Below are 56,797 nucleotides of genomic sequence, written 5' to 3'. Positions count from 1 at the left end.
GATCCGTGAACGAAGCATGATGCAACCGAGCCAGCCGCACCGGCACAGCCCCCCGCCGCACCTCAACCCTCGCGCCCGCCGGCAACTCGACAGTCCGCCGCCCGTCACACCACAGCACCCCCGGCGGGATATGCGGCAACACCTCAACGGCCAGCACAGAATCCGGCGAAGTAACCAACGGCTTCGCAAACAACGCATGCGCCGAGATCGGCACCATCAACAGCGCCTCGACCTCAGGCCACACCACAGGCCCACCCGCAGAAAACGCATAAGCGGTAGACCCGGTCGGCGTCGACAAGACAATCCCGTCACACCCGAACCCGGTAACCGGCCGCCCATCGATCTCCAGCACGACCTCAAGCAGCTTCTCGGCGCCGGCCTTCTGCACCGCCGCCTCGTTCAGCGCCCAGTCCGTATGCACGATGTCCCCGTTGCTGTGCACGACGACATCGACGGTCATCCGCTCCTCGACCTCGTACGCCTTCGTCACCACCCGGTCGACAACCTTGTCGAGATCGTCCCGCTCGGCCTCGGCGAGGAACCCGACCCGCCCGAGATTGACGCCGAGCATCGGCACCCCGGACGCCCGCGCGAACTCGGCGCCGCGCAGCAACGTCCCGTCGCCGCCCAGCACGATCAGCAGCTCACACCCGTCGAGGCACTGCGGAGTCGCCTCCTTGACCAGCTCCACCTCTTCGGGCAAGGGCAGGTCACGCGCCTCGTACTCCAGCACGCGCACCCCGATACCCTCGCGCAGCAACCCCTTGACCACGAGCTCGGCGCTGCGGATCGCCGCAGGCCGGCCGGTGTGGGCGAGCAGAAAAACAGTACGAGCTCGGTTCTGTGTCAACGCGGCCCCTCCGCCACTGCACGGTCAACGTCGGCCGGGTCCAGTTCGGCTGCTCCGGCCCGCAGCCACAGAAAGTACTCGACATTCCCAGAGGGCCCGGGCAGCGGACTGGCGGTGACGCCTTGCACGCCGAGCCCGAGATCCCAGGCCCGCCGGGCGACACCCCGTACGGCCTCGGCCCTCAGCTCCGGACTGCGCACCACGCCCCCGCTCCCCAGCCGCTCCTTCCCCACCTCGAACTGCGGCTTGACCATCATCACCAGATCGGCGTCCGGCCGCACGCACCGCACCAGGGCGGGCAGCACCAGCCCGAGCGGGATGAAGGACAGATCCCCCACAACAAGATCCACGGGCTCCCCATCGATCGCCTCAAGCGTCAACTCGCGTACGTTCGTACGGTCCTTGACGGTGACGCGTTCATCGCTCCGGAGAGTCCACGCGAGTTGCCCGTATCCGACGTCCACGGCGACGACGTGCGCGGCCTCGGCCCGCAGCAGTACGTCCGTGAAGCCTCCCGTGGACGCCCCCGCGTCCAGCGCCCGCCGCCCCTTGACGACGAGCCCCTGCGGTACGAAGACCTGCAGCGCGCCGGCGAGCTTGTGCCCGCCCCGGGAGACATAGCCCGGGTCGCTGTCGTCGGCCAGGACCACGATCGCCGCCGCCGTCTCCACCTGCGTGGCCGGCTTGGTCGCCACGATCTTGCCGACGGTGACCCGCCGGGCAGCGATCAGCTGGCTGGCATGCTCACGCGAGCGCGCGAGCTTCCGGTGGACCAGCTCCGCATCGAGACGGCGGCGTGCGACTCCTGCCACGTTCGGTTCAGCTCCTATGTCCGTACGACGTCGGGGGCGCCGGAGGCCCGGGGCGGGCGTCGAGCGCGGTGAGCGCGTCACGCAGCCCCCTGTGTACATCCTCGTACACCTCCACGTGTCCGTCCGTGGCGAGGTGGTCGGCGTCGCCGAGCCGCTCCAGCTGGGCGTCGACGTCGGCGTCGCCGGTGGGGGTGCGCGGCACGTTCAGCGGGGCGGGGGCGGCGGGGTCGTACTCGGGCTCGACCGCCGCCGTCTCCTCCTCCGGGACCTCGGTCCCCGGCAGTGAGTCGCTCATGCCCAGACGCTACCCCGAACCGCTGGGGTACCGTCGATCTCGATGGCCACGATCGAGGAGTGCCGCGCCGCACTCGAAAAGCTCTCGGACAACATGCAGGCCGCCGAGGGGGACGCCCGCACGGCCGCTGCCCTGGAACGCTCGGTGAGCTGCCACATCACCGACCTGGACGTCACGTTCGCGGGACGCATGACGGGCGGCCGGATCGATGTCGAAGAGACGTTCGAGGGCCCGCCCCGGGAGAAGGCCCAGGTCAGATTCAGCCTGGCCGGCGACGACCTGGTGGCACTGGTCGACGGCGAGCTGAACTTCGCGAAGGCCTGGGGCTCGGGCCGGGTGAAGCTGCACGCGAGCCTGCGCGACCTGCTCGTCCTCAGGAAGCTTTTGTAGCGGCGACCTTCGTGTCGCCGGTCCGCGCCTTCCGCGCGGCCGGCACCACCAGCGGCGTCCCCGTCTCCGGGTCGTCGATGACCTGGCAGCGCAGCCCGAAGACCTCCTCGACCAGGTCGGCGGTGACGATGTCGTTGGGCGCGCCCTCGGCGATGACCGCCCCTTCCTTCAGGGCGATGAGGTGGGTGGCGTACCGGGCGGCATGGTTGAGGTCGTGGAGCACGGCGACCAGCGTGCGCCCCTGCTCCTCATGCAGCTCCGCACAGAGATCGAGTACGTCGATCTGGTGCTGGATGTCGAGATACGTCGTCGGCTCGTCCAGCAGCAGCAACGGCGTCTGCTGCGCCAGCGCCATCGCGATCCACACGCGCTGCCGCTGACCGCCGGACAATTCATCGACATAGCGATCGGCCAGCTCGGCGACCCCGGTCTGCCGCATCGACTCCTGTACGACCCGCTCGTCGTCGGTCGACCACTGGCGCAGGATCCCCTGATGCGGGTACCGGCCGCGGCCCACCAGGTCGGCGACCGTGATCCCGTCGGGCGCGATCGACGACTGCGGCAGCAGGCCCAGCGTCCGCGCGACCTTCTTCGCGGGCATCGACTGGATGACCGAGCCGTCGAGCAGCACCCGGCCCCGGCTGGGCTTCAGCATCCGTGACAGCGCCCGCAGCAGCGTGGACTTGCCGCACGCGTTCGGGCCGACGATCACCGTGAAGGAGTTGTCGGGTATCTCCACCGACAGCTGCTCGGCGATGACGCGCTGGTCGTAGGCGAGGGTGACGTCCTCGGCGGACAGGCGGTTCACGGTGCTCCTCTTGGTGTTCTCGTGCGCGGTGCCACGCGTCGTCTTCGCGGCGCTCGTGTCCGCCGTTCTCCTCGCGGCGCTCATATCCGCCCCGCCTTGCGCTCGGTGACCAGCAGCCACAGCAGATAGACGCCGCCGACCACTCCGGTGACCACGCCCACGGGCAGCTGGTCGGCGCCGAACGCCCGCTGTGAGGCCCAGTCGGCGATGACCAGCAGGGCGGCGCCCATGCACAGGGACGGCAGCAGGTTCGGCCCGGGTGAGCGGGTCAGGCGCCGGGCGAGCTGGGGGGCGGTGAGCGCGACGAAGCTGACGGGCCCGGCGGCGGCGGTCGCGGCCGCGGTGAGCAGTACGGCGGCCACCATCAGCAGCATCCGGACGCGCTCGACCCGCACCCCGAGGGCGTTCGACACGTCGTCGCCCATCTCCATCATCCGCAGCGCGCGCCCATTGGCGAGGACCAGCGGTACGAGCACGGCGCACAGCCAGAGCAGCGGCCAGACCTGTTCCCAGTCACGGCCGTTGAGGGACCCTGTCATCCAGACGACCGCACGGGCCGCGTCGACCAGGTCGGCCTTGGTGAGCAGATAGCCGTTGACCGCCGTCACGATCGCGGACACACCGATACCGACCAGCACCAGTCGATACCCGTGCACACCCCGCTTCCAGGCGAGCAGATAGATGGCCATACCGGTCACCAGTCCGCCCACCAGCGCCCCGAGGGTGACCTGGGCCGCGCTGCCCGACATCAGCACGATCACGACCAGCGCTCCGGCCGTCGCACCCTGCCCGAGGCCGAGGATGTCCGGACTGCCCAGCGGATTGCGGGAGATGGCCTGGAACAGCGCACCGCCCAGCCCCAGCGAGCCACCCACCAGGAGCCCGACCAGCACCCGCGGCAGCCGCAGATCGTTGACGATGAACTCCTGCCCCGCATCGCCGTTGCCCACCAACGTCTTGAGCACATCGCCGACCGAGATGGGGAAGTCGCCGGTGCCGATCAGCAGGACGCTCGCGGCGAGTGCGGCGAGCAGCAGCAGGGCTGCGACAGTGAAGGCACGGACGTCCAGCCGGACGGAGAGTCCGCCCGGCGTCCTGATGGCACGGTTGGTCGTCTTCACAGTCGGCTTTACGGTCGTCTTCACAGCTGGGCCGTCCTCCGCCGTCGTACCAGAAAGATGAAGACCGGCCCGCCGAGGATCGCGGTCACGATGCCGACCTGCAGCTCCGCGGGCCGGGCCACGATCCTGCCGATCACATCGGCGCCCAGCAGCAGCACCGGCGACAGGACGGCCGCGTACGGCAGGATCCAGCGCAGATCGGGACCGGTGAAGGACCGTACGACGTGCGGCACCATCAGCCCGACGAAGACGATCGGCCCGCAGGCGGCGGTCGCGGCTCCGCACAGCACGGTGGCGGCGAGCATGGACAGCGCCCGGGTGCGGTTGAGGTTGGCGCCCAGGGACTTGGCGGTGTCGTCGCCCATGGCCATGGCGTTGAGCGGCCGGGCGAGCGCGAAAGCGAGCAGCATGCCGACGGCGAGGAAGGGCAGCACCCTCAGGATGATGTCGTCGGTCGCCGAACTCAGTGAACCGACCGTCCAGAAGCGCATCTTGCCCAGCGCCGCCTCGTCCATGATCATCACGGCCTGGAGATAGCCGTAGAGCGCGGCGCTGATCGCGGTGCCGGCGAGCGCGAGCCGCACCGGCGTCGCACCGCGGCTGCCGCCGAGGAACCAGACCAGCGCCCCGACCGCGGCCGCGCCGAAGAACGCGAACCACACATAGCCGGTCAGGCTGGTGACGCCGAAGTAGGTGATGGCGGTGACGACCGCGGCCGAGGCGCCCGCGTTGATTCCGAGCAGCCCCGGGTCGGCCAGCGGATTGCGGGTGAGCGCCTGGAGCACGGCGCCCGCCAGGCCCAGCGCGGCACCGGCGAGCAGTCCCAGCACGGTCCGCGAGAGCCGTTCCGCGACGACGACATCGCCGTACGTCCCCGAGTCCTCGAACAATCCGTGCCACACCTGGTCCACGGACAGCTCTTTCGCGCCGATCGCGATGCTCGCCAGCGCGACGAGCAACAGGATCGCCACGGAGACAAGCAGACCGAAGGCACGTATCGCCCGGCGTTTCGGGGGCGCGGGGGCGGTCTCCGCGCGCTGTTCGGGAGGACTCTCTACCAACACGCAGTTAGGTTAGCCTACCCTCCCATTCGGCCACGATTCCGCTCCGTCGCCGAACGCGGATCCCCTGCCGGTGAGTGACCGCGAGCGCTCACAACCCCAACCGCGCCAGCGCCTTCCCCCCGTCCAGCTCGCACACTGCCTCCCCGGCCGACGTCCAGGCCGCCGCGCACAGCGCCCGCAGACCGTCCAACGCCTCGCCGTCACCGTCGAGTTCCAGCCTCTCGGCGCCGGCCTTCGCCCTCCAGCCACCGCACCGGAACCCGTCACTCTCCGCCGTGACCTCCGGCTGCCCGGTGAGCATGCCGCGCAGATCGGCGTCGACATACGTCGGCCGGTGCTGCGGCGGCGCGGCGAGCAGCTGAGGTCCGTCGGTCACGCCGGTCAGCACCAGCAGCGAGTCCACGCCTCCGTTGAACGCGCCCTCGATGTCCGTGTCCAGGCGGTCCCCCACCACCAGCGGCCGCTCGGCCCCGGTCCGCAGGACCGTCTCCCGGTGCATCGGAGGCAGCGGCTTGCCGGCCACCTGCGGCTCGGCACCCGTTGCGATCCGGACGACCTGCACCGCCGCGCCGTTTCCGGGCGCGATCCCACGAGCACTGGGAATCGTCAGGTCGGTGTTGGACGCGAACCAGGGCACCCCGCGCGCGATGGCGTAGCACGCCTCCGCGAAGCGGCCCCACGGCAGTTCGGGCCCGCCGTACCCCTGCACGACCGCCGCCGGATCGTCGTCCGCCGACTCCACGGGCTCGAGCCCCCGCTCGCGCAAAGCGACCCGCAGCCCCTCCCCACCGATCACCAGCACACGGGATCCCTGCGGCACCTGATCGGCGATCAGCCGGGCGACCGCCTGCGCCGAGGTGATGACGTCGGACGCCGCCGTCGGTATGCCCAGCGCGGTCAGATGCGCGGAGACGACGTCAGGGGTGCGCAGGGCGTTGTTCGTGACATACGCCAGGTGCATGCCTCCCGAGCGAGCGGCGGCAAGCGATTCGACGGCGTACGCGATCGCGTTCCCACCCGCGTACACCACTCCGTCCAGGTCGAGCAGCGCAGTGTCGTACGCCTCGCTCAGGGCCCGGCCACTGCCCTCCGGCCTCGTCCTGACGCTCTGGCTCATTCCGCATCGCTCCTCGTTCGACGGCTTTCCCCCGATCATCGCGCATGCCACCGACACACGTACGATGCCGGGATGAACTCAGCAGGCCACTCGGAAGCAACGGCGCACCGGGGCCTCGAACTCACCCCGTTCCGAGGGCTCCGCTACGACCCCGACCGGGTCGGCAGCCTGGCCGCCGTGACCTCACCGCCGTACGACGTCGTGGTCCGCCCCGACGGCGTGCTCCATCTCGAGTCGGCCGACCCGTACAACATCGTCCGCCTGATCCTCCCCCAGGCACCCACCGCCGCCGCCCGCAACGACCAGGCGGCGAAGACCCTGCGGCGCTGGCTCTCCGAAGGGATCCTGGCGGCCGACCCGCGGCCCGGCCTGTACGTCTACGAACAACGCGACGGCGACGGCATGCTGCAACGCGGCGTGATCGGCGCCCTGCGCGTGACGGATCCCGCGGAAGGCTTGGTCCTGCCGCACGAGGACGTCATGCCGCACATCGTGGCCGACCGCGCCGACCTCATGCGCGCCACGTCCGCGAACCTCGAGCCCCTGCTCCTGACGTACCGCGGCAACGGCTCGACCACCGACACCACCGCCATCATCGAACGTACGGCGGAGCAGCCCCCGCTCCTCTCCACCACCACCGAGGACGGCTTCAGCCACCGCCTGTGGTCGATCACCGACCCCGCCGAGCAGTCCCGTATCCAGGCCGACCTCGCCGGGCACCAGGCCCTGATCGCCGACGGCCACCACCGCTGGGCGACGTACCGGCGTCTACGCGCGGAGCACCCGTCCCCCAGCGCCTGGGACCACGGCCTGGTCCTCCTGGTCGACACGGCCCGTTACCCGCTCCGAGTCCGCGCCATCCACCGCCTCCTGCACGGCCTGCCGGTCGCGGAAGCGCTCAAGCCCCTCGACGACCTGTTCCGCGTACGCCACCTGGAAGTCCCCCTCCCCGAGGCCCTGGACGCCCTCGCCGACGCGGCCGGCGCCGGCAACGCCTTCCTCCTGGCCGGCGACGGCACGTTCCACCTCGTGGACGAACCGGACCCGGACCTCCTGGCCCGCACCGTCCCGACGGACCGCCCCGCGGCCTGGCGCACCCTGGACGCGACCGTCCTGCACGCCACACTCCTCGACCACGTCTGGCACATTCCCGAGGACTCCCCCGCCCACATCGCCTACATCCACGACACGGCAGCCACGGTCAGCAAAGCGGAACACGACGGCGGTACGGCCGTCCTGATGCACCCGGTCCGCGAGGAGGTCGTACGAGACCTGGCCCGCCAGGGCGTCACGATGCCCCGCAAGTCCACGTCGTTCGGCCCGAAACCGGCGTCGGGCCTGGTGCTACGCGCGTTGGACCTCTGAACGACGAAGGGGCGGGACCCTGGGTTCAGGATCCCGCCCCTGCCTACGACTAGTCCTCCTCGCCATCCTCAGTGGATGGCGACGGCGTCGTCTCGTCGCTCTCGTTCTCGTCCAGTGCGTCGACGAACTCGACACCGTCCAGCTCGGCAAGCCGGTCGGAGGCGTCCGTGCTGCCGTCCTTGTCGGCCTCGGCCGCCTTCGCGAACCACTCCCGCGCCTCGGCCTCCCGGCCGGCGGCCAGCAGCGCGTCGGCATACGCGTACCGCAGCCGCGCGGTCCACGGCTGCACGGAACCGGCGGCCAACTCCGGGCTCTGCAGCGTCACGATCGCCGCGTCGAGCTGGTCCATGTCACGCCGGGCACCCGCCGCGACAAGCCGCATCTCGACCTGACCTGCCTTGTCGAGCTTGCTCACCTCGGGCGCCCCGGCCATGTCCAGCGCCTTCTCCGGCCGCCCGAGACCCCGCTCGCAGTCCGCCATGACGGGCCACAGATCCACGTTCCCGGTCATCCGCCGTGCGGCCCTGAACTCGGCGAGCGCCTCGCTGTACTTCTGGTTCGCGTACGCCGCGAACCCAGCAGCCTCGCGTACGGCGGCAACGCGCGACGCCAGCCGCAGGGCCACCTTGGAGTAGCCGTACGCGCCCTCCGGGTCCTCGTCGATGAGCCGGGCGACCATCACCAGGTTCTTGGCGACGTCCTCGGCAAGCCCCTTCGGCAGACTCTGCAGCTCCTGCCGTACGTCCTTGTCGATCTCCTCGCCGGTGACGTCCTCCGGAATCGGCAGCCGCCTGATGGGCTCCCGGTCCCGGTCACGCTCATCGCGGAAACGACCACCGCCACGCCGGTCATCGCCCCTGCGGTCGTCCCGCCGATCATCCCGGCCACGGAATCCCCCGGGCCGCCCACCGCGGTCATCACGCCGGGGCCCACGGCTACGGTCGTCCCGCCCGTCGCGCCCCTCACGCCCACGGAACCCACCGCGCTCACCTCGGCTGTCTCCACGACTGTCATCCCGCCGACTGTCATCCCGGCGGAAGCCAGTACGGGGCCCACGGTCGTCGCCACCTCGGCGATCGTCCCTGCGGTCGTCGCGCCGGCCATAGCCGCGATCGTCGTCACGGCGCGCGGGGCCGCGGTCGTCGTCCCGACGGGCATAACCACGGGCGTCATCCCGACGACCCTGGCCGCGGTCGTCATCCCGACGCCCATGACCACGGTCGTCGTCCCTGCGGCCGTAGCCACGGTTGTCATCACGCCGGAACCCGGGACGGTCCCCCTCGCGACGGTCGTCCCTGCGCTCATCACGCCGGTCGTCCCGACCACGGAAGCCTCCGGGCCGCCCGCCGCTGTCGTCCCGGCGGAATCCACCACGCTCCGGACGGTCACCACGATCGTCCCGCCGGAACCCGCCCCTGTCGCCGCGGTCATCGCGACGGAAGGGGGGACGGTCTCCGCCCCGGTCACCGCGGTCGGCGCGATCCCCACGGTCATCGCGGCGGAACGGAGGGCGGTCCCCACCACGGTCACCCCGGTCGTCACGGCGGAACGGAGGGCGGTCCCCACCACGGTCACCCCGGTCGTCACGGCGGAAGGGGGGACGGTCTCCGCCCCGATCACCGCGGTCGCCGCGATCCCCACGGTCATCGCGGCGGAACGGAGGGCGGTCCCCACCACGGTCACCCCGGTCGTCACGGCGGAAGGGGGGACGGTCTCCGCCCCGATCACCGCGGTCGGCCCGATCCCCACGGTCGTCGCGACGGAATGGAGGACGGTCCCCGTCCCGGCGGAAGCCCCCAGGCCGCCCACCGCGGTCGTCGCGACGCGGACCACCGGAACGGTCGTCACGACCGGCGTAGCCACTCCGATCGCCACGGTCGTCGCCCCGACGGTCATCACGGCGGTCGTCACGGCGGTCATTGCCGCGACCGTACCCAGCACGGTCGTTGCCACCTCGGGCACTACCTGCGCGGTCGTTGCCGCGCCGCGGACCCCCGCGGTACCCGCCGCGATCACCACGGTCACCAATGTCCCGTCGCCGCTGGTCGCGCTCCGGTCGATCTTCGGGAGAGTTGGTGGACATGGGTGACTCCTGTCTTCGGTACCGCAGTCATTCTCGCGCAACTCGGGACACCCGGCGCGCTCCAGTAAAAACAAAAGGACCCCTGGCCCCAGCTGAACGCTGGGACCAGGGGTCCTCCAAAGATTGTTCGGCGGTGTCCTACTCTCCCACAGGGTCCCCCCTGCAGTACCATCGGCGCTGTAAGGCTTAGCTTCCGGGTTCGGAATGTAACCGGGCGTTTCCCTCACGCTATGACCACCGAAACCCTATTGGTTTCGAGCGAACAAGCACACTCTTCAGTTAGATGTTCAAGCTCAAAGCCGACAACTGTTCGTTGTCTCAGAACTGACACAGTGGACGCGAGCAACTGAGGACAAGCCCTCGGCCTATTAGTACCGGTCACCTCCAGCGGTTACCCGCCTTCCAGATCCGGCCTATCAACCCAGTCGTCTCCTGGGAGCCTTAACCCCTCATGGGGGTGGGAACACTCATCTCGAAGCAGGCTTCCCGCTTAGATGCTTTCAGCGGTTATCCCTCCCGAACGTAGCCAACCAGCCATGCCCTTGGCAGAACAACTGGCACACCAGAGGTTCGTCCGTCCCGGTCCTCTCGTACTAGGGACAGCCCTTCTCAATGTTCCTGCGCGCGCAGCGGATAGGGACCGAACTGTCTCACGACGTTCTAAACCCAGCTCGCGTACCGCTTTAATGGGCGAACAGCCCAACCCTTGGGACCGACTCCAGCCCCAGGATGCGACGAGCCGACATCGAGGTGCCAAACCATCCCGTCGATATGGACTCTTGGGGAAGATCAGCCTGTTATCCCCGGGGTACCTTTTATCCGTTGAGCGACGGCGCTTCCACAAGCCACCGCCGGATCACTAGTCCCGACTTTCGTCCCTGCTCGACCCGTCGGTCTCACAGTCAAGCTCCCTTGTGCACTTACACTCAACACCTGATTGCCAACCAGGCTGAGGGAACCTTTGGGCGCCTCCGTTACTCTTTAGGAGGCAACCGCCCCAGTTAAACTACCCATCAGACACTGTCCCTGATCCGGATCACGGACCCAGGTTAGACATCCAGCACGACCAGACTGGTATTTCAACGACGACTCCCCCTGAACTGGCGTCCAGAGCTCACAGTCTCCCAGCTATCCTACACAAGCCGAACCGAACACCAATATCAAACTGTAGTAAAGGTCCCGGGGTCTTTCCGTCCTGCTGCGCGAAACGAGCATCTTTACTCGTAGTGCAATTTCACCGGGCCTATGGTTGAGACAGTCGAGAAGTCGTTACGCCATTCGTGCAGGTCGGAACTTACCCGACAAGGAATTTCGCTACCTTAGGATGGTTATAGTTACCACCGCCGTTTACTGGCGCTTAAGTTCTCAGCTTCGCCCGACCGAAATCGGACTAACCGGTCCCCTTAACGTTCCAGCACCGGGCAGGCGTCAGTCCGTATACATCGCCTTACGGCTTCGCACGGACCTGTGTTTTTAGTAAACAGTCGCTTCTCGCTGGTCTCTGCGGCCACCCCCAGCTCACCGAGTAAATCGGATCACCGGTGATGGCCCCCCTTCTCCCGAAGTTACGGGGGCATTTTGCCGAGTTCCTTAACCATAGTTCACCCGAACGCCTCGGTATTCTCTACCTGACCACCTGAGTCGGTTTAGGGTACGGGCCGCCATAAAACTCGCTAGAGGCTTTTCTCGACAGCATAGGATCATCCACTTCACCACAATCGGCTCGGCATCAGGTCTCAGACTCCTGCCAGGCGGATTTACCTACCTGACGTCCTACACCCTTACCCCGGGACAACCACCGCCCGGGATGGACTACCTTCCTGCGTCACCCCATCACTCACCTACTACAGGTCTGGTTCGCCGGCTCCACCACTCCCCCTTGCCCGAAGGCTCCGGGGCGGCTTCACGGACTTAGCATCGCCCGGTTCAGTGTTAGACGCTTTACAGCGGGTACCGGAATATCAACCGGTTATCCATCGACTACGCCTGTCGGCCTCGCCTTAGGTCCCGACTTACCCTGGGCAGATCAGCTTGACCCAGGAACCCTTAGTCAATCGGCGCACACGTTTCCCACGTGTGAATCGCTACTCATGCCTGCATTCTCACTCGTCAACCGTCCACAACTCGCTTCCGCGGCTGCTTCACCCGGCAGACGACGCTCCCCTACCCATCCCAGCCCCCGTTGGGGGTACATGCTGGAATGACACGACTTCGGCGGTACGCTTGAGCCCCGCTACATTGTCGGCGCGGAATCACTAGACCAGTGAGCTATTACGCACTCTTTCAAGGGTGGCTGCTTCTAAGCCAACCTCCTGGTTGTCTGTGCGACTCCACATCCTTTCCCACTTAGCGTACGCTTAGGGGCCTTAGTCGATGCTCTGGGCTGTTTCCCTCTCGACCATGGAGCTTATCCCCCACAGTCTCACTGCCGCGCTCTCACTTACCGGCATTCGGAGTTTGGCTAAGGTCAGTAACCCGGTAGGGCCCATCGCCTATCCAGTGCTCTACCTCCGGCAAGAAACACACGACGCTGCACCTAAATGCATTTCGGGGAGAACCAGCTATCACGGAGTTTGATTGGCCTTTCACCCCTAACCACAGGTCATCCCCCAGGTTTTCAACCCTGGTGGGTTCGGTCCTCCACGACCTCTTACAGCCGCTTCAACCTGCCCATGGCTAGATCACTCCGCTTCGGGTCTTGAGCGCGCTACTCCACCGCCCTGTTCGGACTCGCTTTCGCTACGGCTTCCCCACACGGGTTAACCTCGCAACACACCGCAAACTCGCAGGCTCATTCTTCAAAAGGCACGCAGTCACGACTGTATGTGCAAGCACACACAGCGACGCTCCCACGGCTTGTAGGCACACGGTTTCAGGTACTATTTCACTCCGCTCCCGCGGTACTTTTCACCATTCCCTCACGGTACTATCCGCTATCGGTCACCAGGGAATATTTAGGCTTAGCGGGTGGTCCCGCCAGATTCACACGGGATTTCTCGGGCCCCGTGCTACTTGGGCGTCTCTCCAACGAGCCGCTGACGTTTCGACTACGGGGGTCTTACCCTCTACGCCGGACCTTTCGCATGTCCTTCGCCTACATCAACGGTTTCTCACTCGTCTCACGGCCGGCAGACCGTGAAAGAGAGATCCCACAACCCCGTATACGCAACCCCTGCCGGGTCTCACACGCATACGGTTTGGCCTCATCCGGTTTCGCTCGCCACTACTCCCGGAATCACGGTTGTTTTCTCTTCCTGCGGGTACTGAGATGTTTCACTTCCCCGCGTTCCCTCCACATACCCTATGTGTTCAGGTATGGGTGACAGCCCATGACGACTGCCGGGTTTCCCCATTCGGACACCCCCGGATCAAAGCCTGGTTGACGACTCCCCGGGGCCTATCGTGGCCTCCCACGTCCTTCATCGGTTCCTGGTGCCAAGGCATCCACCGTGCGCCCTTAAAAACTTGGCCACAGATGCTCGCGTCCACTGTGCAGTTCTCAAACAACGACCAGCCACCCATCACCCCACCGTCACACGGCGAGTTCACTGGGGCCGGCACCCGAGGAAAAATTCATTCCCTCAGACACCCAACAGCGTGCCCGACACCCTCGCCACTCGTGATCAGCTTTCCACGCTCCGAAGAGCAGTACTGGCAGCCCGAGATGACTGAGTGTGCCGAATAATCAACGTTCCACCCATGAGCTGACCACCGCAGGACGTGTGCCTGCGTAGTGGCTCTGGCTGCCTTGCGGCAGCTAGATGCTCCTTAGAAAGGAGGTGATCCAGCCGCACCTTCCGGTACGGCTACCTTGTTACGACTTCGTCCCAATCGCCAGTCCCACCTTCGACAGCTCCCTCCCACAAGGGGTTGGGCCACCGGCTTCGGGTGTTACCGACTTTCGTGACGTGACGGGCGGTGTGTACAAGGCCCGGGAACGTATTCACCGCAGCACTGCTGATCTGCGATTACTAGCAACTCCGACTTCATGGGGTCGAGTTGCAGACCCCAATCCGAACTGAGACCGGCTTTTTGAGATTCGCTCCACCTCACGGCATCGCAGCTCATTGTACCGGCCATTGTAGCACGTGTGCAGCCCAAGACATAAGGGGCATGATGACTTGACGTCGTCCCCACCTTCCTCCGAGTTGACCCCGGCGGTCTCCTGTGAGTCCCCATCACCCCGAAGGGCATGCTGGCAACACAGGACAAGGGTTGCGCTCGTTGCGGGACTTAACCCAACATCTCACGACACGAGCTGACGACAGCCATGCACCACCTGTCACCCGGCCACAAGGGGGGCACCATCTCTGATGCTTTCCGGGCGATGTCAAGCCTTGGTAAGGTTCTTCGCGTTGCGTCGAATTAAGCCACATGCTCCGCTGCTTGTGCGGGCCCCCGTCAATTCCTTTGAGTTTTAGCCTTGCGGCCGTACTCCCCAGGCGGGGAACTTAATGCGTTAGCTGCGGCACCGACGACGTGGAATGTCGCCAACACCTAGTTCCCACCGTTTACGGCGTGGACTACCAGGGTATCTAATCCTGTTCGCTCCCCACGCTTTCGCTCCTCAGCGTCAGTAATGGCCCAGAGATCCGCCTTCGCCACCGGTGTTCCTCCTGATATCTGCGCATTTCACCGCTACACCAGGAATTCCGATCTCCCCTACCACACTCTAGCTAGCCCGTATCGAATGCAGACCCGGGGTTAAGCCCCGGGCTTTCACACCCGACGTGACAAGCCGCCTACGAGCTCTTTACGCCCAATAATTCCGGACAACGCTTGCGCCCTACGTATTACCGCGGCTGCTGGCACGTAGTTAGCCGGCGCTTCTTCTGCAGGTACCGTCACTTGCGCTTCTTCCCTGCTGAAAGAGGTTTACAACCCGAAGGCCGTCATCCCTCACGCGGCGTCGCTGCATCAGGCTTGCGCCCATTGTGCAATATTCCCCACTGCTGCCTCCCGTAGGAGTCTGGGCCGTGTCTCAGTCCCAGTGTGGCCGGTCGCCCTCTCAGGCCGGCTACCCGTCGTCGCCTTGGTGAGCCATTACCTCACCAACAAGCTGATAGGCCGCGGGCCCATCCTTCACCGCCGGAGCTTTCAACCCCCACAGATGCCCGTGGAAGTGCTATCCGGTATTAGACCCCGTTTCCAGGGCTTGTCCCAGAGTGAAGGGCAGATTGCCCACGTGTTACTCACCCGTTCGCCACTAATCCCCACCGAAGTGGTTCATCGTTCGACTTGCATGTGTTAAGCACGCCGCCAGCGTTCGTCCTGAGCCAGGATCAAACTCTCCGTGAATGTATTCCCGGTCATCCGGGTCGACACCACGAGAGCGGAACCGCCGAGCGGAATAAGCCCGACCGTTCACAACGTCCTCGCTGTGTATTTCTTCAAAGGAACCACGCCCTCTCGAATTGAGAGAGACGGGGTATCAACATATCTGGCGTTGATTTTTGGCACGCTGTTGAGTTCTCAAGGAACGGACGCTTCCTTCGTACTCACCCGAGAAACTCTCTCTCGCGGCTTTCCTCCGGGCGCTTCCCTTCGGTCTTGCGTTTCCGACTCTATCAGATCCTTTTGGGACTGATTCCCGGTCGGCGGGGCCTTTCGACATTCACTACGTTAGCCGATTCCCTGGGAAGCTCATAATCGAGTCCGTGAGTTCTGAATTCAGGCATGCGGACACACCGAATTCGCCCTCACTGGAGGGAGTCGCAAGTAGTGGGTTGGCCGCTCCGGCTGCTGGCTTTCGCCGTACCCGGTTCAGCGGCTCGGAATACGTTACGCACCTTCCACGGGCACGTCAACTTCGGCGACGCCTGGGGACGTGAGCCCGGTACGGGCTCACGGTCGGGTCGTCGGCGATCCAGTAGCGCCAGGGATGGACGTCTCCGTTGCCGCCGTCGCCGGCCACGCCGGTCCGTGGACCATTCCGTACCTGGTCAGAGGGGACGGCGGTGCCGGCGAGGATTCTCAGGGGTGTCTCGCCGGAGGCGCACGCGTCCGTGCCGTCGAGGGCTCGGTCCACGTCGAGCGCGGTGGCGAGGCGGGCCGGGCCTTTGGCCAGTTCCTTGTCGCTTCGGGCCGATAGTCGACGTTTGCGGGCCAGTTCGGCGCCCTCGACGATCTCGCCGGCGCGGAGCAGGACGGCGCTTGCCTCGCCGTCGGGACCGCACACCAGGTTCATGCAGTGCCACATGCCGTAGGTGAAGTAGACGTACACATGGCCGGGCGGACCGAACATCACGTCGTTGCGGGGCGTGCGGCCGCGATAGGCGTGGGAGCCGGGGTCGTTCGGGCCGTCGTACGCCTCGACCTCTGTGAGGCGGAGGGAGATCGGACCGTCCGGGGTCGTACGCACCAGGATGCGGCCGAGGAGGTCGGGGGCGACCTCCAGTACGGGCCGGTCGAAGAAGGCTCTGGGGAGGGGCGTACGGTCGGGGGTCGCGATCATGCCGTCCGAGGGTAGTGCAGGCCGGTGGGTGCGGCGGGGTGGTCAGAATGCCTTCCCCTTGCCAGGGTGAAGGCGCCAGGGTGAAGGCGCGGAACCGGCCACGGCCGTAGTGCGTTTGTAGGGATCAAGGGATCCACGCGAGAGGGAAGAGACATGGCGTTCAAGAAGCTGCTCGCGAGTCTGGGGGCCGGCGGGGCTTCGGTCGAGACGGTTCTGACCGAGGTCAACGTCGTTCCGGGCGGTGTCGTCCAGGGTGAGGTGCGGATCCAGGGTGGGTCCGTCGATCAGGAGATCCAGGGGGTGTCGGTCGGGCTGCAGGCCAAGGTCGAGGTCGAGGGCCACGACGACCAGGAGTACAAGCAGAACATCGAGTTCACCAAGCAGCCGCTCGGCGGGGCCTTCCAGCTGCAGGCCAACGCCGTGCACGCGGTGCCGTTCGGGCTGGAGATCCCGTGGGAGACCCCGATCACCATGATCGACGGTCAGGCGCTGCGCGGGATGAACATCGGCGTGACCACGGAGCTGGCGATCGCGCGCGCGGTCGACTCCGGTGACCTGGACCCGATCAACGTGCACCCGCTGCCGGCGCAGAAGGCGCTGCTCGACGCGTTCATCCAGCTGGGCTTCCGCTTCAAGAGCGCCGACATGGAGCGCGGTCACATCCGGGGTACGCGTCAGAAGCTGCCGTTCTACCAGGAGATCGAATTCGTGCCGCCGCAGCAGTACCGGGGGCTGAACCAGGTCGAGTTGAGCTTCGTCGCGGATGCGAACGCGATGGACGTCATCCTGGAAATGGACAAGAAGCCGGGGCTGTTCAGCGAGGGCAGTGACACCTTCCGGTCCTTCCAGGTGGGCCTGCACGACTTCCAGGGCACCGACTGGGTGGCGTACCTCAACCAGTGGCTGTCCGAGGTCGGCAGCAAGCGCAACTGGTTCTAGGCTCGGGACCACTGAGTAGGAACCGATCAGGAGGTACCGAGGTGACCGAGCTCAAGCGGCGGCCGCTCCCCCATGACTTCCATCCGCCCGTGCCGTCGTTCACGGTCACGAGCGAGCACGTCCAGGAAGGTGCGACGCTCAAGGACGCTCAGGTCTACGCGGCCGGCAACACGTCGCCGCAGCTGCGGTGGGAGGGCTTCCCGCCCGAGACCAAGAGCTTCGCCGTCACGTGCTACGACCCGGACGCCCCTACGGGCAGCGGGTTCTGGCACTGGGTCCTCTTCGACATCCCGGTCTCGGTGACCGAGCTGCCGGAGGGCGCGGGCAGCGGCAAGTTCGAGGGGCTGCCCGAGGGTGCCGTACATGCGCGCAACGACTACGGCACCAAGGACTTCGGCGGGGCCGCGCCGCCTCCCGGGGACGGGCCGCACCGTTATGTGTTCACGGTGTACGCCGTGGACCAGGAGAAGCTGGGGCCGGATTCTGACGCCAGCCCGGCCTTCGTGGGCTTCAATCTGCGGTTCCACGTGCTGGCGCGCGCCCAGCTCATCGGTGAGTACGAGGTGCCCGCCGAAGCCTGACGTTCATTGAACGTTTGCCCGTCCCTGGTCTTGGAAGTGATCAGGGGCGGGCATTTTTGTTGCCGGGGGCGCGGGGGTCACCCCCCGTGGGAGCAGCAGATATTGCGTTGTCCATCTCGGCGTGCCCGGCCAGAGTTGATCCCAGCCCGCCACGCGGTGGGCGGGTGCGACACGGGAGGTGGGCTGGTATGCGGGACACGTTGGTACTCAACGCGAGCTTTGAGCCGCTGTCGACGGTGACGTTGAACCGAGCCGTCGTGCTGGTGCTGCAGGACAAGGCCGTCGTCGAGCAGGCCCACCCCGAACTGCGTATGCGCGGAGCCGCTGTCGATATACCGGCGCCCCGGGTGATCAGGTTGTGCCGGTATGTGCGGGTGCCGTTCCGAAGACAAGCTCCGTGGTCGCGGCGGGGTGTTCTGGTGCGGGACCGGCACAGGTGCGCGTACTGCGGTCGTCGGGCGACGACCGTGGATCATGTGGTGCCGCGGTCGCAGGGTGGGCAGGACACGTGGCTGAACACGGTCGCCTCGTGTGCGGAGGACAATCACCGGAAGGCGAATCGGACGCCGGCGGAGGCGGGGATGCCGTTGCTTCGGGAGCCGTTTGAGCCGACGCCGGCGGATGCGATGTTGTTGGCTCTGGGGCAGGACGACTTTGCTGCTCTGCCGGATTGGCTCGCCCAGCCGGCTGCCTGATTGCGGTAGTTCGGCGACTGCTGGTCGTGGGTGGTTGCTCGCGCAGTTCCCCGCGCCCCTAAAAACAGGGCGCGGGGGTTCCGCCCGTTCTCAGTCCAGCGTCGGCTTCTCTCGGCGTTCCGTGCCCTGGCCCCCTGTGGCGCCTCCGTTGCCTGAACCTCCGCCCATTGGGCCGAAGTTGCCCATGGCGCCGCTCAGGCCCTTGAGGGCGTCGCCGATTTCGCTGGGGACGATCCAGAGCTTGTTGGCGTCGCCCTCGGCGATCTTGGGGAGCATCTGGAGGTACTGGTAGGCGAGGAGCTTCTGGTCCGCGTCGCCGGCGTGGATGGACTCGAAGACCGTGCGGATCGCCTGGGCCTCGCCCTCGGCGCGCAGGGCGGCGGCCTTGGCCTCACCTTCGGCGCGCAGGATCTGCGACTGCTTCTCACCTTCGGCGCGGAGGATCTCGGACTGCCGGACACCTTCGGCCTGGAGGATCGCGGCGCGCTTGTCACGGTCGGCGCGCATCTGCTTCTCCATCGAGTCCTGGATGGAGGTCGGGGGCTCGATGGCCTTGAGTTCCACGCGGTTGACGCGGATGCCCCACTTGCCCGTGGCCTCGTCGAGGACGCCGCGCAGGGCCGCGTTGATCTCCTCGCGGGAGGTCAGGGTCCGCTCGAGGTCCATGCCGCCGATGATGTTGCGGAGTGTGGTGACGGTGAGCTGCTCGATCGCCTGGATGTAGCTGGCGACTTCGTAGGTGGCGGCCCGGGCGTCGGTCACCTGGTAATAGATGACGGTGTCGATGTTGACGACCAGGTTGTCCTGGGTGATCACCGGCTGCGGCGGGAACGGGACGACCTGTTCGCGCAGGTCGATGCGGTTGCGGATGGTGTCGATGAACGGGACGACGATGTTGAGGCCCGCGTTCAGCGTCCGCGTGTAGCGGCCGAAGCGCTCGACGATGGCGGCGCTGGCCTGTGGGATGACTTGGATCGTCTTGATCAGGGCGATGAAGACCAACACCACCAGAATGATCAGGACGATGATGACCGGTTCCATCGTTGCTTCCCCGTACCCTTCTCCGCCTCGGCACCTTCGGGAGATCTTATGCCTGTTGAAGATCTTGTTGTTGAAGATCTTGCTGGTCGAGTGTGACAGACAGCCGCGTAACTCGTGGGTTCTTCGGTTCAGTTGCGGGATACGCCGATTGACGAGGTCACATGACGATCGCCGTGGCACCCTCGATGTCCACGACATCGACTTCCTGGCCCACTTCGTAGGCGCGGCCGGTGTCGAGGGAGCGTGCCGACCAGACCTCCCCGGCGAGCTTGATCCGGCCGCCCGAGCCGTCGACGCGTTCCAGTACGACGGCTTGTTTGCCCTTCAACGCTTCTACGCCTGTGGCGAGTTGGGGTCGCTGCGCTCGATGTCGGGCCGCGATGGGCCGTACGACGGCGATGAGTGCGGTCGATACGACGGCGAAGACCACGACTTGGATGACGGCGTCACCGCCGAAGGCGCCTGCGGCCACCGCCGCCGCGATCGCGCCCACCGCCAGCATGCCGAGTTCGGGCATCGTGGTGATCACAAGCCCGACACCGAGCACTGCCGCGCCGATCAGCCACCACACCCACGGGTCGATTTCCACAAGGTCATGGTAGGACCGGGGATCGCGCGCGGACAGGGCGCAGATCAGGTCGGCACACGCTTCTTACCTTGTGGGTCCGGGAGTTCAGGACATCGGGAGGCCCTGTGCGGTCCAGCGCTCGCCGACCTGTTCGACGACGAGGGGCAGTCCGAAGCAGAGGGAGAGGTTGCGGGAGGTGAGTTCGAGTTCCAGGGGGCCGGCGGCGAGGACCTTGCCCTGGCGGATCATCAGGACGTGGGTGAAGCCGGGGGCGATCTCCTCGACGTGGTGGGTGACCATGAGCATCGAGGGGGCGATCGGGTCGCGTGCGAGGCGGCCGAGGCGGCGTACGAGGTCTTCGCGGCCGCCGAGGTCGAGGCCGGCGGCGGGCTCGTCGAGGAGGAGCAGTTCGGGGTCGGTCATCAGGGCGCGGGCGATGAGGGTGCGCTTGCGCTCGCCCTCGGAGAGCGTGCCGAACTTGCGCTCCAGGAAGTCGCTCATGCCGAGGCGGTCGAGGAAGGCGCGGGCGCGCTGTTCGTCGATGTCCTCGTAGTCCTCGTGCCAGCCGGCGGTCATGCCGTAGGCGGCGGTCAGCACGGTCTGCAGGACGGTCTGGCGCTTGGGGAGCTTGTCGGCCATGGCGATGCCGGCCATGCCGATGCGCGGGCGCAGTTCGAAGACGTCGACCTGCCCGAGGGTGTCGCCGAGGATGGTGGCGGTGCCGCTGCTGGGGAAGAGGTAGCTGGACGCGACATTGAGGAGGGTGGTCTTGCCGGCGCCGTTGGGGCCGAGGATGACCCAGCGCTCGCCCTCCTTCACCGACCAGGACACCTGGTCCACGAGAGCCCGGCCCTCCCGGACCACGGATACGTCCTGAAGCTCCAGAACATCGCTCATGAGCGCGTTGTCTCCCCTTGCAGTGTGACCGGTCTCGGCGTCTCGGCTTCTCGTGTGCGCCGTTAGGCGCAGCCCTCAACGAAATCTACGCCACCGGCCGCCCGCTCCATTCCATCGGTCCGGTCCTTAGGGTGGACGCATGCTTTCGGAACCGCGTTCAGGACGCCTTGCCGCTTGGGGAAATGCCCTTTTGGCCGGACTTGTCTCTCCGGATGACGCCGTTCTCGCCATCGTCGGCGAGGACGCGGTGCATCGGGTGGAGGGGCTGCCGGGCGAGGCCGCGCCGGTCGGGCTCACGCTCGCGCTGGGGAGGCTGCGGGCGCTCGGGGCGAGCGGGCTGCGGGTCGCGCTGCCCCAGCCCGGGCATCCGCTGGGGCTGAGCGGACCGCCCGAGTTCAACGCGCGGGCGCTGGAGGCCGAGGAGGCGGTGATCTGTTACGGCGCCGCCTTCGGGTTGGTGCCCGAGGTGTACGAGGCCGGGCCCGACGGCGATGTGCATGTCGAGGTCGTATGGCGCTGCCTGGCGGTGCGGGAGGCGCCGCCGGCGGATGTGCCGTCGCTGGGTGAGGCCGAGCGCGAGCTGGCGGAGGCGTTGCGGGACGCGACGGAGGTGCTCTCGCGGCTGGATGTCGCCGGGTCCGGGCCGGTGGCCGAGGCGGCGATCGAGGCGTATCGGGCGCGGGCCGAGCGGGGGCGTGAGGTGCTGGCGCCGGGGTATCCGCCGCGGGCGGTACGGGTGCTGGAGCTGGCGCAGCGCGTGGGGATGCTGATCTCGGTGGCGTACGAGAACGGGCACGGGGGTGCGGTGAGCGCGGGCGAGATGGCGGCTCGGGGGGCTGCGCTGCGGCCGGTGGAGCGGACGGCCCGGCGGGCGCAGGTGGCGGCGTACAACGCGGTGGTGGAGGAGCAGGAGCGAGGGGCGCGGTAAGGGGCTGCGCCGCGGCGGGCGGGACGCTGACCGGCCTCCCGGGGGTGGGTGCCCGGGAGGCCGGAGGTCACTGCTGCTCCGCGAGGGAGGTCAGCGGTTGATGCCCAGGTTGCCGAAGGCGGGGTTCAGTACACCGACGACGTTCACGCTGTTGCCGACCGCGTTCACGGGGATGTGCACCGGGGCCTGGACGACATTGCCCGAGACGATGCCCGGCGAACCCACGGCCTTGCCGTTGGCCGCGGCGCCGTCGGTGGCGGAGGCCATACCGGCACCCGCGGCGACCAGCCCGCCGGCCACCATCGTCACGGCCGCTACCTTCTTCAGGTTCTTCACTTCTAAGCCCTCCTTGCGATCGCCGCGGCAGTCGCCGCAGCACGCACTGGAGAACGGCGGAGATCCACGGAGGATGCGCCATCTGGGGGACATTCCCACGACGGTATGAATCTCAGCCCGGAGTGGAACCCTCCGTATTGCCGCTCGGAACGAGCCTTATCCGGCCACACCATGGCGTACTGCCCACAGCGCGGCCTGGGTTCGGTCCGCCAGGTCGAGCTTCATCAGGATGTTCGACACATGGGTCTTCACCGTCTTCTCGGAGAGGACCAGGGCGCGGGCGATCTCCCGGTTGGAGCGGCCGTCGGCTATCAGGCTCAGCACTTCGCGCTCCCGTTCCGTGAGCGAACCGGCTCTGCCCTGGCCCGAGTTGGCCTCCTCCTGGGACAGCAGGGCGCCCGCGACCTCGGGCTGGAGCAGGATGTGGCCGGCGTGCACGGAGCGGATGGCGCCGGCGAGGGCGTCGGGGTCGATGTCCTTGTAGACATAGCCGGCGGCACCGGCGCGCAGGGCCGGGACCACCGTGCGCTGTTCGGTGAAGCTGGTGACGATGAGCACGCGCGCGGGGTTGTTCAGTTCGCGGAGTCTGCGCAGCGCGTCGACGCCGTCCATGCCCGGCATCTTGACATCCATGAGGACGACGTCGGGCTTCAACTCCTCGGTGCGCGCGACTCCTTCGGCGCCGTCCGCTGCCTCGCCCACGACCTCGATGTCGTCCTGCACTTCGAGGAACGTGCGCAGGCCACGGCGGACCACCTGGTGGTCGTCGACGAGCAGCACCCTGATTGCGTCACCCACCGGGGACCTCCATCTCGATCGTGGTGCCCTTGCCGGGCGCCGATTCCACCGTCAGGCTGCCGCCGACCCCGCTCGCCCGGTCCCGCATGGAGACCAGGCCGAGATGGCGGCCCGCGCGGCGTATCGACTGCGGGTCGAAGCCGTTGCCGTCGTCGATGACGCGCAGGACGGCTCCGCTGCCGCGCCGGTCCAGGGTCACGTCGACATGCTCGGCGCCCGAGTGCCGCAGCGCGTTGTGCAGGGCCTCCTGGGCGACGCGGAGCACGGCCTCCTCCTGGGCGGCGGGCAGGGCCCGTGCCCCGCGCCCGGCGAAGGTCACGCGCGCGGCGTGGGCGCGGTCGAGGACCTGAACCTGGGTGCGCAGGGTGTTGACGAGCCCGTCCTCGTCGAGGGCGGCGGGGCGCAACTCGACGACGGCGGCGCGCAGTTCGTCGGCCGCCTCGGCGGCGAGCAGGGCAACCTGGTGCAGCTCGCCCTTGGCGCGGGACGGGTCGCGGTCGACGAGGGCGGCGGCGGCCTGGGCCGTCAGGCGCAGGGAGAAGAGCTTCTGGCTGACCGCGTCGTGCAGTTCATGGGCGAGGCGGGAGCGTTCCTCGGCGATGGTCAGCTCGCGGCTGCGCTCGTAGAGGCGGGCGTTGGTGAGGGCGATGGCCGCGTGCTGGGCGAGGATCCCCAGGAGTTCCTCGTCCTCCTGCGTGAAGCCGCAACTTCCTTCCGGTTTGGGGCAGTTCTTGTTCGCCAGGAACAGTGCGCCGATGACCTCGTCGCCGTCGCGGATCGGCAGGCCCAGGAAGTCGACCATGTCGGGGTGTGCCGACGGCCAGCCCTCGAAACGGGGGTCTCTGCGGACGTCGGCGAGGCGCTCGACCTTGGCCTCTTGAAGCATCGCAGCGAGGATTCCGTGCTGGCGCGGCAGCGGGCCGATGGCCTTCCACTGCTGGTCGCTGACGCCGTCGACCACGAACTGGGCGAAGCCTCCGTGGTCGTCCGGGACGCCCAGTGCGGCGTACTGCGCGTCGAGCAGCTCACGGGCCGAGGCGACGATCGTCTTGAGGACGTCGCGCACCTCGAGGTGCCTGCTCATGGCCAGCAGCGCGGAACTCACCGCGGCGAGGCCGGACCGGGGGCCTTGACTCATGTCCTCACGGTACCGGCGGGGTCGGACAACGCGGATCGGACCGTCGGCGGCCACCGCCTAGGGCTGTCGGCCTAGGCCGCAGGTCCCGGAGGCACGGCTTAGGGCGAAAGGACCCACTGCTTTGCGGCCCCCGTCCGAGGCGGCGACCGCGGGCCCGTTCCTACGTTGAGGGCGAGCCGATCAAAGGAGACGTGTGTCATGCCGGTAGCGATCATCACAGGGGCGTCGAAGGGGCTGGGGCGGGCGCTCGCAGAGGCACTGGCCGCGCGGGGCTGGGATCTGGTGCTGGACGCCAGAGGGGCGAAGGTGCTGGATGAGACGTCGGCGGCCGTGTCCGCGTACGGCACGCGCGTGACGGCGCTGCCGGGCGACGTCACGGACGCCGCGCACCGGGCCCAGCTGGTCGCGGCGGCCTGGCAGCTCGGCGGGGTCGATCTGGTGGTGAGCAACGCGAGCGCGCTGGGCGTCGAGCCGCTCGCACGGCTGGACGCGCTGCCTCTGGAGGGGCTGCGGCGGGCGCTGGAGGTGAACGTGGTGGCCGCGCTGGGCCTCGTGCAGGAGGCGTTGCCGCTGCTGCGGGCGTCGGGGGCGGGCGCGGTGATCACGGTCAGCTCGGACGCGGCTGCCGAGGCGTACGAGACCTGGGGCGGCTACGGGGTCTCGAAGGCGGCCCTGGACCACCTCGCGGCGGTGCTCGGCGCGGAGGAGCCCGGGCTGCGGGTGTGGGCGGTGGATCCCGGCGACATGGCCACGGACCTGTACGCGGCGGCCGTACCGGACGACGACGATCCGCGGCCGGCGCCGGCGAGTGTGGTGCCCGCCTTCCTGCGGCTGCTGGACGACCGTCCGGCCAGTGGCCGGTACAGCGCGCCCTCCCTGGCGGAGGGGCGATGACGCTGGCGCTGCAGGTTCCGGAGGAGCTGTCCGCGCGCGTGCCGGTCGAGCAGCGGGGGCCCGGGCTCGACCGGGATTCCGTACGGCTGCTGGTGTCGCGGGGCAGTGCTGTGTCACATCACACCTTCACGGAGCTGCCGCGGCTGCTGCGGGCGGGAGACCTGCTCATCGTCAATACGTCGCCGACGCTCGCCGCCGCGGTGGACGGGCGGATCGGGCACGCGCGCGTGGTCGTGCACTTCTCCACCCTCGGGGACGACGGGCGGTGGGCCGTCGAACTGCGGGAGCCGGACGGGAAGGGGTCCACACGCGCGCGTGCGGGCGGCCCCGCGGAGACCGAGGTGCGGTTGCCCGGGGGTGTGCGGCTGGTCCTGGAGGAGGCACTGAGCGAGCGGCTGTGGTGGGCGCGGGTGAGCGGGGCGGCGGTGCTCGGCATGCTCCGGGAGCACGGGCGGCCGATTCGCTACTCGTACACGGAGAGGGACCAGCCCTTGTCCGTGTACCAGACGGTCTTCGCCCTCCCCACCGCTGACGGTCTGGGCAGCGCGGAGATGCCCAGTGCCGCCCGGCCCTTCACGGCCCGGCTGGTGGCGGAGCTGGTGAGTCGGGGGGTGCAGTTCGCTCCGGTGACGCTGCACACCGGGGTGGCCTCGGCCGAGGTGCACGAGCCGCCGTATCCGGAGCGGTTCGCAGTGCCTGAAGCTTCGGCGCGGCTGATCAACGCGGTGGAGGCTGGGGACGGGCGGGTGATCGCGGTCGGTACGACGGCCGTGCGGGCGGTGGAGTCGGCGGTCGGGCCCGACGGGGTCGTACGCGCGCGTGCGGGATGGACGGACCTCGTCGTCACCCCGGAGCGCGGGGTGCGGGTGGTGGACGGGCTGCTGACCGGGCTGCATGAGCCGCAGGCCTCGCATCTGCTGATGCTGGAGGCGATCGCGGGGCGCGCGGCGGTCGACCGGGGGTATGAGGAGGCGCTGCGCGAGCGCTACCTGTGGCACGAGTTCGGGGACGTGCATCTCGTCCTGCCGTCGGAGAACGCTCACACAGAGCATTGCTCCAGCAACAGTTGGTGAGACTGTTTCGCGGTCGATGTGAGGCCGCACATAGGGCGCAGATCACGTACTAAGGGCAATAGGAGACAAAGGCGCCCGGCATGAGCGGGGCAGACGCTCCGGTCTGTCCCGTTTTGCCCTTCCCTGATCCACTACCGGGGATCGTACGTCACACCTTTGCATGGCATTTTTGCGGCCGCTAACAATGGCTCCCGTCGCTCAGCGCCGCGGGTATCGCCCCGCGGCGTTTGTGCCGGAAGCACCCGTGTCCCCTGCCGGACAGCGAGCGACCTCCGCGCTATTCGAAGAGGTCCATCTGCCATGCCCAAGAACACCAAGAACCCTGGCCACAGTCGCGCTCTCAAGCGCACCCACAAGATCGCCATCGCCGGTGTCGCCACGCTCGGCGCCGCAGCGGTCGCGATCTCCGCGGTGCCGAGCAACGCGCAGTCGACCACGGCCGAGGCTGCCCCCGCGGGCAAGGTGGCGTACAGCTCCGAGAAGATCAAGGATGTCAAGGCCGGCGTAACCGACCAGCTCGCCGGCGCCAGCCTGAAGGCCGAGCAGATCGCCGCCAAGAAGCACGCCGCCGCCGCGGCCGAGGCGAAGAAGGCCGCCGCGGCCCATGCCAAGCACAAGGCCGCCGTGGCCCACGCCAAGCACGAGGCCGCCGTTGCCGCCGCGAAGAAGAGGGCCGAGGCCGCGCGCAAGGCGAAGGAGGCCGCGAGCCGGTCCGCCAAGCGCGCCGCGGTCAAGCCCGTCGCCGCGAAGCCGTACGCCAACAACCTCAACGGCTGGATCAACCACGCCCTCGACATCATGGACGACAAGGGCATCCCGGGTAGCTACAACGGTCTGTACCGCAACATCATGCGGGAGTCCTCGGGCAACCCGAACGCCATCAACAACTGGGACATCAACGCCATCAACGGTGTCCCCTCGATCGGTCTGCTGCAGGTCATCAAGCCGACCTTCGACGCCTACCACGTCGCGGGCACGGCCAAGAGCCAGTACGACCCGGTCGCCAACATCGTCGCCGCCGCCAACTACGCGGCCGACAAGTACGGCTCGATCGACAACGTCAACAGCGCGTACTGAGGTCGGCGCGGACCTCAGCCTCGCGTAACGCCGAAGCGCGGCGCCCCTGCCGGGGCGCCGCGCTTCGGCGTCGTACGAGAGCGGTTACTTCCGCATGACCTCCGGCTCGTGGCGGCGCAGGAAGCGGGCCACGAAGAAGCCGCAGATCACGCCGATGGCGATCAGGGCGACCATGTCCATGCCCCAGACGGCGACCGTGTTCTCCCACAGCGGGTCGTTGCTCTCGCCCTTGGCGGGCGGGCTGATCCGGTTGAAGTCGAGCGTGGCGCCCGCGGCGGCGACCGCCCAGCGCGACGGCATCAGGTACGAGAGCTCGTTGACGCCGACCGAGCCGGCCAGGGGGAACAGGCAGCCCGTGAAGACGACCTGGACGATCGCGAACATGACCAGCAGCGGCATGGTCTTCTCGGCGGTCTTCACCAGGGCCGAGATGATCAGGCCGAACATCATCGCGCTGAAGCCCAGCGCCATGATCGGAATGCACAGCTCAAGCAGCGTCTGGCTGCCGAGGATCAGGCCCTCGTCGGGGATGGTGCGGCTGGAGAAGCCGATGACGCCGACCATCAGGCCCTGCAACACCGTGATGCAGCCGAGCACGAACACCTTGGACATCAGGTACGCGGACCGGGACAGGCCGGTCGCGCGCTCCCGCTCGTAGATGACCCGTTCCTTGATCAGTTCACGGACGGAGTTGGCGGCGCCGGCGAAGCAGGCGCCGACCGCGAGGATCAGCAGGACGGTCAGGGCCGTGCCGTTCGCCACAGGCTGGCCGGTGTTCGGGTTGATCTCCGTGTTGACCAGGAGGTCCTTGCCCTGGTCGATGAGCAGGCTCACCGAGCCGAGGACGAGCGGCAGGATCACCGTCAGGGCCAGGAAGCCCTTGTCCGAGGCGATGACGGAGACATAGCGGCGCACCAGCGTGGTGAACTGGGACATCCAGCCCTGCGGCTTCGGCGGCCGCATCGCCTGCATCGGCGGCATCTGTACGGACTGTGCCGCTATCGCGTCGATGTCCGCGGCGTAGATCTGGTAGTGCTGCGAGCCCTTCCAGCGTCCGGCCCAGTCGTAGTCGCGGTAGTTCTCGAAGGCGGAGAAGACGTCGGCCCAGGTGTCGTAGCCGAAGAAGTTCAGCGCCTCCTCCGGCGGGCCGAAGTAGGCGACCGCGCCGCCCGGCGCCATCACCAGGAGCTTGTCGCAGATCGCCAGCTCGGCCACCGAGTGCGTGACGACGAGGACCGTACGGCCGTCGTCGGCGAGGCCGCGCAGGAGCTGCATGACGTCGCGGTCCATGCCCGGGTCGAGACCGGAGGTGGGCTCGTCGAGGAAGATCAGCGACGGCTTGGTGAGCAGTTCCAGGGCCACGGAGACGCGCTTGCGCTGGCCGCCGGAGAGAGAGGTGACCTTCTTCTCCTTGTGGACGTCCAGCTTCAGTTCGCGCAGCACCTCGTCGATGCGCTGATCGCGCTCGCGTGCGGTGGTGTCGGCCGGGAAGCGGAGCTTGGCCGCGTACTTGAGGGCCTTCTTGACGGTCAGCTCCTTGTGCAGGATGTCGTCCTGCGGGACCAGACCGATGCGCTGACGCAGCTCGGCGAACTGCTTGTACAGGTTCCGGTTGTCGTAGAGGACGTCGCCCTCGTTGGCGGGCCGGTAGCCGGTGAGGGCCTTGAGCAGCGTCGACTTGCCGGAGCCGGACGGTCCGATGACCGCGATCAGCGACTTCTCCGGGACGCCGAAGGAGACGTCCTTGAGGATCTGCTTCCCACCGTCGACGGTGACCGTCAAGTGGCGTGCGGAGAAGGAGACTTCACCGGTGTCGACGAACTCTTCCAGGCGGTCGCCGACGATCCGGAACGTCGAGTGGCCGACGCCCACGATGTCGGCGGGGCCCAACATCTGCGAGCCGCCCTTGGCGATCGGCTGGCCGTTGACGTACGTGCCGTTGTGCGAGCCCAGGTCGCGGATCTCCATGCGGCCGTCGGGCATCGAGTGGAACTCGGCGTGGTTGCGCGAGACCTGCAGGTCGGAGACGACCAGGTCGTTCTCCAGGGCACGGCCGATGCGCATGACGCGGCCGATCGAGAACTGGTGGAACGTGGTCGGACTGCGGTCGCCGTAGACCGGCGGCGCCCCCGCGCCACCACCGGGGCCCTGCTGCTGCGGGATGTGCGGGGCGGCATGCTGCGGCTGCTGCCAGCCCTGCTGTTGCGGAACCTGCTGCTGCGGCGGCGCCTGCTGTGCCCAGCCGGGGCTCGCGCTCTGCGCGGCGTACGGCTGCTGCTGGGGCTGGGCGACAGCGGCCGCGGTGCCGGACGCGTTCAGGCACGGGCCGTCGGTCGCGTTGCCCAGGTGCACGGCCGAGCCGGGGCCGATCTCCATCTGGTGGATCCGCTGGCCCTGCACGAATGTGCCGTTGGTGCTGCCGTGGTCCTCGATGACCCAACTGCGGCCCCCCCAGCTGATCGTGGCGTGACGCCAGGACACCCTGGCGTCATCGAGCACGATGTCCCCCTGCGGATCACGTCCGAGGGTGTATGGCCTGGACGGGTCGAGCGTCCAGGTCCGTCCGTTCAATTCCAGTACGAGTTCCGGCACTCCATGCCCCACTGAGTAGTCCCCCGAGTTACCCCCATCACAGGGAGTCTAGGGATGTCGAACATCGTCGGGAACTATTTCAGGCTCCGCCCCCTGACTGAAAGCCGGGCCTTGTGAGGACCACGCACACACGCTTCGACTGGTTCCGTTGACGGGGTTGAAACCGGCCCGGAGAGTGGTAATCCCACGCGAGGGGGACACACGCGGCGGTAGCGCCGCGCTGCGGATCGGGGGGTCTGCCATGAAACCGGCCTTGAGCGTCAGGAGCGCAACCTACGACACGAAGGTGCCCTGGGGCGACGTCCTGCTGTCCGCGATCGCCGCCGTCAGCTGGGCGTTGATAGGCATGGCGGGCACGGCCGCGCTCGGCCTGCATCTGCTGGAGGCGGACTCGACGGCCTCGCTCGGACCGATGACCGCGGCAGTGGTGGCGCTCGGGGCGGGTGGTTCGGTCACGCCGTCGGGCGATGTGTCCGCATTCGGGCTGACCGGCGCGGAGGCGAACACCGCCATCGAGATCACGCCATTGGGGGTGAGCCTGGTCGGTGCGCTGCTTCTGCCATGGTTCTTCCTACGGTCCTTGCGTGCGGCCGGAGTTGTGATCTCCCGGTCCGAACTCCTCGCGCGCGCGGGCACGGTGATCGCCCTCTTCGTGGCGACGCTGGGCGGGCTGGCCTGGGCGGGGCACGACGTGATCACGATCGACGGAGGCGCGCTCGGCCTCGACAACCTGCCCGGCGGTGGCGGTGACGGCGGCGTCGAGATTCCCGGCGTCGGGGACATCGGGGACATCGGCGGGCTGCTGCCCGATCAGGTCGGCGACCTCGTCGACGCCGAGGCGGCGGTCGGCTTCACCGTCGACACGGTGCCGACTCTGCTCGGCGGGCTGTTCTGGTCGGCGGGGGTCCTGCTGATCGCCCTGCTGGCCTCCCGCCGCACTCCCCTGCCGCACGGCTGGGAGATCGTCCACCGAGTGGTACGGCCGGCCGTGTCCGCCCTCGTCACGGTGCTGCTGGTGGCGGTCGCCGCGGGGCTCGCGGCGGCCGCGTACGCGGCGATCGGCGACGACAACCCCAAGCGGATCGCCGGCGCGGCCCTGCTCGGCGCCCCGAACGGCGTCTGGCTGGGCATCCCCATCGGCCTCTTCGTACCGTGGGACGGCCGCGCGTCCGGCCCCTTGACCGCCCTTCTGCCGGATCCCCTGGACGATCTGCTGAGCTCGGAGGTCGACCAGTCCGTCTCCCTGAGCCGGCTGGCCGAACTGGACGGACGGGTGTGGCTGCTCGGAGTCGCCGCCGCGATGATGATGTTGCTGGCGGGGGTGCTGCATGCGGTGCGGACGCCTGTGGTGGGGGGTTCGGGGGGCGTACGGGATCCAGAGGTCGTACGAGATCCTGGCGCCCTCGGTTTCGCCGGGCGGTGTGCGCTGCGGCTCGGGGTCGTGACCGCGCTGGCGCTGCCGCTGCTCGCGTGGCTCGCGGACGTGTCGGTGGATGCCTCGCTGTCGGTGCTGGGCGTGGACGCGTTCGGGGCGGGGATCGAGTTGCACGGGCATCTCGGCATGGCGTTGCTGCTGGGTGCCGCCTGGGGTGCGGGGGCGGGCGCTGCCGGGGCGCTGCTGGCGCGGGCGACCGGAGCGGCAGGGCGGGCGGCGTCGCCGTTGGCACGCGGGGACGTGGGGGCGGGAGCCGTGGGGGTGACGGCCGAGGGCGGGACGTTTCCGCAGCATGCGGGGCGGTCGGGGCCGTACGTGCCCGGTGCGCCGTATCGGCCTCCGAACCCGGCCACCAACCCGTATCTGCGGATGCCGGACGGGTTGCGGGAGCCGGAGGATGCGCGGCCGGGTCCGGAACGGGGAGAGGTGCGGGCGCCCGGGCAGGAAAGGGCGGACGCGCCGCCCTCCCCCGACGCCCGGCCGGCGAGCGGGGCGCCGCCCGGCGGTGACATGTACGGCGCGCCGACGGTGGCCCAGCCGATGGGGCCGCCGCCGCGGTGGCCGCGACGGTCCGCCAAGTCGCGCCGCGAAGACGCGGAACAGGCCCCGCCGGACCAGCGGCGGCAACCGCCGCCGCCTCCTCCGCCTCCGCCGCCACCTCCGAGGGCGCCGAAGGGGCACTGAGGGGTGCACTGAAGGGGCGCCGAACCGACGGGCCGGTGGCCGTGCCGTGTCCATCGGTGGCGGCCGCCCTTCTGTGAGCTGCCTGTCAGCCGCCTGTCACCCGAGCGACATCCAGAGTTCCGCGTCCGCTGGGCGGACCTGCGGGGCGATGGGCACAGGGTGCCGGATACGGTGGGAGCACCATGAGCGCTTCGCAGACCTCAGACTTCCCCACCCTTCTCGTCAAGATCTTCGGGAAGGACAGGCCGGGCATCACGGCCGGCCTCTTCGACACCCTCGCCGCCTACTCGGTCGACGTGGTCGACATCGAGCAGGTCGTCACGCGTGGCCGGATGGTGCTGTGCGTGCTGGTGACCGAGCCGCCGAGGGGGCTCGAAGGGGACCTGCGCGCCACCGTCCACAGCTGGGCGGAGTCGATGAAGATGCAGGCGGAGATCATCTCCGGCACGGGCGACAACCGGCCCCGCGGACTCGGCCGTTCGCTGGTGACCGTGCTCGGGCATCCGCTCACCGCGGAGGCGACCGCCGCGGTCGCGGCCCGTATCACGCGCACCGGCGGCAACATCGACCGTATCTTCCGGCTCGCCAAGTACCCGGTGACGGCGGTCGAGTTCGCGGTGTCCGGCGTGGAGACCGAGCCGCTGCGCACGGCCCTGGTGACCGACGCGGCGGCACTGGGTGTCGACGTGGCGGTCGTGGCCGCGGGACTGCACCGGCGCGCGCAGCGCCTGGTCGTCATGGACGTGGATTCGACGCTCATCCAGGACGAGGTGATCGAGCTCTTCGCCGCGCACGCGGGCTGCGAGGCGGAGGTCGCCGAGGTGACGGCGGCGGCGATGCGCGGGGAGCTCGACTTCGAGCAGTCGCTGCATGCGCGCGTGGCGTTGCTGAAGGGGCTCGACGTCTCGGTGGTGGACAAGGTACGCAGCGAGGTGCGGCTGACGCCGGGCGCACGCACGCTGATCCGTACGCTGAAGCGGCTCGGCTACCAAGTGGGCGTCGTGTCGGGCGGTTTCACTCAGGTCACGGATGATCTGAAGGAACGTCTCGGCCTGGACTTCGCGCAGGCCAACACGCTGGAGATCGTCGACGGGAAGCTGACCGGCAGGGTCACCGGCGAGATCGTGGACCGGGCGGGGAAGGCGCGGCTGCTGCGCCGGTTCGCCGCCGAAGCGGGTGTGCCACTGGCGCAGACCGTGGCGATCGGTGACGGTGCCAACGATCTCGACATGCTGAACGCGGCCGGACTGGGAGTGGCCTTCAACGCCAAGCCGGTCGTCCGCGAGGCCGCGCACACCGCGGTGAACTTCCCGTTCCTCGACACGGTGCTGTATCTGCTGGGCGTCACCCGCGAAGAGGTCGAGGCGGCGGACACCCACGACGAGGGCTGAGCGGACGAGGCGGCTCTGTGCAGACGGGGCAGGCATGAGCAGGCGAGGCCGTGGAGAGGTACGAGGGGCCCGCACCGGTGCGGTGCCGGGCCCCTTGCCGGTCGCGTGGGGTTATTCGGAGGGTGCCCAGTAGTCGCGCAGGGTGGCCGTGCCCGGTTCCAGTGACTTCCAGGAGCCCTCGAAGGACAGGACCGCGAAGGCGGCGGCGGGGAAGCCGCGGCGGCTCAGCCGCTCCAGGGCGTCACCCTCGGCCGAGCCCGCGAGGATCTCGGCGAGGCCCTGGATGCCCGGGTTGTGGCCGATCATGAGGACGTTCTGCGCGTCGTCGGGGGTTTCGTTGAGCACGGCGATCAGTTCGCCGGGCGAGGCCTCGTAGACCCGCTCCTCATAGACGGTTTTCGGCCGGTGGGGGAATTCCTGGACGGCGAGCTTCCAGGTTTCCCGGGTCCGGGCCGAAGTGGAGCACAGGGCCAGATCGAAGGGGATGTGGGTGTCGGCGAGCTTGCGTCCGGCGACTGCGGCGTCCATGCGGCCCCGCTCAGCGAGCGGCCGCTCGTGGTCGGTCACCTGTGGCCAGTCGGCTTTCGCATGCCGGAAGAGGACGATCCTGCGGGGTTCTGCGACGCTCATGCGTCCCAGCTTCGCATGAAACACGCCAACGGGCGCAGGGAGTTGACGGGCGGCTCAGCAGGTGTTCAGCGCGATATCAGCTGCAGAATGTGCTCGAAGAGCTGGGTGATCGCCGGGTCCGTGGTGGCCGCGTGCGCGTCGGACGGGTTGAGTATCAGCAGGAGCAGGGTGACGAACGCGAGCGCGGGGAGAGCCAGGGCCCACCAGGGCAGCCTGATGTCCGGGCGGCCCGAGCGCGCCGGGTGGAGCCGGGTCTGCGTAGGGGCCGACATGACGCCTCCGTGAGTCTTCGGGTGATCCGTGCCCGCCGCTCGCGGCCACACCTCGAAGTTACGGACTCCCGGGCCCTCAACCCATCCGGTGATCCACCCAGTTGACCCTGACACTCGCCCCCTAGGGGATGGTGGTGCTAGCCCCACCATCGGACCCGCTAGCGGTCACTGCGAGGCGATCGTCACGGCGAGGCGATCGTCGCGATGATGGCGATGATCACGAAGATGGCGAAGAACGAGCCGAAGACGAGGAGCATCTTCTTCTGGCCGTTCTGCGGGTTCGGGTCGAGCACTGGCGACATGCGCCAAGTGTCGCACCCGCCGGACGGGCCCGGTCTGCGGGGGTGGGGCTCAGCGGGCCGCCTCGTCCTCCACCGTGCGGTCGCGGCCCGCCAGGACGCCGACGATCATCTGGGGGATCATCAAGCCGGTCATGAGCGCGATCGGCAGTCCCCAGCCGCCGCTGTGCTGGTAGAGGACGCCCACCAGGAGCGGTCCGGGGACGGAGATCAGATACCCCGTGCTCTGCGCGAACGCCGAGAGCTGGGCGACGCCCGCGCCGGTCCTGGCCCGCATCCCGACCATGGTGAGGGCCAGCGGGAACGCGCAGTTGGAGACGCCGAGCAGCAGCGCCCAGGCCCAGGCGCCGCCGGCCGGCGCGGCGTACAGGCCGGCGTATCCGGCGAGACCGCAGACGCCGAGCGCGATCACGATCGGGCCCTGATGGGGCAGTCGGGTGGCCACGCGCGGGATGACGAAGGCGAGCGGCACGCCCATCACCATCGTGACGGCCAGGAGCAGCCCGGCCGTGCCGGCGGGTACACCGGCGTCGCGGAAGATCTGCGCCATCCAGCCCATCGTGATGTAGGCGGCGGTGGCCTGGAGCCCGAAGAAGACGGCGAGCGCCCAGGCGGTACGGCTGCGGGTGATGCGCAGAGCGGGCTGCACGCGCGCGTGCGCTTCGGTGCCGGGCTCCGCGCGCGGGTGCACCTCGGCAGGCGGCTGCGCCCCCCGCTGCCGTACGAGCGCGATCCACGGCAGTACGGCCACCGCCGCGAGCCCCGCCCACACCGCGAGCCCGGACTGCCAACTGCCGCCCAGGGCGTCGGCCATGGGCACGGTCACCGCCGCCGCTGCGGCGGTGCCGAGAGCGAGGGCCATCGAATACAGGCCGGTCATGGAGCCGACCCGGTCCGGGAACCAGCGCTTGACGATGACTGGCATGAGGACGTTGCTGACGGCGATGCCCATGAGCGCGAGGGCGCTGGCGGCCAGGAATCCGGGGACGCTCCCGGCGTACGGCCGGATCAGCAGGCCCGCGGTGATGGCGGCCATGCCGGCGCAGACGACCGCGCCCGGCCCGAAGCGGCGGGCGAGCCGCGGGGCCATGACGCCGAACACGGCGAAGCAGAGCGGGGGCACCGAGGTGAGCAGGCCGGCCACGCTGCCGCTCATGCCGAGCCCGTCGCGGACCTCTTCCAGGAGGGCACCGAGACTGGTGATGGCGGGGCGGAGGTTGACGGCGGCGAGCACGATGCCAAGGACGACCAGTCGGGTCGTCCACGCGCGCGTGGCGGTCGGGGATGCGTCTGTCACGGGTGCCGAGCTGCGTATCGTCGGGGGCTTTGTCGTCCGGGTTTCCTCGCGTGCCATGAGGCCCATCATAGAATCATGGGATGATTGGTTGTCCACCCTCCGGCCACCTGCGGCCGACCGTCCCGTGCGAAGGTGAGCCATGCCCCTGAGTCACCCCCGCAGGTCGGCGCTGTCCGAGCAGGTCATCGCCGCGCTGCGGAACCAGATCACCTCGGGCGAGTGGCCGGTCGGCTCGCGCATCCCGACGGAGCCCGAGCTGGTCGAGCAGCTCGGCGTCGCTCGCAACACGGTGCGTGAGGCCGTCCGCGCCCTCGCGCACAACGGTCTGCTGGACATCCGCCAGGGCTCCGGCACCTACGTGGTCGCGACCAGCGAGCTGGCGGGCGTGATGCACCGCCGCTTCGCCGACGCCGACCCGCGGCACATCGCCGAACTGCGCTCCACCCTGGAGTCCGGCGCCGCGAGACTGGCCGCCGAGCGGCGCACCGAGAAGGACCTCAAGCAGCTCGACGCGCTGCTGGTGCGGCGCGAGGAGGCGTGGGCGTCGGGCGACGCGGAGGCCTTCGTGGCGGCGGACACGACCTTCCACCTGGCGGTGGTGGCCGCCTCCCACAACGACGCGATGACGGCCATGTACGCGGACCTGAGCGAGGTGCTGCGGGACTGGCTGCGCGAGGACGTCGGCCAGGAGCTGACCCCGGAGACGTACATGGACCACACACGGCTCGTCGACGCGATCCGGACGGGCGACACCGCGGCAGCGGCAGCGGAGGCCGCGAGCTATCCGTTCCTGTGCCGTCCCGGCCGGTTCACAGCGCCCGCTTCCGGTGACTGACCCACACCGAACGGACCTCTTTCCAGCAGCGGCCGGTCAGCCGCACGGTCTGCGCGGGCCCCGCGTCGACCGCGGCGCCGTCGCTGTCGACGTCCCACCAGCGGTCGCACTCGATGTGCAGACGGACGCTGTCCGTTCGCGGATACGGGTTGTGGCAGAACGCGGTCACGTAGGAGCCGATGACCTTGCTGCGGCACGCGGCGCCGAACGGCTCCGGTGCGGCGGGCTGCCGTACCTTCACGCGCGCGTGGGGCATCGCCTCGTACGACAGGGAGAGTACGAGAGCGGCGGCGACGGTCACTGAGGCCAGGCTGCGGGAGATGCGCACAACGGGACCTCCTCGGCCGTGCTGGGGAGGGAAGCGTGTGGTGAAGGCGTACTTCAGGGTGTGCGGTGGTGGCCCTCCCGCGCCCGGCGGGTGGGCCGAACGGGTGATACGCCAAGGGCCCGCGTCCCTGATGGGAACGCGGGCCCTCCGGCAGTCGTCGTGCGTCACGCGCCGATGGCGTGCAGACCCCCGTCGACGTGGATGATCTCGCCGGTGGTCTTCGGGAACCAGTCGCTGAGCAGGGCGACGATGCCGCGGCCGGCCGGGTCCGGGTCCTTGAGGTCCCACTCCAGCGGGGCACGGGTGTCCCATACGGAGGCGAGCTCCGAGAAGCCCGGGATGGACTTGGCCGCCATCGAGCCGATGGGGCCGGCGGAGATGAGGTTGCAGCGGATGTTCTGCTTGCCCAGGTCACGCGCCATGTAGCGGCTGGTGGCCTCCAGGGCGGCCTTGGCCGGGCCCATCCAGTCGTACTGCGGCCAGGCGTACTGCGCGTCGAAGGTGAGGCCGACGACCGAGCCGCCGTTCTGCATCAGCGGCAGGCAGGCCATGGTCAGCGACTTCAGGGAGTACGCCGAGACGTGCATGGCCGTGGCGACCGACTCGAACGGCGTGTTGAGGAAGTTGCCGCCGAGCGCGTCCTGCGGGGCAAAGCCGATGGAGTGGACGACGCCGTCGAGGCCGCCGAGTTCCTCGCCGACGATGTCGGCCAGGCGGCCGAGGTGCTCGTCGTTGGTGACGTCGAGCTCGATGACCTTGGTGGGCTTGGGGAGCTTCCTGGCGATGCGCTCGGTCAGCGTGGGCCGCGGGAACGCGGTCAGGATGATCTCGGCGCCCTGCTCCTGGGCCAGCTTGGCGGCGTGGAAGGCGATGGAGGACTCCATCAGCACACCGGTGATCAGGACGCGCTTGCCCTCGAGAATTCCGCTCATGGTGATCAGTGACCCATTCCCAGTCCGCCGTCAACGGGAATGACGGCTCCAGTGATGTACGAGGCGTCGTCCGAGGCGAGGAAACGCACCGCCGCGGCGACCTCGTCCGGCTGCGCGTACCGGCCGAGCGGCACCTGCGACATGATCGTGGCCCGCTGCTCGTCGGTGAGCGCCTTCGTCATGTCGGTGTCGACGAAGCCGGGCGCGACGACGTTGAAGGTGATGTTGCGTGAGCCCAGCTCACGGGCGAGGGAACGCGCGAACCCGACGAGGGCGGCCTTGGAGGCGGCGTAGTTCGACTGACCGGGGCCGCCGTACAGCCCGACCACCGAGGAGATGAGCACGACACGGCCCTTCTTGGCGCGCAGCATGCCGCGGTTGGCGCGCTTGACGACCCGGAAGGTGCCGGTGAGGTTGGTGTCGATGACCGAGGTGAAGTCCTCCTCGGACATCCGCATCAGGAGCTGGTCCTTGGTGATGCCGGCGTTGGCGATGAGGACCTCGACGGGGCCGTGCGCGTCCTCGATCTCCTTGTAGGCCTGCTCCACCTGCTCGGGGTCGGTGATGTCGCACTTGACGGCGAGGAAGCCGGCGGGCGGCTCACCGGAACGGTAGGTGATGGCGACCTTGTCGCCGGCGTCGACGAATGCGCGGGCGATGGCGAGGCCGATGCCCCGGTTGCCTCCGGTGACGAGAACCGAGCGGCTCAACGGATCACCCTTTCACTAGCGGTTGGTTCCCCCGCCCGAACACCTGGATGACAGGCGGCTTCATCAAAAACCTATCGTTCCGCTCCCTTCTGCGGAGAATCGGGCACCGACAGCGGCGAAGGGCACTCACTGTGGGGTCCCTACAGAAAGAGGCGCACGTCAGCCGGAAACCTGTGGTCCCTCGCCGGGATGGGCGACATGATCGGAGCCGACAGGCCACGACAGCAGGGAGACCTCCGTGCCTCATACGATCGACGAAGCCTTCACGGCACTTCCGCTACGCGCTCTGGCCGACGCCGCGCTGGCACGCGCGCGTGCGCTGGGGGCGGAGCACGCGGACTTCCGGTGCGAGCGGGTACGCAGCGCGTCCTGGCGCCTGCGGGACGGCAAGCCCGCCGGATCGTCGGACACCACCGACCTCGGGTACGCGGTGCGGGTCGTGCACGGCGGGACGTGGGGGTTCGCGTCCGGCGTGGATCTGACGCTCGACGCCGCCGCCAAGGTCGCCTCGCAGGCGGTGGCGATGGCCAAGCTGTCCGCACAGGTGATCCGGGCGGCCGGGTCGGACGAGCGGGTCGAACTCGCCGACGAGCCCGTGCACGCCGAGAAGACATGGATCTCGTCGTACGCGATCGATCCGTTCACCGTGCCCGACGAGGAGAAGACCGCGCTGCTGGCGGACTGGAGCGGCCGGCTGCTGGCGGCGAACGGGGTCGATCACGTCGACGCGTCGCTGCTCACCGTCCACGAGAACAAGTTCTACGCCGACACCGCCGGGACCGTGACCACGCAGCAGCGGGTGCGGCTGCATCCGCAGCTGACGGCGGTGTCGGTGGACGCGTCGAGCGGCGAGTTCGACTCGATGCGCACCATCGCACCGCCCGTCGGCCGTGGCTGGGAGTACGCGACGGGCACCGGCTGGGACTGGGACGACGAACTCGCCCGGATCCCCGAGCTGCTCGCCGAGAAGATGCGCGCCCCCAGCGTCGAGCCGGGGCCGTACGACCTCGTCGTCGACCCCTCCAACCTGTGGCTGACCATCCACGAGTCCATCGGCCACGCCACCGAGCTGGACCGCGCCCTCGGCTACGAGGCCGCCTACGCCGGCACCTCCTTCGCCACCTTCGACCAGCTCGGCAAGCTCAAGTACGGCTCCGAGCTGATGAACGTCACCGGTGACCGCACCGCCGAGCATGGCCTCGCGACCATCGGATACGACGACGAAGGCGTCGAGGGACAGTCCTGGGACCTGGTGAAGGACGGCACGCTCGTCGGCTACCAGCTGGACCGGCGGATCGCGAAGCTGACCGGGTTCGAGCGGTCCAACGGGTGCGCGTTCGCCGACTCCCCCGGCCATGTGCCCGTGCAGCGCATGGCCAACGTGTCCCTGCAACCCGACCCCGCCGGGCTGTCCACGGAGGACCTGATCGGGGGCGTGGACCGCGGCATCTATGTGGTCGGCGACCGGTCCTGGTCGATCGACATGCAGCGCTACAACTTCCAGTTCACCGGCCAGCGGTTCTTCAGGATCGAGAACGGGCGGCTGACCGGTCAGCTGCGGGACGTGGCCTACCAGGCTACGACCACCGACTTCTGGGGCTCCATGGCGGCCGTCGGCGGTCCGCAGACGTATGTCCTGGGCGGCGCCTTCAACTGCGGCAAGGCCCAGCCGGGTCAGGTGGCCGCGGTCTCGCACGGCTGCCCGTCGGCCCTCTTCAAGGGCGTCAACATTCTGAACACCACGCAGGAGGCCGGTCGATGAGCGCGCGTACGAGCAAGCCGCACGAGGTTGTCGAGCGGGCGCTGGAGCTGTCCCGGGCCGACGGCTGCGTCGTGATCGCCGATGAGCAGTCGACCGCCAATCTGCGCTGGGCGGGCAACGCGCTCACCACGAACGGGGTCACGCGCGGGCGCACGCTCACGGTCATCGCCACCGTCGACGGCAAGGAGGGCACCGCGTCGGGCGTCGTCTCACGCTCCGCGGTGACGATCGACGAGCTGGAGCCGCTGGTGCGCGCCGCCGAGGCCGCCGCACGCGGCGCCGGGCCCGCCGAGGACGCGCAGCCGCTGGTCACGGGCGTACCGGCGTCCGAGGACTTCACGGATGCCCCGGCCGAGACGTCGTCCACCGTGTTCGCCGACTTCGCCCCGGCGCTCGGTGAGGCGTTCGCACGCGCGCGTGCCGGTGGCCGCGAGCTGTACGGCTTCGCCAACCACGAGCTGGTGTCGACGTACATGGGTACGTCCACCGGTCTGCGGCTCCGTCATGACCAGCCCAACGGGACGCTGGAGCTGAACGCCAAGTCGCCCGACCGTACGCGCTCGGCGTGGGCGGGGCGGTCGACCCGGGACTTCAAGGACGTCGACCCGGCGGCGCTGGACGCCGAGCTGGCCGTACGGCTCGGCTGGGCGGAGCGGCGGATCGAGCTGCCCGCGGGCCGGTACGAGACGCTGCTGCCGCCGACCGCCGTCGCCGACCTGCTGATCTACCAGATGTGGTCGGCTTCGGGCCGGGACGCCACCGAGGGCCGCACGGTGTTCTCCAAGCCCGGCGGCGGCACGCGCGTCGGTGACAGGCTCACCGAGCTGCCGCTGACCCTGCGCAGCGACCCGAACGAGCCGGGCCTCGAGTCCGCGCCCTTCGTGATCGCGCACTCCTCCGGCGGCGACCAGTCGGTCTTCGACAACGGGCTGCCGCTGAAGCCGACCGAGTGGGTGCGCGCCGGTGAGCTGGGGCACCTGTTGACCAGCCGGCACAGCGCGGGGCTGACCGGACTGCCGGTGGCACCCGCGATCGACAACATCGTCCTGGACGGCGGCACGGACCGGTCCCTGGAGGACATGGTCGCCGGCACCGAGCGCGGGCTGCTGCTGACCTGCCTCTGGTACATCCGCGAGGTCGACCCGGCCACGCTGCTGCTCACCGGCCTGACCCGGGACGGCGTCTACCTCGTCGAGAACGGCGAGGTGACCGGCGAGGTCAACAACTTCCGGTTCAACGAGTCGCCGGTGGATCTGCTGGGGCGGGCGGCCGAGGCGGGGCGCACGGAAAAGACGCTGCCGAGGGAATGGAGCGACTGGTTCACCAGGGCCGCCATGCCCGCGCTGAGGGTGCCGGACTTCAATATGAGCTCTGTCAGTCAGGGCGTATAACCTCGTAGTCGGCTGTCGCTCGACGGCCGACAAGATCGCTTCAGGGAGATACGAGAACCGTGACGGACATCGTCGACGAGCTGAAGTGGCGGGGGCTGTTCGCCCTGTCCACTGACGAGGACGCATTGCGCAAGGCGCTCGCGGACGGTCCCGTCACGTTCTATTGCGGTTTCGACCCGACGGCGGCCAGTCTCCACGTCGGCCACCTGGTCCAGGTCCTCACCATGCGCCGGCTCCAGCAGGCGGGACTGCGCCCGCTCGCCCTCGTCGGCGGCGCGACGGGTCAGATCGGCGACCCGCGCCCGACGGCTGAGCGCACGCTGAACGACCCGGAGACGGTGGCCGCCTGGGTCGACCGGCTGCGCTCGCAGATCGAGCCGTTCCTCACCTTCGAAGGTGAGAACGCCGCGGTGATGGTGAACAACCTGGACTGGACGGCCGGCATGTCCGCCATCGAGTTCCTGCGCGACATCGGCAAGCACTTCCGCGTCAACAAGATGCTCACCAAGGACTCGGTCGCGCGGCGACTGCAGTCCGAAGAAGGCATCAGCTACACGGAGTTCAGCTACCAGCTGCTCCAGGGCATGGACTTCCTGGAGCTGTACCGGCGGTACGGCTGCACGCTCCAGCAGGGCGGCAGCGACCAGTGGGGCAACCTCACGGCCGGGCTCGACCTGATCCACAAGCTGGAGCCGCACGCGGGCGTGCACGCGATCGCCACTCCGCTGATGACCAAGGCGGACGGCACCAAGTTCGGCAAGACCGAGGGCGGGGCGATCTGGCTCGACCCGGAGATGACGACGCCGTACGCGTTCTACCAGTTCTGGCTGAACGTGGACGACCGGGACGTCTCGACGTACATGCGCATCCTGTCCTTCAAGTCCCGTGCGGAACTGGAGGAGTTGGAGAAGCAGACGGAGGAGCGGCCGCAGGCCCGGGCCGCGCAGCGCGCGCTCGCCGAGGAGCTGACGACGCTGGTGCACGGTGCGGAGCAGACGGCGGCGGTGATCGCCGCGTCCCGTGCGCTCTTCGGGCAGGGTGAGCTGGCGGAGCTGGACGAACGGACGTTGGCCGCGGCGCTGTCCGAGGTGCCGCATGTGCGGGTTGCCGAGCTCGGGCCGGTTGTCGATCTGTTCGCCGAGGTCGGGCTGGTGGCGAGTAAGTCGGCTGCGCGGCGCACGGTGAAGGAGGGCGGGGCGTACGTGAACAACGTGAAGGTCGCCGCGGAGGACTTCGTCCCGGTGGAGGGGGATCTGCTGCACGGGCGGTGGCTGGTGCTGCGGCGGGGCAAGAAGAATCTTGCGGCTGTGGAGGTGGTTGGCGGGTAGCGCGGGGTGCGCCGCAGGGGGTGCGGTGGTCTGCGGACTGCGGGTTCGTTGTGGCTTGTCGCGCAGTTCCCCGCGCCCCTATCGGGGCGCTTCACTCACGTGCGTTGTTTTCTTTTCCCCAGCGTTGCCATGTACAGCATGTCGCCTACACCCACGATGACCAGCGCTGACACCAGCTGGAAGGCGTGGCGGCTCCAGTCGATGCCGGAGGTTTCGTCGACGCCCACTCCTCGGGCGATGGAGTTGCCGACGATGGCGCCGAGCATGCCGAAGATGGTCGTCAGCCAGAGGGGGCTGTGCTGTTTGCCGGGCAGGATCGCCTTGGCGATGAGCCCCAGCACGAATCCCACGATGATCGCCCACAACCAGCCCATGGCTGCCTCCTTGTACGGCTCGACGTGAGCATTACGCCCAGTGTCGGCCCGTTCGCGCTACGGCGCATGTCGGGTACGGCGCTACGCGCTCCGGCGCAGGCCACTCGCCCTGGTCGGAGGTGCCCCGGTCTCGTAGGAGACGCAGGTGCGGCGTAACGTGGAGGCTGTCCGGGCTCGGCTTCGCCGCCTGGGCGGAGTGGGTACGGGCCGGGAAGAGTCCGATGCGGGCGGATGGTGGAATGTGATGCGGAAGCAGCATGGCGGCGGCAACGCCCAGGTATTCCGGATCACTGGGGCACGGGCGAGCCTTCAGGACGATGTGCGCGGGCGGCAGCGGCGGTACGTCATTTCGATGTCGGTCCGTACGGTGTCCGTGGTCCTCGCGGCCACGCTCTGGAACGTCGAACGGCACGTCGCCATCGTGGCGTTGGTGCTCGGGGCGGTGCTTCCCTATATCTCGGTGGTGATCGCCAACGCCGGGCGGGAGAACGCGCCGTCGCTTCCGTCGACGTTCGTGACCGCGCCGACGCCGCCGATGATCGCTCCGCCGCGGGACGACGACGGCTTCGCGGAACCGGCGACGGAAGAAGCGGCGGCCGAACCGGAGCCCGGCGCGAGAAGCGAGCGAAGCGACCGGATGTGAGCTTGCGGAGGCTCGCCGGCCGGAGGTCGGCTCCGTGCCAAGCTCAGGAAAAGCTCAGATCAATCATGTTGTTCCGGTGCCGAGCGGGTACTGACCCGTGACATACTTTCTAAGCGCTCCGCATCCCCCGTCGGAGCGACAGACCGACGCCGGGCAGCTCCCCCCGTGGCTGCTCGGCGTCGCCTTTCGTGGGGTTAGGGTCGGGACGTGATTCTGAACGTCCCCGGCAACGATCCGGCCTCTCCCATCTGCTCCGCCAAGGGCTGCCGTGCCGCCGCCGTGTGGGTGCTCGCCTGGAACAATCCGAAGCTGCACACGCCGGAGCGGCGCAAGACCTGGCTGGCGTGCGAGGAGCACCGGGAGCATCTCTCGCAGTTCCTCGGGGTCCGGGGCTTTTTGAAGGACGTGGTCCTGCTCGAGGAATGGGAGTCCCCCGACCAGGCCTAAGCGCTTAGCTGGACGTCAGGTGCTTCGTCTGCGGGTCCGTCGTGGCTGGTCGCGCAGTTCCCCGCGCCCCTATGGGGCGCTCCAGAACCGTGTTGGCCCCGCCTAGCCCCCGATCGCCGACATCGGCCTGTCCGGCTGCACGAACGTCGGGTCGTCCAGGCCGGCCCCTGCCTTCTTGCCCCACATGGCCAAGCGCCAGATGCGGGCGATTTCCTCGTCGGGGGCGTCGGAGCGCAGGGCGGCGCGGAGGTCGGTCTCCTCGCGGGCGAACAGGCAGGTGCGTACCTGGCCGTCGGCGGTGAGGCGGGTGCGGTCGCAGGCCGCGCAGAACGGGCGGGTGACCGAGGCGATGACGCCGACCACGTGCGGGCCGCCGTCCACCAGCCAGCGTTCCGCGGGGGCCGAGCCGCGCTTCTCCGAGCCCTCCTCGGTCAGCTCGAAGCGCGTGCGCAGCGAGGTCAGGATGTCGCCTGCCGTGATCATGCCGTCGCGCTTCCAGCCGTGCTGGGCGTCCAGCGGCATCTGCTCGATGAACCGCAGCTCGTAGTCGTGCTCGACGGCCCAGGCCAGGAGGTCGGGGGCCTCGTCGTCGTTCAGGCCCGGCATCAGGACCGAGTTGACCTTGACCGGGGTCAGACCCGCCTCGCGGGCGGCGTGCAGGCCCTCGATGACGTCCTTGTGGCGGTCCCGGCGGGTGAGGGTCTTGAAGACGTCCGGGCGCAGGGTGTCCAGCGAGACGTTGACCCGGTCCAGGCCCGCCGCCTTCAGGGCGCTCGCGGTGCGCTTGAGGCCGATGCCGTTCGTGGTCAGGGACATCTGGGGGCGCGGCTCCAGGGCCGCGACGCGCTCGACGATGCCGACCAGGCCGGGGCGGAGCAGCGGCTCGCCGCCGGTGAAGCGGACCTCCGTGATGCCCAGGGAGGTGACGGCTATGTCGATCAGGCGGACGATCTCGTCGTCGGTGAGCAGGTCGGGCTTGGCCAGCCACTGCAGGCCTTCCTCGGGCATGCAGTAGGTGCAGCGCAGATTGCAGCGGTCCGTGAGCGAGACCCTCAGGTCGGTGGCCACTCGGCCGTAGGTGTCGATGAGCACGTGGGCCCCCTCCCTCGCAGCGGATCCATCATTTCCGACACCTGCGAGCCTACGCGACGCCGCTGACAACAAGCAGGGGGCTTTTACTACCAGGCACGACGCGGCCGCGTCGTAGGGATCTACGACGCGGCCGCGGGGCGGGGTGGGCTCAGTGCGCGCCGGTGCCCGTGAGGGAGCGGACCTCCAGCTCGGCGTACTTGCCGGTGTCCGGCTCCTCCTTGGACAGGTAGGTGCCGACGATGCCCATCAGGAAACCGAACGGGATCGAGATGATGCCCGGGTTCTTCAGCGGGAACCAGGAGAAGTCGACGTCGGGGAACATCGCCGTGGGGTCGCCTGAGACGACGGGCGAGAACAGCACCAGGCCGACGGCCACGGTCAGACCACCGTAGATCGACCACAGGGCGCCCTGGGTGGTGAACCGCTTCCAGAACAGGCTGTAGAGGATCGTCGGCAGGTTGGCGGAGGCGGCGACCGCGAAGGCGAGGGCGACGAGGCCGGCCACGTTCAGGTCGCGGGCGAGGGAGCCCAGGAGGATGGAGACGGCGCCGATGCCGATGGTCGCCAGACGGGCGGCCTTGACCTCCTCCTTCTCGGTGGCCTTCCCCTTGCGGATGACGTTGGCGTAGATGTCGTGCGCGAAGGAGGACGACGAGGCCAGGGTGAGGCCGGCGACCACGGCGAGGATCGTCGCGAAGGCCACCGCCGAGATCGTGGCGAGCAGGATCGCGCCCCACGCGGAGTCGACGCCGCCCAGGTGCAGGGCGAGCAGAGGCGCGGCCGTGTTGCCGGACTTGTTGGACGCGATGATCTCTTCCTGCGAGATCAGCGCCGCCGCTCCGAAGCCGAGCGCGATGGTCATCAGGTAGAAGCCGCCGATGATGCCGATCGCCCAGTTCACGGACTTACGGGCGGCCTGGGAGTTGGGCACCGTGTAGAAGCGGATCAGGATGTGCGGCAGGCCGGCGGTGCCGAGCACGAGGGCGATGCCCAGGGAGATGAAGTCGAGCTTGGTGGTGCCCGTCGCGCCGTACTGGAGGCCGGGCTCCAGGAAGGCGGCGCCCTTGCCGCTGTTCTCGGCAGCCGTGCCGAGCAGGTCGGAGATGTTGAAGTTGAACTTCAGCAGCACCAGGAAGGTGATCAGGATGGTGCCGCTGATGAGCAGCACGGCCTTGACCATCTGGACCCAGGTGGTGCCCTTCATGCCGCCGATGGAGACGTACACGATCATCAGGACGCCGACGAGGGCGACGATCAGGATCTTGCCCGCGTCGGAGGTGATGCCGAGCAGCAGGGAGACCAGGACGCCCGCGCCCGCCATCTGGGCCAGCAGGTAGAAGATCGAGACGACGATCGTGGAGGTGCCGGCGGCCGTGCGCACGGGGCGCTGGCGCATGCGGTACGCGAGGACGTCGCCCATCGTGTAGCGGCCGGAGTTCCTGAGCGGCTCGGCCACCAGGAGCAGGGCCACCAGCCAGGCGACCAGGAACCCGATGGAGTACAGGAAGCCGTCGTAGCCGAAGAGGGCGATGGCGCCCGCGATGCCGAGGAAGGACGCGGCCGACATGTAGTCGCCGGAGACCGCGAGGCCGTTCTGGAAGGCGCTGAACGAACGGCCGCCCGCGTAGAAGTCGGCGGCGTCCTTGGTCTGGCGGCCCGCCCAGACGGTGATGAACAAGGTCGCGACCACGAAGAGCGCGAACAGGGTGATGATCAGTGGTCGGTGCTCGCTGGCCTCGTTGGCCGCAAGCGTCATCGCGGGGCTCATGCGCCGCCCTCCATCCGGGACTTGATCGCTTCTGCCTTGGGGTCGAGCTTCGCGGCGGCGTGCCGCGAGTACCACCAGGCGATGAGGAACGTGGTGACGAACTGGGCGAGGCCGAAGACGAAGGCGATGTTGATGTTGCCGACCACCTTGGTGCCCATGAAGTCGCCCGCGTAGTTGGACAGCAGGACGTACAGCAGGTACCAGACGATGAAGCCGACGGTCAGCGGAAAGGCGAAGGAGCGGTAGGAGCGGCGCAGTTCACCGAACTCCGCGCTCTCCTGCACCTCGACGAACTCCTCTGTGGAAGGGAGTTGGTGTTCTTCTTTCGAGGGGGGCGGTGCGTCGGTAGCCACGGAGTCTCCTCGCGTTGCGGGTGCTGTTGTCAGAGAGCCTCGATCGTGCTCGGGTCTCCTGCCCAAGGTCACGGCGCCACGCGAGGACCGGTTCAACCCTCGGTACTTCTTTCCGAACCAACATCGGGGAAGTCATTGCTGGCCAGCGCAATCGGGGGATAGTTTCGCCCTGTCCCACCCGTCATGTACCTGCCCGGGCATCATCTGTGTCTCGGGCCGGTTTCGTTTCCGGATGATGTGGAGATCCCATGCCTCATCTGCGTTCCAGACGTCGGCTCGCTCTCGCCGTGCCCGTCGTTCTGTCACTGACCGCCTCGCTCGGCTTCCTGCCGGCGGCCGCCTCGGCCGCACCGCAGGCGGAGTCGGCCGCGCAGGCCGCGGACGCACCCGTATTGGCGTATGTCGTCAACACGAAGACGGACCGTCGCACCATCGCGGCCGTGCAGAAGGCGATCGTCGCCAAGGGCGGCACCGTCGTCGAGACGTACGCGAAGATCGGCGTGATCGTCGTGCACTCGGCGAACCCGGACTTCGGCGCGCAGATCCGCGCCGTGCGCGGGGTGCAGTCGGCGGGCGCCACGCGCACCGCGCCGCTGACCGCCGCCGGCACCACGGACGAGGGCGCCGCGCAGCTCCTGACGAAGGAGCAGGCCGCGAAGGTCGCCAAGGCCTCCGCCGCCACGGGCGCGAGCGAGCCTCTCGAAGCCGACCAGTGGGACCTGCGGGCGATCGGCGCCGACAAGGCCGCGCAGATCAACCCGGGCAGCAGGAAGGTCACCGTCGCCGTCATCGACACCGGCGTCGACGACACCCACCCCGACATAGCCCCGAACTTCTCCCGCTCGCAGTCGGCGAGTTGTGTGGGCGGCAAGGCGGACACCAGCGAGGGCTCCTGGCGGCCGTACACCGCGCAGGACTACCACGGCACGCATGTGGCCGGTGAGATAGCCGCGGCCCGCAACGGCATCGGTGTCGCCGGTGTCGCGCCGGGCGTCAAGGTCGCCGGCATCCAGGTGACCGACCCCGCCAACGGCCTCTTCTACCCGGAGAGCGTCGTGTGCGCGTTCGTGTTCGCCGCCGACCACGGCGTGGAGATCACGAACAACAGCTATTACGTCGACCCGTGGCTGTACAACTGCCTGGACGACCCCGACCAGAAGGCGATCGTCGACGCGGTCAACCGGGCCCAGCTGTACGCGCAGGGCAAGGGCACCCTGAACGTCGCCGCGGCGGGCAACTCCAACCACGACCTGGCCGCGGACTCCCTCGTCGACGACTCCAGCCCCGACGACTCCACCCCGGTCGAGCGCACCATCGACCCGCACGAGTGCTTCGACGTGCCGACGATGCTGCCGGGCGTCGTCACGGTCAGCTCGGTCGGCGTGAACAACCTCAAGTCGTACTTCTCCACGTACGGCAAGGGAGTCGTCGATGTGGCGGCACCGGGCGGCGACGGGCGGTACCAGATCCCGGACACGCCGTCGAAGAACGGCCGCATCCTGTCCACGATGCCGAACAACGCGTACGGCTTCCTGCAGGGCACCTCGATGGCCTCGCCGCATGCCGCGGGTGTCGCCGCGCTGCTGAAGTCGACGCACCCGAAGGCGTCTCCGGCGCAGCTGCGGGCGCTGCTCAAGGCGCAGGCCGACAACCCCGGTTGCCCCGACTCGTACGACCAGGACGGGAACGGCACGCAGGACGCGGTGTGCGAGGGACCGAAGCGGGTCAACGGCTTCTACGGTTTCGGCATCGTCGACGCCCTGGACGCGGTCAAGTAGTTCCAGCGAGTGGCGCGGCCCGAGGCGGGCCGCGCCACCCGGACTTCCCGCACGGTCCGCCCGTACCACGAACGAACTGGAGAGACCATGACAGCGCCTCACTCGCGCTACCGCAGAGCGATGGCGATCCCGGTCGGGATGGCCATGGCGACGGCACTCGCCTTTCTGCCGAACGTCACCGCGTCCGCGGCCGACGCGCCCGTCACGGCCGAGGCCGACGCGACCTCGCTCAGCTATGTCGTCAACGTCCGCCCCGGGCACGGGGTTCCCGGACAGGTGAAGAAGGCGATAGCCGAGGCCGGCGGCACGATCGTGACGTCGTACGACAAGATCGGGGTGATCGTCGTCCACTCGGCGAACCCCGACTTCGCCAAGATCCTGCGCACGGTGCGTGGGGTGGACTCGGCCGGCAACACCCGTAACGCGCCGCTGCCCGCGCAGTCGACGAACGACGTCGGCACGCCGAAGGTGCTGAGCGCGGCGGAGGCCGGCGCCGCCGAGGCCGCGGACGGGCAGGATCCGCTCGAGCCGCTGCAGTGGGACCTGCCCGCCATCAAGGCGGACAAGGCGCACGAGAAGACGCTGGGCAGCTCCAAGGTGACCGTCGCCGTCATCGACACCGGTGTCGACGACACGCACCCCGACATCGCGCCGAACTTCGACCGCGAGGCGTCCGTCAACTGCGTGACGGGCAAGCCCGACACGACCGACGGGGCGTGGCGGCCGGGCGCGACGGAGAGCCCGCACGGCACGCATGTCGCCGGTGAGATCGCGGCCGCCAAGAACGGCGTCGGCATGACGGGCGTGGCGCCCGGCGTGAAGGTGTCCGGCATCAAGGTGTCCACCACCGCCGGCTACTTCTACACGGAGGCCGTGGTCTGCGGCTTCATGTGGGCGGCCACACACGGCGTCGACGTGACCAACAACAGCTATTACACCGACCCCTGGTACTTCAACTGCAAGGACGACCCGGACCAGAAGGCGCTCGTGGACGCCGTCTCCCGGGCCTCGCAATACGCGGAGCGCAAGGGCGCGGTCAACGTCGCGGCGGCCGGCAACGAGAACTACGACCTCGCCGCCGACGAGATCACCGACCCGGTCTCCCCGAACGACGCCACGCCCACCGAGCGGGTCGTCGACCCGTCCGAGTGCCTCGACATCCCCACCCAGCTCCCGGGTGTCGTGACGGTCGCGTCGACCGGCGCGAAGGGCATCAAGTCGTCCTTCTCCAACCACGGTCTGGGCGTCATCGACGTCGCCGCCCCCGGTGGCGACTCGACCCGCTTCCAGACCCCGGCCCCGCCCGCCACCAGCGGCCTGATCCTGGGCACGCTGCCCGGCGGCAAGTGGGGCTACATGGCCGGTACGTCGATGGCGTCGCCGCATGTCGCGGGTGTCGCCGCCCTCATCAAGTCGACGTATCCGTACGCTCCTCCGGCTCTGGTGAAGGCCCTGCTGTACGCCGAGGCCGACGCCACGCCGTGCACGGACCCGTACGACATCGACGGTGACGGCAAGGTCGACGCGGTGTGCGAGGGCACGAAGAACCGCAACGGCTTCTACGGCTGGGGCACCGCGGACGCGCTGGACGCGGTGACGAAGTAGTACGGGTAGTACGGGTAGTACGGCCTGTGGGGGCCGGGCGGGTTCTTCCGTCCGGCCCCTGCTGTCGTGTTGATCGGGTCAACGCCGCATAGTGCTGCGCATGACCGACAACGAGAACATCGAGGACATCAAGAACATCGAGGACACCGAGTACGTCTGGTCCGCGCTGGGCGGCGATCCCGCCCTGGTCCCGCGGGTCTCGGTGACCGCCCGCAAGGGGGCGCTCGAAGCACGGCTTCCGGTACGGGAGTTGGCGCGGGCGTGCGTGGGCGCGTGTGCGCTGGCCGCCGCCGAGCTGGGGGCGCGGCGGGGCGGGCTGCGCGAAGTGCCCCGGGTGCGGGTCGACGACGGGGCCGTGGCGACGGCGTTCGTCAGTGAGCGCCATCTGCTCATCTCCGGGCGGGCGCCGGTCACCTTTGCTCCGTTGTCGCGGTTCTGGCGTACGGCGGACGGGTGGGTGCGGACGCATGCGAACTATCAGCATCACCGGGCGCGGTTGCTCACCGCGCTGGGGCTGTCCGACGACCGCGTGTCCGTCGTCGAGTCGGTGCTCGCGGAGCGCTCCGCCCTGGATGTCGAGGAGTCGGTGTACGCCGCCGGCGGCCTGGCGGTCGCGCTGCGTACGCCCGAGGAATGGGCCGGACATCCGCAGGGCGTCGCGGTCGCCGCGCGTTCGCTGGTCGAGCACGGGCGGCTGGATGCCACGCACGCGCGCGTGCTCGCGCCGGTCGACGGCGACCCCCTGCTGCCCGCCGCCGGACTGCGGGTGCTGGACCTGACCCGGGTGATCGCGGGGCCCGTCGCCACCCGCACCCTCGCCCTGCTGGGCGCCGACGTGCTGCGCGTGGACAGGCCTCAGCTGCCCGAACTGCCCGACCAGCACGCCGACACGGGCTTCGGGAAACGGTCGACGCGGCTGGACCTGAGAGCCGACCGGCGCGCCTTCGAGGAGCTGCTCGCGACGGCGGACGTGGTCGTCACGGGGTACCGGCCGGGCGCCCTGGACCGGTTCGGACTGTCGCCGGAGGCGCTGGCCGAGCGGCGGCCCGGGGTGGTCCTGGCGCAGCTTTCGGCGTGGGGTGCGTACGGGCCGTGGCGGGAGCGTCGTGGATTCGACAGCCTGGTGCAGGTCGCGACCGGCATCGCCACCGCCGAGGGCTCACCGGAGCGTCCCGGCGCACTCCCCGCGCAGGCGCTGGACCACGGCACGGGCTACCTGCTGGCAGCGGGGGTACTGCGCGCGCTCACCGAGCAGTCGTACGACGGCGGCAGCAGGTTCGTACGGCTGACACTGGCGCGGACGGCGGCGTGGCTGATGCACGGGGTCGGTGGGGCTGACGCGGGGGACGACGTGTACGCGGGGCGCGGCGCGGGCGCGGGGCGCGGCGCAGACGCAGGGCGCGGCGCAGACGCAGGGAACGACCTGTACGCGGGGCGCGGCGCAGACGCAGGGCGCGGCGCAGACGCAGGGAACGACCTGTACGCGGGGCCGGACGGGTGGCTGGCCGAGACCGACAGTGCGCTCGGACGGGTGCGGTACGTGCTGCCACCGGTGTCCTTCGCGGGCGGTCCGGTCGACTGGGGGCGGGCGCCGGGGGTATGGGGGTCCGATGCCGCGCGGTGGGCTTGAGGGTCCGATCCGGCGCGGTGGGCCTCAGGGGTACGACCCCGCGCGGTGAGCCTGAGGGGCGCCACCCCACCCGGCGCGATCGGCCTGGGGGCACGACCTGGCGCGATGGATCTCAAGGACACGACCCGGCGCGGTGAGCCTCAGGTCCGATCCGGCGCGGTGAGCCTGAGGGGCACGCCCCCGCGCAGCGGGCCTGAGCGCCACGGCCCCGCGCGGTAGGCCTCAGCGCCACGGCCCCGCGCGGTGAGCCTGAGGGGCGCCACCCCACCCGGCGCGATCGGCCTGGGGGCACGACCTGGCGCGATGGATCTCAAGGACACGACCCGGCGCGGTGAGCCTCAGGTCCGATCCGGCGCGGTGAGCCTGAGGGGCACGCCCCCGCGCAGCGGGCCTGAGCGCCACGGCCCCGCGCGGTAGGCCTCAGCGCCACGGCCCCGCGCGGTGAGCCTGAGGGGCGCCACCCCACCCGGCGCGATCGGTCTGGGGGCACGTCCTGGCGCGATGGATCTGAGGGACACGACCCGGCGCGATGGGCCCGAGGGACACGACCCACCTGAGTGCCGGTGTGCCCGAAAACGTGCCCATGGGTGGAATGCCGTATTGCCGGTTGCCCGGTGCTTGCCCGTTCTGCGGTGGTTGGTGAGTATCTTGGGGTGACCTTGACAAGACCCACCTCCGGGGTGGCCGATGAGGGGGCCGTACGGCGCCCCGGTGCCGGGCGGGCCGTCGCCGTTCTCGTTCTCGGGGCGCTGGCGGCGCTGATCCCGCTGCTCGGTCCGTCCACCGCGCTGCACGAGACCGGGGAGGCAGCCGCACCCGGCACGGGTGGCATCGCCCTGCTGCGGGCGGTGCTGTTCGCGGCACTGTGTGTCCCCGTGGGCGAGCTGTTCGTGAACCGGCTGGCCCGGGCCGTGCCCGGCGATCCCGCGCAGGCACCGCGCAGTTGGGCGCCCCACGCGGCCGGCGTGGGTTTCGTCGCCGCACTGGGGCTCGCCTCGGTCGTGGCCACCGGCAACCTCGTGCCGAGCAGCCTCGCCGAGATCGACGTCGGCGGCCTCTACGCCTCGCGAGACGGCAAGCTGGCGCTCGTGGAGGTCAACGCGTTCCTCGCGGCGGGCCTCTGCGCGCTCTCACGGCGACCGGCGACCGTCGTCTGGCCGTTGGCCGCGGTGGTCGTGGCGGAGGCGCTGCGCGCGCATCCCACGACCGAGCACGACCCGCTGATCGGCTCGGGGCTGACGCTCGTTCATCTGGCCTGCGCGGCACTGTGGGCGGGCGGACTGCTGCACGTGCTGCGCAGGCTGCGGCGCGACACGCCGACGGGAGCGGCGTTGCTGGGGCTCTACGCGCGCGTGGCCGCCGTTCTGCTCGCCGCCATCACCGCGACCGGGGTGTGGAGTTCGCTGCGCCGCATGCCGCCGGGCACCGTCCTGGAGCAGTTGACGACGACCGCGTACGGACGCGTCCTGCTCGCCAAGGTGCTCCTCGTGGCCGCGGTCGCCGTGCTCGCCCTGTGGGCCCGTATCCGGCTGCGCCGTGCGGCGGATCCGCTGACCGCCTGCTCCCCCGCGCGGGCGGAGGTCGTGGTGCTGGGGCTGGTGGTCGCGGTATCGGGGCTGCTGACGGCGCTGCCGGTGCCGATCCGATGGTGAGCCCGAGTTGGTGCGCTGACAGCGCTGCCGGTGCCGATCAAATGGTGAGCCTGAGTCGGCGCCTCAGTTGGCGCCTCAGTTGGCGCTTCAATCGGCGTTTCAGTTGGCGAGCAGCGCCTTGGGCGCCGGTGGCGCTTGAACAGCCACCGGTGTTCCTCTGACCAGCAGGAGTTGCGCGGCCGCATAGGTCAGCATGATCCAGAAGTCGGGTCGTGGCAGTTGCGGCCACTCCGCGACGCCGGTCGCGATGAGGGTGTCGGAGAGCATGAAGAGGGCGCCGCCGAGCCCGGCGAGGAGTCCGAACCGGGTGACGGCTCCGTATGCCATGGCCGTGAGCAGGGCGCTGTAGCCGGCGACGGGGACGCGGAGGTCGGCGGGGAGGTCGGGCCACAGGAGGGCGACGGTGGTGACGAGGGCGGTGACGTAGGCGAGCGCAAGAAGTGCGGCACGCGCGCGTGGGGCCGCGTTTCCGGAGCCGTACCTCTTGAAGAGCACGAGGTAGCAGACGTGCCCGGACGCGAAGGAGGCCATCCCGGCGAGGAAGGCGGGCTCGGCGTCGGACAGCAGCAGGACATCGCCGCCCCAGCCGAAGAGGAGTGCGGCGAGGAGGAGACGGGGGGCGCCGCGGACGTACGCGTAACCGGCGAGCAGAGGCATCAGGAGGGGCTTGGTGACGACGTGCCCGGTGTCGGAGCCGACGGCGAGGAAGGCCAGGTCGGCGACGGCGGCCAGGGCGAAGGCGCCCAGCAGAACGCGGGACGGTCTCACGCGGCCGTCGTCTCCTCGACGGGCGCCACAGCGGGCGGAGTCGGCTGCCAGCCCGGCCCCCGGAACACCCGCCCGGCACGCTCACGCCAACTGCCCGCCGCCTTCAGGTCCTTGGCGATGGCGGCGTATTCGTGCGTGGCGACCTTGAGCGGGTTGTACGTGTCGATGTTCTTGGTCAGCCCGTACACGGGCCGCTCGGTCTCGGCGACGAAGGAGCCGAAGAGGCGGTCCCAGACGATGAGGATGCCGCCGAAGTTGCGGTCCAGATAGCCGCCCTGCGAGGCATGGTGCACCCGGTGGTGCGACGGGGTGTTGAGGGCGAACTCAAACCAGCGGGGCATCTTGTCGATGCGCTCGGTGTGGATCCAGAACTGGTAGACGAGGTTCGCCGAGGAGCAGAACGCGAGCGCGGCCGGGTGCACCCCGCACGCGATCAGGGGGACGTAGAACGGCCAGACGGTCAGGGAGGTCCAGGGCTGGCGCAGCGCGGTGGTGAGGTTGAACTTCCGGCTGGAGTGGTGGACGACGTGGCAGGCCCACAGGATGCGGATGACGTGGTGGCCGCGGTGCGACCAGTAGTAGAAGAAGTCCTGCGCGAGCAGCATCAGCGGGACGGTCCACCACAGCACGGGCACGCGGAGCGGGGTGAGTTCGTAGATCGCCGTGTAGATGGCGACGATCGGGATCTTCCAGAGCAGGTCGAAGACGAGACTGCCGAGGCCCATGGTGACGCTCGTCGCGGCGTCCTTCGCCTCGTATCCCGCCGCGTCGTCGTCCGGATGGATACGGACGCTGATCATCTCGATCACGGTGAGCAGCACGAAGGCGGGTATCGACCACAGCACGACATCGGGCAGGTTCGGCATGAGGGCACCGTAGAACCGCTGGTCGTCCGGGGCTAGACGTTGTTACCCACAAGTATTACCTGGGGTACGCGCTTGCTTCTTGGCGATCTCCGCCAAGTCGGACGGCCCGTCACACCCCAGCGGCCACCACACGGACATTCGCCCCGCTCGAACACCCGGCCGTGAGACGGCACCTGACGGACCGGACTGTCGGACCCGGCCCGTATCCTCGGTGACCATGCTCGAAGACCTGACGACCGCAGTGTCCTCCCCCACGGTGTGGCCGGCCGCGTATCCCCAGGGATACGCGGTCGTTGACGTGGAGACCACAGGCCTGGCCCGGGACGACCGAATCATCTCCGCGGCCGTGTACCGGCTGGACGCGCACGGCGAGGTCGAGGACCACTGGTACACGCTGGTCAACCCGGAGCGGGACCCGGGCCCGGTGTGGATCCACGGTCTGACGAGCGACGTACTCGAAGGCGCGCCCCTCTTCGAGGCCATCGCCGAGGAGTTCGCGACCCGGCTGGAGGGCCGGGTGCTCGTCGCGCACAACGCCGTCTTCGACTGGCAGATGATCGCCCGGGAGTACGCACGCGCGCGGAGCGAGCCGCCGGTGCGGCAGCGGCTGT

At 69.0% G+C, this 56,797-nt stretch carries 52 protein-coding genes and 3 rRNA genes (2 of these 55 only partly in view); 23 read left to right on the top strand and 32 right to left on the bottom strand.

The window, feature by feature from the left end; all coding sequences use genetic code 11:
- The 3 genes in view from OG828_RS38180 to OG828_RS38170 are tightly spaced (at most 7 nt apart) and all read right to left on the bottom strand, a layout consistent with a single transcriptional unit that may run on beyond the window.
- A protein-coding gene (locus tag OG828_RS38180; RefSeq protein WP_210574604.1) for an NAD kinase crosses the window boundary here: on the bottom strand, positions 1-850 show its 5' portion. The gene continues 56 nt to the left of window position 1, outside the view; the window shows 850 of its 906 coding nt (coding positions 1-850); the start codon lies at positions 848-850; its stop codon lies off the left edge, out of view.
- Entirely contained in the window at positions 847-1,662 is an 816-nt protein-coding gene (locus OG828_RS38175) for a TlyA family RNA methyltransferase (protein WP_328503754.1), read from the bottom strand. The genes OG828_RS38180 and OG828_RS38175 overlap by 4 nt, the downstream gene beginning before the upstream one ends.
- A 7-nt stretch (positions 1,663-1,669) precedes the next feature.
- A complete protein-coding gene (locus OG828_RS38170) occupies positions 1,670-1,957 on the bottom strand; it encodes a hypothetical protein (protein WP_328367235.1) in 288 nt (95 codons plus the stop codon).
- A 42-nt stretch (positions 1,958-1,999) separates the two neighbouring features.
- Between OG828_RS38170 and OG828_RS38165 the strand changes: the two genes are divergently transcribed.
- Positions 2,000-2,347 (top strand): SCP2 sterol-binding domain-containing protein, encoded by a 348-nt coding sequence (locus tag OG828_RS38165; protein WP_210574598.1) that lies wholly within the window; start codon positions 2,000-2,002, stop codon positions 2,345-2,347.
- Here the strand turns inward: OG828_RS38165 and OG828_RS38160 are convergent.
- From OG828_RS38160 to OG828_RS38145, 4 genes are all read right to left on the bottom strand, one after another.
- Positions 2,331-3,239: an ABC transporter ATP-binding protein gene (locus OG828_RS38160; RefSeq protein ID WP_328503753.1), complete on the bottom strand. Its 909-nt coding sequence runs from the start codon at positions 3,237-3,239 to the stop codon at positions 2,331-2,333. The two genes, OG828_RS38165 and OG828_RS38160, sit on opposite strands and share 17 nt — an antisense overlap.
- Positions 3,236-4,300: a FecCD family ABC transporter permease gene (locus tag OG828_RS38155; protein WP_443062466.1), complete on the bottom strand. Its 1,065-nt coding sequence runs from the start codon at positions 4,298-4,300 to the stop codon at positions 3,236-3,238. The genes OG828_RS38160 and OG828_RS38155 overlap by 4 nt, the downstream gene beginning before the upstream one ends.
- Entirely contained in the window at positions 4,297-5,340 is a 1,044-nt protein-coding gene (locus OG828_RS38150; RefSeq protein ID WP_328367228.1) for a FecCD family ABC transporter permease, read from the bottom strand. The genes OG828_RS38155 and OG828_RS38150 overlap by 4 nt, the downstream gene beginning before the upstream one ends.
- Before the next feature lie 88 nt (positions 5,341-5,428).
- Positions 5,429-6,457 (bottom strand): HAD hydrolase-like protein, encoded by a 1,029-nt coding sequence (locus OG828_RS38145; RefSeq protein ID WP_328503752.1) that lies wholly within the window; start codon positions 6,455-6,457, stop codon positions 5,429-5,431.
- Positions 6,458-6,529: 72 nt separating this feature from the next.
- Here OG828_RS38145 and OG828_RS38140 point away from each other — a divergent pair, with 72 nt between their 5' ends.
- Positions 6,530-7,822: a DUF1015 domain-containing protein gene (locus tag OG828_RS38140; protein ID WP_328503751.1), complete on the top strand. Its 1,293-nt coding sequence runs from the start codon at positions 6,530-6,532 to the stop codon at positions 7,820-7,822.
- Between the two features lie 49 nt (positions 7,823-7,871).
- Here the strand turns inward: OG828_RS38140 and OG828_RS38135 are convergent, their stop codons facing one another.
- Positions 7,872-8,609 (bottom strand): hypothetical protein, encoded by a 738-nt coding sequence (locus tag OG828_RS38135; RefSeq protein ID WP_328505012.1) that lies wholly within the window; start codon positions 8,607-8,609, stop codon positions 7,872-7,874.
- A 423-nt stretch (positions 8,610-9,032) separates the two neighbouring features.
- On the opposite strand from OG828_RS38135, the gene OG828_RS38130 reads away from it, so the two are divergent.
- On the top strand, positions 9,033-9,911 hold the full coding sequence (locus OG828_RS38130) for a hypothetical protein (protein ID WP_328505071.1): 879 nt from the start codon (positions 9,033-9,035) through the stop codon (positions 9,909-9,911).
- A 119-nt stretch (positions 9,912-10,030) separates the two neighbouring features.
- On the opposite strand, the gene rrf is transcribed toward OG828_RS38130, so the two are convergent.
- The 4 genes from rrf to OG828_RS38110 form a co-directional block, all read right to left on the bottom strand.
- Positions 10,031-10,147 (bottom strand): 5S ribosomal RNA (gene rrf / locus OG828_RS38125).
- 106 nt (positions 10,148-10,253) lie between these two features.
- Positions 10,254-13,376 (bottom strand): 23S ribosomal RNA (locus OG828_RS38120).
- 301 nt (positions 13,377-13,677) lie between these two features.
- Positions 13,678-15,203: ribosomal RNA gene (locus tag OG828_RS38115) — 16S ribosomal RNA — on the bottom strand.
- The 16S, 23S and 5S rRNA genes sit together here, the layout of an rRNA operon.
- Before the next feature lie 505 nt (positions 15,204-15,708).
- The gene (locus OG828_RS38110; RefSeq protein ID WP_328441348.1) at positions 15,709-16,359 is read right to left on the bottom strand and encodes a DNA-3-methyladenine glycosylase; all 651 of its coding nucleotides are present in this window, start codon (positions 16,357-16,359) and stop codon (positions 15,709-15,711) included.
- A 153-nt stretch (positions 16,360-16,512) separates the two neighbouring features.
- On the opposite strand from OG828_RS38110, the gene OG828_RS38105 reads away from it, so the two are divergent.
- From OG828_RS38105 to OG828_RS38095, 3 genes are all read left to right on the top strand, one after another.
- Complete coding sequence (locus OG828_RS38105; RefSeq protein WP_328503750.1) at positions 16,513-17,298, top strand: sporulation protein; 786 nt, start codon at positions 16,513-16,515, stop codon at positions 17,296-17,298.
- 41 nt (positions 17,299-17,339) lie between these two features.
- On the top strand, positions 17,340-17,879 hold the full coding sequence (locus OG828_RS38100) for a YbhB/YbcL family Raf kinase inhibitor-like protein (protein WP_328441347.1): 540 nt from the start codon (positions 17,340-17,342) through the stop codon (positions 17,877-17,879).
- Between the two features lie 188 nt (positions 17,880-18,067).
- Positions 18,068-18,574 carry an HNH endonuclease gene (locus tag OG828_RS38095; protein WP_210575534.1) on the top strand — a complete coding sequence of 169 codons (507 nt, stop codon included), beginning with the start codon at positions 18,068-18,070 and terminating at the stop codon, positions 18,572-18,574.
- Between the two features lie 90 nt (positions 18,575-18,664).
- Here the strand turns inward: OG828_RS38095 and OG828_RS38090 are convergent, their stop codons facing one another.
- The 3 genes from OG828_RS38090 to OG828_RS38080 form a co-directional block, all read right to left on the bottom strand.
- Positions 18,665-19,615, bottom strand: a complete 951-nt coding sequence (locus OG828_RS38090; RefSeq protein WP_210575536.1) for an SPFH domain-containing protein — start codon at positions 19,613-19,615, stop codon at positions 18,665-18,667.
- A 157-nt stretch (positions 19,616-19,772) separates the two neighbouring features.
- Positions 19,773-20,204: an NfeD family protein gene (locus tag OG828_RS38085; protein WP_328367211.1), complete on the bottom strand. Its 432-nt coding sequence runs from the start codon at positions 20,202-20,204 to the stop codon at positions 19,773-19,775.
- 84 nt (positions 20,205-20,288) lie between these two features.
- Positions 20,289-21,080, bottom strand: coding sequence for an ABC transporter ATP-binding protein (locus OG828_RS38080; RefSeq protein WP_328367208.1), 792 nt, complete (start codon positions 21,078-21,080; stop codon positions 20,289-20,291).
- A gap of 139 nt (positions 21,081-21,219) precedes the next feature.
- Between OG828_RS38080 and OG828_RS38075 the strand changes: the two genes are divergently transcribed.
- Positions 21,220-22,008, top strand: coding sequence for a hypothetical protein (locus tag OG828_RS38075; RefSeq protein WP_328367206.1), 789 nt, complete (start codon positions 21,220-21,222; stop codon positions 22,006-22,008).
- Positions 22,009-22,098: 90 nt separating this feature from the next.
- On the opposite strand, the gene chpE is transcribed toward OG828_RS38075, so the two are convergent.
- The 3 genes from chpE to OG828_RS38060 form a co-directional block, all read right to left on the bottom strand.
- Positions 22,099-22,344: a chaplin ChpE gene (gene chpE / locus OG828_RS38070; RefSeq protein WP_210575544.1), complete on the bottom strand. Its 246-nt coding sequence runs from the start codon at positions 22,342-22,344 to the stop codon at positions 22,099-22,101.
- A gap of 156 nt (positions 22,345-22,500) precedes the next feature.
- On the bottom strand, positions 22,501-23,142 hold the full coding sequence (locus OG828_RS38065) for a response regulator transcription factor (RefSeq protein WP_328367204.1): 642 nt from the start codon (positions 23,140-23,142) through the stop codon (positions 22,501-22,503).
- Complete coding sequence (locus OG828_RS38060) at positions 23,135-24,280, bottom strand: GAF domain-containing sensor histidine kinase (RefSeq protein ID WP_328367202.1); 1,146 nt, start codon at positions 24,278-24,280, stop codon at positions 23,135-23,137. The genes OG828_RS38065 and OG828_RS38060 overlap by 8 nt, the downstream gene beginning before the upstream one ends.
- A 198-nt stretch (positions 24,281-24,478) precedes the next feature.
- Here OG828_RS38060 and OG828_RS38055 point away from each other — a divergent pair, with 198 nt between their 5' ends.
- The 3 genes from OG828_RS38055 (at position 24,479) to OG828_RS38045 (ending at position 27,324) form a co-directional block, all read left to right on the top strand.
- A complete protein-coding gene (locus tag OG828_RS38055) occupies positions 24,479-25,174 on the top strand; it encodes an SDR family NAD(P)-dependent oxidoreductase (RefSeq protein ID WP_328503749.1) in 696 nt (231 codons plus the stop codon).
- Positions 25,171-26,247 (top strand): S-adenosylmethionine:tRNA ribosyltransferase-isomerase, encoded by a 1,077-nt coding sequence (locus OG828_RS38050; protein WP_328367196.1) that lies wholly within the window; start codon positions 25,171-25,173, stop codon positions 26,245-26,247. The genes OG828_RS38055 and OG828_RS38050 overlap by 4 nt, the downstream gene beginning before the upstream one ends.
- Positions 26,248-26,547: 300 nt before the next feature.
- Positions 26,548-27,324: a transglycosylase SLT domain-containing protein gene (locus OG828_RS38045; protein WP_328441342.1), complete on the top strand. Its 777-nt coding sequence runs from the start codon at positions 26,548-26,550 to the stop codon at positions 27,322-27,324.
- Positions 27,325-27,408: 84 nt separating this feature from the next.
- Here OG828_RS38045 and OG828_RS38040 read toward each other — a convergent pair whose 3' ends face one another.
- On the bottom strand, positions 27,409-29,916 hold the full coding sequence (locus OG828_RS38040; RefSeq protein WP_328503748.1) for an ABC transporter ATP-binding protein/permease: 2,508 nt from the start codon (positions 29,914-29,916) through the stop codon (positions 27,409-27,411).
- 241 nt (positions 29,917-30,157) lie between these two features.
- Between OG828_RS38040 and OG828_RS38035 the strand changes: the two genes are divergently transcribed.
- Together OG828_RS38035 and serB are read left to right on the top strand one after the other, a co-directional pair.
- The gene (locus OG828_RS38035) at positions 30,158-32,035 is read left to right on the top strand and encodes a streptophobe family protein (RefSeq protein WP_328503747.1); all 1,878 of its coding nucleotides are present in this window, start codon (positions 30,158-30,160) and stop codon (positions 32,033-32,035) included.
- A 182-nt stretch (positions 32,036-32,217) separates the two neighbouring features.
- Positions 32,218-33,426 carry a phosphoserine phosphatase SerB gene (gene serB / locus OG828_RS38030; protein ID WP_210575553.1) on the top strand — a complete coding sequence of 403 codons (1,209 nt, stop codon included), beginning with the start codon at positions 32,218-32,220 and terminating at the stop codon, positions 33,424-33,426.
- Between the two features lie 111 nt (positions 33,427-33,537).
- On the opposite strand, the gene OG828_RS38025 is transcribed toward serB, so the two are convergent.
- The 4 genes from OG828_RS38025 to OG828_RS38010 form a co-directional block, all read right to left on the bottom strand.
- Complete coding sequence (locus OG828_RS38025; protein WP_328441340.1) at positions 33,538-34,056, bottom strand: SixA phosphatase family protein; 519 nt, start codon at positions 34,054-34,056, stop codon at positions 33,538-33,540.
- Positions 34,057-34,121: 65 nt separating this feature from the next.
- The gene (locus tag OG828_RS38020) at positions 34,122-34,328 is read right to left on the bottom strand and encodes a hypothetical protein (RefSeq protein WP_328367180.1); all 207 of its coding nucleotides are present in this window, start codon (positions 34,326-34,328) and stop codon (positions 34,122-34,124) included.
- Positions 34,329-34,510: 182 nt separating this feature from the next.
- Positions 34,511-34,630: an SGM_5486 family transporter-associated protein gene (locus OG828_RS38015; protein ID WP_260859621.1), complete on the bottom strand. Its 120-nt coding sequence runs from the start codon at positions 34,628-34,630 to the stop codon at positions 34,511-34,513.
- Positions 34,631-34,679: 49 nt separating this feature from the next.
- A complete protein-coding gene (locus tag OG828_RS38010) occupies positions 34,680-35,993 on the bottom strand; it encodes a CynX/NimT family MFS transporter (protein ID WP_328503746.1) in 1,314 nt (437 codons plus the stop codon).
- Positions 35,994-36,063: 70 nt separating this feature from the next.
- Between OG828_RS38010 and OG828_RS38005 the strand changes: the two genes are divergently transcribed.
- Complete coding sequence (locus OG828_RS38005) at positions 36,064-36,759, top strand: FadR/GntR family transcriptional regulator (protein WP_328503745.1); 696 nt, start codon at positions 36,064-36,066, stop codon at positions 36,757-36,759.
- Here the strand turns inward: OG828_RS38005 and OG828_RS38000 are convergent.
- From OG828_RS38000 to fabG, 3 genes are all read right to left on the bottom strand, one after another.
- Positions 36,734-37,087 carry a hypothetical protein gene (locus tag OG828_RS38000; RefSeq protein ID WP_328503744.1) on the bottom strand — a complete coding sequence of 118 codons (354 nt, stop codon included), beginning with the start codon at positions 37,085-37,087 and terminating at the stop codon, positions 36,734-36,736. The two genes, OG828_RS38005 and OG828_RS38000, sit on opposite strands and share 26 nt — an antisense overlap.
- Positions 37,088-37,251: 164 nt before the next feature.
- Positions 37,252-38,019 (bottom strand): enoyl-ACP reductase FabI, encoded by a 768-nt coding sequence (gene fabI, locus OG828_RS37995; RefSeq protein ID WP_210575560.1) that lies wholly within the window; start codon positions 38,017-38,019, stop codon positions 37,252-37,254.
- A 5-nt stretch (positions 38,020-38,024) separates the two neighbouring features.
- Positions 38,025-38,729, bottom strand: a complete 705-nt coding sequence (gene fabG / locus OG828_RS37990) for a 3-oxoacyl-[acyl-carrier-protein] reductase (RefSeq protein WP_210575561.1) — start codon at positions 38,727-38,729, stop codon at positions 38,025-38,027.
- 238 nt (positions 38,730-38,967) lie between these two features.
- Between fabG and OG828_RS37985 the strand changes: the two genes are divergently transcribed.
- From OG828_RS37985 to tyrS, 3 genes are read left to right on the top strand one after another with little or no spacing between them, the layout of a single operon-like run.
- Complete coding sequence (locus OG828_RS37985) at positions 38,968-40,491, top strand: TldD/PmbA family protein (protein ID WP_210575563.1); 1,524 nt, start codon at positions 38,968-38,970, stop codon at positions 40,489-40,491.
- Complete coding sequence (locus OG828_RS37980; protein ID WP_328441335.1) at positions 40,488-41,882, top strand: metallopeptidase TldD-related protein; 1,395 nt, start codon at positions 40,488-40,490, stop codon at positions 41,880-41,882. Before OG828_RS37985 ends, OG828_RS37980 begins: the two co-directional genes overlap by 4 nt.
- Positions 41,883-41,941: 59 nt before the next feature.
- The gene (tyrS, locus tag OG828_RS37975; protein WP_328441334.1) at positions 41,942-43,210 is read left to right on the top strand and encodes a tyrosine--tRNA ligase; all 1,269 of its coding nucleotides are present in this window, start codon (positions 41,942-41,944) and stop codon (positions 43,208-43,210) included.
- 95 nt (positions 43,211-43,305) lie between these two features.
- Here the strand turns inward: tyrS and OG828_RS37970 are convergent, their stop codons facing one another.
- Positions 43,306-43,584: a GlsB/YeaQ/YmgE family stress response membrane protein gene (locus OG828_RS37970; protein WP_328503743.1), complete on the bottom strand. Its 279-nt coding sequence runs from the start codon at positions 43,582-43,584 to the stop codon at positions 43,306-43,308.
- Positions 43,585-43,828: 244 nt separating this feature from the next.
- On the opposite strand from OG828_RS37970, the gene OG828_RS37965 reads away from it, so the two are divergent.
- Positions 43,829-44,227 carry a DUF3099 domain-containing protein gene (locus tag OG828_RS37965; RefSeq protein WP_328503742.1) on the top strand — a complete coding sequence of 133 codons (399 nt, stop codon included), beginning with the start codon at positions 43,829-43,831 and terminating at the stop codon, positions 44,225-44,227.
- Between the two features lie 207 nt (positions 44,228-44,434).
- Entirely contained in the window at positions 44,435-44,674 is a 240-nt protein-coding gene (locus tag OG828_RS37960) for a hypothetical protein (RefSeq protein ID WP_210575569.1), read from the top strand.
- A 102-nt stretch (positions 44,675-44,776) separates the two neighbouring features.
- Here OG828_RS37960 and moaA read toward each other — a convergent pair whose 3' ends face one another.
- The 3 genes from moaA to OG828_RS37945 form a co-directional block, all read right to left on the bottom strand.
- Complete coding sequence (gene moaA / locus OG828_RS37955) at positions 44,777-45,766, bottom strand: GTP 3',8-cyclase MoaA (RefSeq protein WP_328441333.1); 990 nt, start codon at positions 45,764-45,766, stop codon at positions 44,777-44,779.
- Between the two features lie 148 nt (positions 45,767-45,914).
- Positions 45,915-47,534, bottom strand: coding sequence for a solute symporter family protein (locus OG828_RS37950; RefSeq protein WP_210575570.1), 1,620 nt, complete (start codon positions 47,532-47,534; stop codon positions 45,915-45,917).
- On the bottom strand, positions 47,531-47,887 hold the full coding sequence (locus OG828_RS37945; protein WP_328367142.1) for a DUF485 domain-containing protein: 357 nt from the start codon (positions 47,885-47,887) through the stop codon (positions 47,531-47,533). Before OG828_RS37945 ends, OG828_RS37950 begins: the two co-directional genes overlap by 4 nt.
- 248 nt (positions 47,888-48,135) lie before the next feature.
- On the opposite strand from OG828_RS37945, the gene OG828_RS37940 reads away from it, so the two are divergent.
- The 4 genes from OG828_RS37940 to OG828_RS37925 all read left to right on the top strand — a co-directional run bounded on the left by OG828_RS37940 (position 48,136) and on the right by OG828_RS37925 (position 54,552).
- Positions 48,136-49,665, top strand: coding sequence for a S8 family serine peptidase (locus OG828_RS37940; RefSeq protein WP_328503741.1), 1,530 nt, complete (start codon positions 48,136-48,138; stop codon positions 49,663-49,665).
- An 87-nt stretch (positions 49,666-49,752) separates the two neighbouring features.
- Positions 49,753-51,270: a S8 family peptidase gene (locus OG828_RS37935; protein ID WP_328503740.1), complete on the top strand. Its 1,518-nt coding sequence runs from the start codon at positions 49,753-49,755 to the stop codon at positions 51,268-51,270.
- Between the two features lie 100 nt (positions 51,271-51,370).
- Positions 51,371-52,900 carry a CoA transferase gene (locus tag OG828_RS37930; protein WP_328503739.1) on the top strand — a complete coding sequence of 510 codons (1,530 nt, stop codon included), beginning with the start codon at positions 51,371-51,373 and terminating at the stop codon, positions 52,898-52,900.
- 653 nt (positions 52,901-53,553) lie between these two features.
- The gene (locus OG828_RS37925) at positions 53,554-54,552 is read left to right on the top strand and encodes a CopD family protein (RefSeq protein ID WP_328503738.1); all 999 of its coding nucleotides are present in this window, start codon (positions 53,554-53,556) and stop codon (positions 54,550-54,552) included.
- 99 nt (positions 54,553-54,651) lie between these two features.
- Here OG828_RS37925 and OG828_RS37920 read toward each other — a convergent pair whose 3' ends face one another.
- Positions 54,652-55,320, bottom strand: a complete 669-nt coding sequence (locus tag OG828_RS37920; protein WP_328503737.1) for a lysoplasmalogenase — start codon at positions 55,318-55,320, stop codon at positions 54,652-54,654.
- On the bottom strand, positions 55,317-56,186 hold the full coding sequence (locus OG828_RS37915; RefSeq protein ID WP_328367127.1) for a sterol desaturase family protein: 870 nt from the start codon (positions 56,184-56,186) through the stop codon (positions 55,317-55,319). The genes OG828_RS37920 and OG828_RS37915 overlap by 4 nt, the downstream gene beginning before the upstream one ends.
- A 217-nt stretch (positions 56,187-56,403) precedes the next feature.
- Between OG828_RS37915 and OG828_RS37910 the strand changes: the two genes are divergently transcribed.
- Positions 56,404-56,797, top strand: partial view of a DEDDh family exonuclease gene (locus OG828_RS37910; RefSeq protein WP_328503736.1) — the beginning only. It continues 605 nt past the right edge of the window; only the first 394 of its 999 coding nucleotides appear in the window; it begins with the start codon at positions 56,404-56,406; its stop codon lies beyond the right edge, outside the window.

The sequence above is a fragment of the Streptomyces sp. NBC_00457 genome, from assembly GCF_036014015.1.
GTDB lineage: Bacteria > Actinomycetota > Actinomycetes > Streptomycetales > Streptomycetaceae > Streptomyces.
The sequence above is the reverse complement of the archived record's forward strand: the minus strand, read 5'-3'. Positions and strand labels throughout refer to the sequence as shown.

Coding starts and splice junctions, on each gene's coding strand:
- OG828_RS38170 (WP_328367235.1), bottom strand. CDS start 1,957: ATGAGCGACTCACTGCCGGGGACCGAGGTCCCGGAGGAGGAGACGGCG.
- OG828_RS38165 (WP_210574598.1), top strand. CDS start 2,000: ATGGCCACGATCGAGGAGTGCCGCGCCGCACTCGAAAAGCTCTCGGAC.
- OG828_RS38160 (WP_328503753.1), bottom strand. CDS start 3,239: ATGAGCGCCGCGAGGAGAACGGCGGACACGAGCGCCGCGAAGACGACG.
- OG828_RS38145 (WP_328503752.1), bottom strand. CDS start 6,457: ATGAGCCAGAGCGTCAGGACGAGGCCGGAGGGCAGTGGCCGGGCCCTG.
- OG828_RS38140 (WP_328503751.1), top strand. CDS start 6,530: ATGAACTCAGCAGGCCACTCGGAAGCAACGGCGCACCGGGGCCTCGAA.
- OG828_RS38130 (WP_328505071.1), top strand. CDS start 9,033: ATGACCACGGTCGTCGTCCCTGCGGCCGTAGCCACGGTTGTCATCACG.
- OG828_RS38110 (WP_328441348.1), bottom strand. CDS start 16,359: ATGATCGCGACCCCCGACCGTACGCCCCTCCCCAGAGCCTTCTTCGAC.
- OG828_RS38105 (WP_328503750.1), top strand. CDS start 16,513: ATGGCGTTCAAGAAGCTGCTCGCGAGTCTGGGGGCCGGCGGGGCTTCG.
- OG828_RS38095 (WP_210575534.1), top strand. CDS start 18,068: ATGCGGGACACGTTGGTACTCAACGCGAGCTTTGAGCCGCTGTCGACG.
- OG828_RS38090 (WP_210575536.1), bottom strand. CDS start 19,615: ATGGAACCGGTCATCATCGTCCTGATCATTCTGGTGGTGTTGGTCTTC.
- OG828_RS38080 (WP_328367208.1), bottom strand. CDS start 21,080: ATGAGCGATGTTCTGGAGCTTCAGGACGTATCCGTGGTCCGGGAGGGC.
- OG828_RS38075 (WP_328367206.1), top strand. CDS start 21,220: ATGCTTTCGGAACCGCGTTCAGGACGCCTTGCCGCTTGGGGAAATGCC.
- OG828_RS38060 (WP_328367202.1), bottom strand. CDS start 24,280: ATGAGTCAAGGCCCCCGGTCCGGCCTCGCCGCGGTGAGTTCCGCGCTG.
- OG828_RS38055 (WP_328503749.1), top strand. CDS start 24,479: ATGCCGGTAGCGATCATCACAGGGGCGTCGAAGGGGCTGGGGCGGGCG.
- OG828_RS38050 (WP_328367196.1), top strand. CDS start 25,171: ATGACGCTGGCGCTGCAGGTTCCGGAGGAGCTGTCCGCGCGCGTGCCG.
- OG828_RS38045 (WP_328441342.1), top strand. CDS start 26,548: ATGCCCAAGAACACCAAGAACCCTGGCCACAGTCGCGCTCTCAAGCGC.
- OG828_RS38035 (WP_328503747.1), top strand. CDS start 30,158: ATGAAACCGGCCTTGAGCGTCAGGAGCGCAACCTACGACACGAAGGTG.
- serB (WP_210575553.1), top strand. CDS start 32,218: ATGAGCGCTTCGCAGACCTCAGACTTCCCCACCCTTCTCGTCAAGATC.
- OG828_RS38025 (WP_328441340.1), bottom strand. CDS start 34,056: ATGAGCGTCGCAGAACCCCGCAGGATCGTCCTCTTCCGGCATGCGAAA.
- OG828_RS38020 (WP_328367180.1), bottom strand. CDS start 34,328: ATGTCGGCCCCTACGCAGACCCGGCTCCACCCGGCGCGCTCGGGCCGC.
- OG828_RS38015 (WP_260859621.1), bottom strand. CDS start 34,630: ATGTCGCCAGTGCTCGACCCGAACCCGCAGAACGGCCAGAAGAAGATG.
- OG828_RS38010 (WP_328503746.1), bottom strand. CDS start 35,993: ATGATGGGCCTCATGGCACGCGAGGAAACCCGGACGACAAAGCCCCCG.
- OG828_RS38005 (WP_328503745.1), top strand. CDS start 36,064: ATGCCCCTGAGTCACCCCCGCAGGTCGGCGCTGTCCGAGCAGGTCATC.
- fabI (WP_210575560.1), bottom strand. CDS start 38,019: ATGAGCGGAATTCTCGAGGGCAAGCGCGTCCTGATCACCGGTGTGCTG.
- OG828_RS37980 (WP_328441335.1), top strand. CDS start 40,488: ATGAGCGCGCGTACGAGCAAGCCGCACGAGGTTGTCGAGCGGGCGCTG.
- OG828_RS37970 (WP_328503743.1), bottom strand. CDS start 43,584: ATGGGCTGGTTGTGGGCGATCATCGTGGGATTCGTGCTGGGGCTCATC.
- OG828_RS37965 (WP_328503742.1), top strand. CDS start 43,829: ATGCGGAAGCAGCATGGCGGCGGCAACGCCCAGGTATTCCGGATCACT.
- OG828_RS37950 (WP_210575570.1), bottom strand. CDS start 47,534: ATGAGCCCCGCGATGACGCTTGCGGCCAACGAGGCCAGCGAGCACCGA.
- OG828_RS37940 (WP_328503741.1), top strand. CDS start 48,136: ATGCCTCATCTGCGTTCCAGACGTCGGCTCGCTCTCGCCGTGCCCGTC.
- OG828_RS37935 (WP_328503740.1), top strand. CDS start 49,753: ATGACAGCGCCTCACTCGCGCTACCGCAGAGCGATGGCGATCCCGGTC.
- OG828_RS37930 (WP_328503739.1), top strand. CDS start 51,371: ATGACCGACAACGAGAACATCGAGGACATCAAGAACATCGAGGACACC.
- OG828_RS37915 (WP_328367127.1), bottom strand. CDS start 56,186: ATGCCGAACCTGCCCGATGTCGTGCTGTGGTCGATACCCGCCTTCGTG.